We start from the raw sequence: 54,514 nt of genomic DNA, 5'->3' as shown, positions 1-54,514 counted from the left end.
CGCTCGATCATCCTCGGGGCCTCGCTCTTCGTGCTGCAGCTGGGGGTCGTCTATTTCGTCCTCAAGCAGATGAACCGGCTCGACGGGTTCATCCCCTATCTCGTCGCCGACAACTGGATCAGCCTCTTCATCGCGGTGCTGACCGTCGCGGTGCTGCGTCTCGTCGGAGCCGGCGACTTCACGCTTCTGGCCATCGGCATCCTCGCCATCGTCGTCGAGGTCAACATCGCCCGGCTGATCGTGACGCTGGCGCCCATGCAGATCGTCATCTTCATCGGCGCGCAATTCGCCGCGCAGTTCCTCGGCGTGCTGGTGCTGGCCTCGATGCTGCCGGGCGCGACGGCGCCGGCGGTCTAGGTCCGGCAAGGCCCCCTCACCCGACGGCTTTGCCGTCGACCTCTCCCCCCAAGGGAGAGGTGGCGCGCGTTGCGGCCAAGTGCCCTCTTCACCTCTCCCTCGGGGGAGAGGTCGGCGCGTAGCGCCGGGTGAGGGGGCCTTCTCCTCAGGCTAATACACCACCTTCGTCAGATAGAGCCCATCGGGCGGCGCCAGCGGGCCGCAGCGGCTGCGGTCGGCGGCGTCGAGGGCGGCGAGGAAGTCGGCCGGGGTCCATTTGCCTTCGCCGACGAGCTTCAGCGAACCCACCATCGAGCGCACCTGGTGATGGAGGAAGCTGCGCGCCCTGGCAGTGACCACCACGTGGTCGAGCTCGCGGTGCACGGCGGAGTGGTCGAGGGTGCGGATCGGCGAGTTCGCCTGGCATTCGGCGGCGCGGAAGGTGGAAAAGTCGTGCCGGCCGAGGATGAGCTGGGCTGCCACGTGCATGGCATCGGCATCCAGCGGCGTGGCCACGTGCCAGACGCGGTTCTTCTCCAGCGCCGCGGGAGCACGGCGATTGAGGATGCGGTACTCGTAATGGCGGGCGGTAGCCGAGAAGCGCGCCTCGAAGCTCCCGTCGACGGCTTCTGACTCCAGAACGGCGATCGGATCCGGGCGCAGATGATAGTTCAGCGCCTCGCGGATGCGGAACGGGTCCCACTCGCGTTCGAGATTGAAATGCACCACCTGGCCCAGCGCGTGGACGCCGGTATCGGTACGGCCCGCGGCCTGGGTCGTGACCGTCTCGCCGGAAAAGCGCGCGATCGCCTCCTCCAGCGCCTGCTGCACGGACGGCTGATCGGCCTGGCGCTGCCAGCCCTTGAACGGGCTGCCGTCGTATTCGAGGGTGAGCTTATAGCGGGGCATGAGCGCCCCTCCGAGGGCTCGGCATACCCCCCTCCCAGCCTCCCCCGCAAGGGGGGAGGTGCTGCGTCGTGCTTGTGGCACTATTTTGCCAAATGCACAGGAGGACACCTCCCCCCTTGCGGGGGAGGATAGGAGGGGGGTGGTGCGGCGCGGCAATCATTTCCGCCTCACGCCACCGTTTCCGGCAGTTCGCCTGCCCCGCGCAGGAACGTCGCCGCATCCATCGCAGCCTTGCCTTCGCGCTGCACCTGGTTGAGGCGGACGGCGCCGGTGCCGCAGGCGATGGCGAAGCCGTCGCCGAGCAAAGCGCCGGGCGCGCCCTGCCCTTGCGCGAGCGAAGAGCGCAGCGCCTTGACGCGGACGGGCTTGCCGGCGAGCTCGAGCTCGAACCAGGCGCCGGGGAACGGCGAGAGGCCGCGGATGTGGTTGTGCACCTCTTGGGAAGGCCGCGAGAAATCGATGCGGGTCTCGGCCTTCTCGATCTTGGATGCGTAGGTGACCCCCTCCTCGGCCTGCGGGGTGAAATCGAGGCTGCCGCGTTCGAGCGCGGCGAGCGCCCGGCCCATGAGATCGGCGCCGACGCGCATCATGGCGTCGTGCAGCTCGCCGGCGGTCATCTCGGGACCTATGGGCATCTCGTCGACGAGGGCGACGGGGCCGGTATCGAGCCCCTCGTCCATCTTCATGACCATGACGCCGGTGCGTGTGTCGCCCGCCATGACGGCGCGCTGGATCGGCGCGGCGCCGCGCCAGCGCGGCAGGAGCGAGCCGTGGAGATTGAGGCAGCCCAGGCGCGGCGCGTCGAGGATGGCCTTGGGCAGGATCAGGCCATAGGCGACGACGACGGCGACATCCGCGTCGTGCAGGCGAAAGACGTCCTGCTCGGCCTCGCCCTTCAGCGACTTCGGGGTGAAGACGGGAATGCCGAAGCCCTCGGCCGCCTCGTGGACGGGCGAACGGCGCTCGGCCTGGCCGCGACCGGCCGGTTTTGGCGCGCGCGTATAGACGGCGGCGACCTCATGGCCGGAGGAGACGATCTCGGTGAGGGTGGGAACGGCGAAATCCGGGGTTCCCATGAAGACGATGCGCATTGAGCTGGGGGCCTCTTCCTAGTTGCAAATCGCTGCCGCCACCACCGATGTCATTCCGGCGAACGCCGGAACCCAGTACACGCTGACGCACCGGCACGAGCACAAGGGGAGTATGAGCGGCGAACCTTCAGCAGAAGCCGTATCCGCGCCGTTTACTGGTTCCCGGCTTTCGCCGGGACGACAGGGCGGGTGGACGAGAGGCGCGCTACCCCGCCGCGCGCTTGGCGGCCTTGTCGAACTTCTTGATGACGCGGTCGCGCTTCAAGCGCGAGAGATAGTCGATGTAGAGCACGCCATCGAGGTGGTCGAGCTCGTGCTGGATGCAGACGGCAAGGCGCTCCTTGGCGTCGACCTCAACGGTCTTGCCGTCGAGATCGGTGTAGCGGACGGTGACCTCGGCCGGCCGCTCGACCTCGTAGTAAAGCTCGGGGATGGACAGGCACCCCTCTTCGGTCACCTGCGTTTCCTCGGAGACCTTGAGGATTTCCGGGTTGATCAGCACCATGGGCGCAGGCTCTTCGCCTTCCTTGGCGAGGTCCATGACGACGATGCGTCTCATGACGCCGATCTGCGGGGCGGCAAGGCCGATGCCGGGCGCGTCGTACATGGTGTCGAGCATGTCGCGGGCGAGCGCGCGCACATCGTCGTCGACCGCCTCGATCGGGTCGGCGACGGCCCGCAGCCGCGGATCGGGAATGACGAGAATCGGGCGGATAGCCATCGAACTGCTTCCAGTAGAGGGGTTTGCCTCTCGATATGGTATTTACCGCTTGCCGGTCAACTGCCGCGAGGTTGATGGGAGAGGGAACGCAACGGGGGCAGCCGCATTGGCTCTCCAGCGATATCCCTTGCGGAGGCGGGCATGCACTCCCCCTACCCCACCCTAGCCGTCAACCTGTTGGTCAGCGCGGTGATCATGTACTTCGTCATGTTCGCCATGATCGACGGCCCCGGCGATTTCCGGCACAACCTCAACATGGGCTACATGGCGCTGATGATGGCGGCGCCCATGGGCGTGCTGATGCTGGCGCTAATGGGCGAAATGTACACCAACGCGCGGCTCAACATCGGGCTCTACATCGCGTTCGTCGCGGTGTTCGCCGCCGCCTTCGCCGCGACGCGCCTGCAGACCCTCATCGGCGACGAGCAGTTGCTGCGCGCGATGATCCCGCATCATTCGGGCGCGATCCTGATGTGCCGGGAGGCGCAGCTCACCGATCCCGAGATCGTCGCGCTTTGCGAAGAGATCATCGAGGCGCAGCGCGAGGAGATCGCGCAGATGAACGCCATTCTGGCGCGATACTGAGGAGGACCCCGGCATGGAGCGGATCTACGAGGGCGGATGCGCGTGCGGATCGGTGCGCTACAGGGTTTCCGGCGAGCCGCTGGCCGTCGGCCTCTGCCACTGCGCCGACTGCCGCAAGGAAACCGGCAGCGCCTTCCTCTATTACGCCGACTGGCCACGCTCGGCATTCTCGGTCGAAGGCGACTACGCGACCTATGACGGACGCAGCTTCTGCCCCAACTGCGGAACGCGGCTTTTCCACCTCGGGGCCGAAGGCGCCGAGATCGCCCTCGGCTCGCTCGATGCGGCGCCGAGCAGGTTCGTGCCGGAGCGGGAGGGCTGGATCAAGCGGCGCGAGCCGTGGCTGACCACGATTCCGGGAGCCGGACAGTTCCATGAGGATCCTTTCTGAGCGAAACGCGCATAAGAACATTGCGTGAACACCAGAATCGGTTAAGCTCACCGGATGGATATGGACACTGTGCTTCTCATCGCCGGCGACATGCCGGTGACGCTCGGGCTGGTGCTTGCCGCCGGCGCGGTCGTCGTCGCGCTGGCGTTGCTGGTGGCGCTGATCGCGGCATTGCGGGCCGGCGCGCGGCAGGCGGCCGAGGCAGCGGAAGCGGCGGCCGAGGCGCTCAAGGCCAATTTCGTGCAGCAGCTCGCCGAGCGCGACGCGCGCATCCTCGAGCTCGACGGACAGCTTTGGCGTACGCGCGAAACGAGCACCAGTCTCCAGGCCGAGGCGGCCGCGCTCAAGGCCCGCATGGCCGAGCAAGCCCGGCAATACGAAGAGAACCTCAAGCGCTTCCAGGACGCGCGGGCGCAGATGACCGACGAGTTCAAGGCGATCGCCGGCGAGGTGCTGCGCAGCCACAGCGAAACCTTCACCAGCCAGAACCGCGAGCAGGTCGACACGCTCTTGAAGCCGCTGCAGGAGAAGATCACCGAGTTCCGCAACGGGCTGCTGGAGGATCGCGCCACGATCAAGGAGCAGATCCGCGCGCTCCAGGAAAGCAACATCCGCATCACCACCGAGGCCAACAACCTGACGCGGGCGCTGAAAGGCAATTCGCAGACGCAGGGCGCCTGGGGCGAGATGGTGCTCGCAACGATCCTCGAAGGTTCGGGCCTGCGCGAGGGCGAGCAGTATCTCACCCAGCAGAGCCACAGCGGGGAGGACCGCGGACGGCTGCGCACGGACGTCGAGATCATGATGCCGAACGCGGATCGCATCGTCATCGATTCCAAGGTGTCGCTCACCGCCTTCGAAGCCTATGTCAACTGCGAGGACGAGGAGGAGCGGGCCCGGCACCTCTCTGCGCATCTGGCTTCCGTGCGCGCGCATATCCGCACCCTCGGCGAGAAGAACTACCAGCGGCACGCGAAAAGCAGCCTCGACTACGTGCTGATGTTCGTGCCGATCGAGGCGGCGCTCTCGAGTGCTGTCGTGGCCGATCCCAAGCTCTTCGAATACGGCATGGGCCAGGGCGTGATGCTGACGACGCCCACGACGCTGATGACGATGCTGCGCACCGTGCGCAACGTCTGGGACATCGAGAAACGACACCAGAACGCCGAGGAGATCGCAAGCCGGGCCGGCGCCCTCTACGAGAAGGTCATCGGGTTCCTTTCCAATATGGACAAGCTCGGACAGCACCTGGGCAGGGCGCAGGCGAGCTTTGACGAGGCCAAGAACCAGCTCTCGACCGGGCGCGGGAGCGTGGTGCGCCAGATCGATATGCTGCGCGAGCTCGGCGCCAAGACCACGCGGTCGTTGCCGCAGGGCTGGGAGGACGGCAGCGAACTCCCGAAAGGACGCAAGTCCATCGCGGCCGAGGCGAGCGAGCGGACAGTCGAGCTCGACTTCGAGATCGACGAGCCTGCCGCCGCCGGGGAATAGCGGGCCTGCGTCTGCGTCACATGTGCGCGACCCGCTATGATGCGGCGGGCGAAGAGGCGCGGCGGCGCACCATGGATTTCTCGCACGAAGCGCTCGGCTGAGCGGTCCTCAGACGGCCATGCGCGCCGGCAGGGCCGTTGCGTTGGCGGCAAGCAGGAAGCGATCGCGCCCGCTGGTGATGGCGGCAAAGTCCGCGATCGGGGCGGGCCGGCTGAAGAAATACCCCTGCACCTCGGCGCAGGCTTCGGCGCGCAGGAACTCGAGTTCCTCCAGCCGCTCGACGCCCTCGGCAACGACGGGCAGCTTGAGGCCGCTGCCGAGGCCGAGCACCGCCCGCACGATCGCCGCCGACTGGTCGGAGTGGTCCACCGAGCGGATGAACGACTGGTCGACCTTGATCTTGTCGAAGGCGAAGGCGCGCAGGTTCGCAAGCGACGAATAGCCTGTGCCGAAATCGTCCATGGCGACGCGCACGCCCAGCGCCTTGACCCGATCGAGGGTTGCGATCGTGCGGGCGAGGTCGCGAATGAGCGCCGTTTCCGTGATCTCGATTTCCAGCTGCCCGGGGGCAAGGCCGGTCTGGGCGAGGATCGCTTCGAGATTGGCGAGAAAATCGGCGGCGTGCAGCTGGACGGGTGACACATTGACGGCGACCGGCAGGCGGTTCGTCCAGGTTGCCGCCTCCGTACAGGCCTCGCGCATGACCCAGTCGCCGATGGCGAGGATCAGGCCGCTCTCCTCGGCGATGGGGATGAAGACGGAGGGCGAAACCTCCCCGCGCACCGGATGCGTCCAGCGCACGAGAGCCTCGAAGCCCGTCACCTCGCCGCTCGCAACGCCCACCTGCGGCTGGAAGACCAGCGTGAGCTCGTTGCGGGCGATCGCCGCACGCAGGTCGTTTTCGAGCAGGCGCTTCTCGCGCACGGCTGCGCCCATTTGCGCCTCGAAGAACCGATAGACGCCGCGACCGTCCTGCTTGGCGCGGTAGAGGGCCGTGTCGGCGTTGGCGATCAGAGCCTGCGCGGTCTCGGCGTTGTCCGGATAGAGCGCGATGCCGATGCTGGCGGAAATCAGCGCCCCGGAACCGGATTCGAGGTTGTGGTCGCGGAACGCCTCCATGATCGCCTCGGCGACCCGCCCGGCTTGGGCAGGTCCGTCGATCTCGGGCACGATGACCGCGAACTCGTCGCCCCCGAGGCGCGAGCAGGTCTGGCCGTCCCCGAGAACGCCCGTCAGGCGCTCGGCGACCGCCTGCAGCATGGAATCGCCGGCTCCGTGCCCGAAGAGGTCGTTGACCTCCTTGAACCGGTCGAGATCGAGACAGAGCACGGCGACCGACTGGCCAAGACGGCGGGCCGTGCTCATCTCCTTGTGCAACTGGCGGTTGAAAGCAGCGCGGTTGGAAAGCCCGGTCAGGGAATCATGGTGGGCGAGGAAGCGGATCTGCTGCTCGTCCTTCTTGCGCGCGCTGAGATCGCGGATGGCGATGGCGCTGCGCTCTTGGCCGGCATATTCCACCGGCCGCAGGACCGCCTCCACCGGAATGACGCGCCCGCTGCCGTCGCCGAGCTCGGTTTCGAGACGCACGTCCGGCTGCGCAAAAAGCTCGGCCAGCGCCGTGGACGGGAAGAGTTCCTCGAGCGGGCAGCCGGTCACGTCGATGCCTTCGGCGTCGATCATGCGCTGGAAGCTCGAATTGGCGGTGAGGACGCGCTCGCCGTCGGTGACGATCAGGCCATCGACAGCGGCGTCTGCGAGCAGCCGCATGCGGCCGGTCTCGCGGGCGGCGCGCCGGCGCTCGTGCCGGTCCAGCATCATGCCGCCGAGCGCCAGCCCCACGATCAGGATGCCGGCGATGCCGACCGCCATGGATAGGTAGGCGGGGGAGATGTCGCCCTCGGCAACGACAGGATAGCAATTGTCGAGATTGACCGCGCCCATGGCGGTGAAGTGCATGGCGCAGATGGCGAGCGTCAACACGCCGGCGCCACCGAGCCGCCAGCCGAGCCCGCGCCCCCAAGCCGATAGCACGAAGGCGACGAGCCCGAGCCCCATGCCCAAGAGCACGGAGGCGGCCATGAGGACGAGATCCCACTGGATCTCGCCGCCGATGATGAGGGCGGCCATGCCGGTATAGTGCATGGCCGAGATGCCGAAGCCGGCGACAGCCCCGCCAAGGGCGAAGTCGGCCCTGCCGCGGCCAATGGCGGCGATCCACAGGCCACCGCCGGTGATGACGATGGCGATGACGAGCGACACGATCGTGCCCGGGAGATCGTAGCCGACGGGAATGTCCGGGCGGAAGGCGATCATGGCGATGAAGTGGGTCGACCATACACCGAAGCCCACGGCTACAGCCGCGACGGCGAGCCAGATATAACGTGCGTGAGCCGAGCTGCGCCTGGCATGGTGGAGGATGCTGATGCCGGCAAAGGATGCAAGCGCGCAGACGAGGCCGGCCAGAGCCACGAGACGCAGATCGTGCTCGAAGAGCAGCGTGGAAAGGACGGTATGCACCGATCACCCCAGGTAAGCCATGCGGCTCGACCCTTGCGTCCGGGCCAGTTAACAAAGCTTGTCGGGGGAAACCCCTATCCTTGGCCTAACTTGGCGCAGAGTTAAGAGCTGATGACGCGGGCGCGGCAAATGCCGGCGATCACAAGTGACGCAGACCCTTGCGGAGGATGCCGCCCGGGTGGATGATGCCTTATCCGTCCGGACCGCGACGGAAGGTGCTGCGCGACGCGGGACGGGCTCGATGACGAGGAGACACGCCATGAGCCAGCCGAACCCTCGACACGGCACGCTGCTGCCGCAGGTGAGCGATCCCGACGACGATCCGCCGGGCATTGCCCTGCCGATCAGCCAGACCGAGATCGAGGACCTCGTCTACACCGACGAGCGGCCTATCGATGAACGGATCGACCGGCTGCGCGAGATGCGCGAGGAGGCGATGGTGCAGGCCTCGGCGGGGGTGCGCGGAGGCGATGCGCGTATCCTGGTGCGCGAACTGAACCGGGCCATAGACATGCTGACGAGCGATGAGGACGAGGCCGACGAGACCTCCGACTTCGCGGCGCTCGAGGGCGCCTACGAGATCGACCCGGCCGACCACCTCGACACACTCTCGCCCGACGACGAGGACGGGCGCCTCGCCATCGAGGGCGACGGGCTCGACACCGCGGAAGACGAAAGCGTCGCGCGCAAGGAGCGGCTGGCCGCCAGCGGGCGCGAGGGCGGCAACGGCAACCGCCGCTGAGCTGTCAAAGCTCGGTGCGCGCCCGCAGCGCCTGGCTCAGCGTTCCTTCATCGAGATAGTCGAGCTCGCCGCCGACGGGTACGCCGTGGGCAAGGCGGGTGACCTTGACGCCGGTGCCGGCGAGGCGGTCGGTGATGTAGTGGGCCGTGGTCTGGCCCTCGACGGTGGCGTTGACGGCGAGGACGATCTCGGAGAACTGCGGAGCGCGCGCCACGAGCTCATCGAGCGAAAGGTCTTCCGGTCCGACGCCATCGAGCGGGGAGAGCACGCCGCCGAGGACGTGGTATCGAACGGCGCCCACGCCGGCCCGCTCCAGGGCCCAGAGATCGGCAACATCCTCGACGACGATCAGCAGGCCCGATTCGGCGCGGCGCGGGTCCGAGCAGATGCCGCAGGGCGAGCGGGTGTCGACATTGCCGCACACCTCGCAGGTGCGCACCGCATCGACGGCGCGGTCGAGCGCAGCCGAAAGGGGGACCATCAGCTGGTCCTTCTTCTTGATGAGATGCAGCACGGCGCGGCGGGCCGAACGCGGCCCGAGCCCCGGCAGACGCGCCAGGAGCTGGATCAACTGCTCGATCTCGGGGCCACCGTTGGACATGGTTGATCAGCGAATAGCGAGCAGGAGCAACTCTGGCAACAAAACCATCCTCTCTCCGATGTCATCCCGGCGAAAGCCGGGATCCAGTACACTCTGTTCCATCGGTTCCAGGACCGATGCCAGAACGCGAGGGATCGCGGCCGGAGCCGCACCTTCGTCGTTTACTGGGTCCCGGCTTTCGCCGGGATGACATCCGTGGGTGGGATGTTTGCCCGCCCTACCTATCGGCTGCGCGCTCCTTTCAGAACGGGAACTTCATGCCCGGCGGGAGCGGCAGGCCGGCGGTCAGCTGGCCCATCTTCTCCTGCATGGCGGTCTCGGCCTTGGCCTTGGCGTCGTTGTGGGCGGCAACGATCAGGTCTTCCAGCACCTCGACGTCGTCGTCCTTGAAGAGCGAGGGATCGATCCTCACCCCCTTCATCTCTCCCTTGCCGGAGAGCGAGACGGAGACGAGCCCGCCGCCGGACCGGCCTTCGACCACCATTTCGGCGAGCTCGGCCTGCAGGGCGTCCATCTTGCCCTTCATCTCGCTCGCGGCCTTCATCATGCCCATGATGTCTTTCATCAGTCGTCCTCTTCTGGGTCTGGCGGCAGGTCGGCCGGCATCTCGGGCGCGGCCGTTTCGTCGCGCACCTTGACGTTGACGAGCTTGGCGCCGGGGAAGGTTTCGAGAATGGCCTTGACCAGCGGATCTCCGGCGGCGGCATCGCGGGCCGCGTCCCGCTTCTGCTCGGCAAGCTCGCGCAGCGTCGGGCCGGCCGGCGCGTGGGTCGAGACGGTCACCAGCCAGCGCTCGCCCGTCCAGGTCTGCAGCCGCGCCGAGAGCGTCGAGATGACGCCGGGATCGGCTCCCTCGCGCAACGCCACCTCGATGCGGCCGGCGCTGAACGAAACCGGGCGCATGTCGGCCTCGAGCGCGTGCTTGATGAGCAGGTCGCGCTTGGCGCTGGCGAGCCCGATGAGTTCGGCATAGCTCTGCGGATTGGCGAGGGACGGCTGCGCGACAGGGCGCGCCACGGCCTGCGGCTCGAATGTCGGTGCCGGCGCGGGTGCGGGTGCGGGAGCCGAGATCGAACGCGGCGTTTCGACACGCAACGCCTGCGGACCACCGCCTCCCCCGCCATTCGGGCGCGCAAGGGACGCCGGCTGCGGCGCGACGGAGGGTGCGGACTGATTGGCCAGCCGGGCGATCACCTCGTCCGGGCTCGGCAGGTCGGCTGCATAGGCGAGACGCACCAGCACCATTTCGGCCGCCTGCAACGCGTTGCCGGCCCTGCCGACCTCCTCGTAACCTTTAAAGAGGATCTGCCAGGTGCGCGAGAGCGCGCGCATGGCAAGGCGTCCGGCCAGCTCACTGCCGCGGGCGCGCTCGTCGGGGGTCAGCGACACATCGTCGGCGGCCGCCGGCACGACCTTGATGCGGGTGACGAGGTGGGTGAAGTCGGCGAGGTCGGCGACGATCGTCTGCGGGTCGGCGCCGGCGTCATAGAGGCCGCGCATGGTTTCGAGCGCCTCGGCGACCCGGCCGCCCATCAGGCTCTCGAAGAGATCGATGATCCTGGCGCGATCGCCGAGACCGAGCATCGCCTTGACCGTTCCGGCGGTGACCTTGCCGTCGCCGTGAGCGATGGCCTGGTCGAGCAGGGACTGGTTGTCGCGCACCGAGCCTTCGCCGGCGCGCACGATCATGGCCAGCGCCTCGGGCTCATAGGGGATGTTCTCGCGCGCCAGCAGGTCCTCGAGATGGGCCGTCATCACCTCGGGGGTCACTCGCCGCAGGTCAAAGCGCTGGCAGCGCGAGAGGATGGTGACGGGGACCTTCCTGATCTCGGTGGTGGCGAAGATGAACTTGACGTAGGGCGGCGGCTCCTCGAGCGTCTTCAAGAGCCCGTTGAAGGCCGCCGTCGAGAGCATGTGCACCTCGTCGATGATGTAGACCTTGTAGGGCGCCGAGACCGGGCCGTACTTCACCGAGTCGATGATCTCGCGGATGTCGTTGATGCCGGTATTGGAGGCCGCGTCCATCTCGACGACATCGACGTGCCGCCCTTCGATGATCGCCCGGCAATGGATGCCCTCTGTCTCGAGATCGAGGGTCGGATGGCGGCCGGTCTCGTCCTCATAGTTGAAGGCGCGCGCGAGGATCCGCGCAGTCGTCGTCTTGCCGACGCCGCGCACGCCGGTGAGGATAAAGGCGTGGTGGATGCGGTTCTGCCGGAAGGCGTTGGAGAGGGTCTGGACCATCGCGTCCTGACCGATGAGCGTTGCAAAGCTCACCGGGCGGTATTTGCGCGCCAGCACCAGATAGGGCGAGGTGAGAGCGTCAGCCATCCTGCCCCTTCATTCCGTTCGTGTTGGAGATTCCGCCTCGTGCCATGCGGGCACTATAGGCACTTCCTCAAGCATTTTCGAACGGCAAAGGCGACTATCCACGACTGCCGGAACGCATAAGGAAAGGAGGCTGGCAACGACCCGTGAAGGTCTCGTTGGGGCTGCTTCCTTCCGGACCTGACCCGGTTGGCGAGGAACACGTCCGCGCCAACCTCCCGATGCCTATATGGCCAAGGAATATGGCGATGGCAAGGGCTATGGTGTGAAGAGGTTGCGTAGCGTCGCCAGAGTCTCATCCAGGGTAGCCGCGGGTGCTTCTCCCAAGCGTCTGAGCATACGATGTTTGTCGACTGCCCGTGTCTGTTCGAGAACGACGAAACCGTCGACCCCCTGAAAATGGATAGGCACGCGAAAGGGCATCGGTCGGCTGCCGCTCGTCATCGGAGAGACAAGGGCAATGCGCAGATTATCGTGGATTTCCGGCGGGGAGACGACGAGACAGGGCCGCGTCTTCTGGATTTCAACGCCGACAGTGGGGTCAAGCGCGACCAGCCACACCTCGCCGCGCTTCACCATGTCCAGTCAGCATCATCATCGTTGGCGAATTCAGGCCAGACCAGACCATCTTCTCCCTCAGCCGCCAGCTGCCTGGCCGCCTCCGCCCAGCCCTCGCGCGGATGACGGCGAGCCGGCTCGATGATGATCCGGCCGTCCTCGACGCGCAGATCGACCTTGTCCCCGGCCTTGGCGCCGATTTCGACAAGCAAGGGCTTGGGGATGATCACCCCGGCCGAGTTACCGATTTTTTTGACCGCACTTTGCATGGTCCGAGCCTTCCGATACCGATCGTGACTATAGCTGTCCCATGCTCATGTAGCAACGGCGTTATAACATTCACCTTGCCTCGGACGCGTAGTAGACGCCCAGGACCTTGAAGCGGTCGGTGAAGAACCTCAGTTCCTCGAAGGCGTGCTGGACGCCGATGTCGTCGGGGTGGCCTTCGATGTCGGCGTAGAACTGGGTGGCGGTGAAGGAGCCGTCGACCATGTAGCTTTCGAGCTTGGTCATGTTGATGCCGTTGGTGGCGAAGCCGCCCATGGCCTTGTATAGCGCGGCCGGCACGTTGCGCACGCGGAAGACGAAGGTGGTCTTGACCTTGCGGCCGTTGCGGGTGGCCTGCGTCTCGTCGCGCGACATGACGAGGAAGCGGGTGGTGTTGTGGCCGGCATCCTCGATGTTGGTTGCCAGCACGTCGAGCCCGTAGATCTCGCCAGCAAGGCGCGAGGCGATGGCGGCGAGCGAGCGGTCGGACTGGGCGGCCACGGCCTTGGCCGAGCCGGCGGTATCGGCGCCGTTGATCGTGCGCAGGCGGTGTTCGGCGATGAACTTGCGGCACTGGCCGAGGGCCGGCGGCTGGGATTGCACGGTGCGGATATCGGCAACGCTCGCGCCCGGAAGGCCCAAGAGGTTCATCTCGATGCGCAGATACGTCTCGCCGACGATAAAGAGGCCGCTTTCAGGCAGCAGGTGGTGGATGTCGGTGATGCGCCCGTAGAGCGAGTTCTCGACGGGAAGGACGGCGAAATCGGCCGCGCCCGACTGCACCGCCCCAATGGCCTCCTCGAAGGTGATCGAGGGCACGAACTCCTCGTCGGGAAAGACGGTCCTCGCGGCGGCGTGGCTGAAGGCGCCGGGTTCTCCCTGAAAGGCGATGCGTCTGGCCATGTGCTTGCGACCTCCTTAAGGTTGGCGCTCTAATGGCGCTGGCGACAGTCCGAGTCAATCTGGACGCGCCGTCACGGGGCTGCGGCAGCAGCTCTTGGGGGAATTGTCGCACCCGGGGAATGGGCTGTTGCACGCAGAAAGCCTTGCAACTATCTTGCGCGCGCGTCGGGACCCTGGGTTGAGGCAATCCCCAGTTTAGCCGGGATGTTACGGGGCCAATCGAAACGCAGGGGCAGGCTGGCAGGAAGACCAAATGAATTCGTTCGAGTTAAACAAGATCATCGGCGCGGTGCTTGGCACGCTGCTGTTCGTCATGGGCGTGGGTTTTCTCGCCGAAGCCATCTACCACCCCATCGAGGGCCGCGGCCCCGGCTATGCCCTGCCCGAGCCCGAGGGCACGGAAACCGCCGAAGGCCCGGCGGCCCCCACGGTCGAGCCGATCGCGGTGCGGCTGGCGGCCGCCAGCGCCGAGCGCGGTGCTTCGGCGGCGCGCAAGTGCCAGTCGTGCCACAACTTCGGCGAGGGTGAAGGCCACAAGTCGGGCCCGGTGCTCTGGGACACGATCGGCCATCCGATCGCCGGCCACGAAGGCTATTCCTACTCGGGCGCACTCGCCGAGATCGGCGCCTCGGGCGAGACCTGGACCTTCGAGCACATGGACGAGTGGCTCTCCGGCCCGCAGGCCTTCGCGCCGGGCACCAAGATGTCGCTCTCGGTCTCGAATCCGGAAGAACGCGCCGACATCATCGCCTACCTGCAGACGCTCTCCAACAGTCCCGTGCCGCTGCCGACCCCGGAAGCCGCGCCGGCCGAGGAAGCCGCACCCGCCGATGAAGCACCCGCCGAGGGCACGCCGGCCGAAGAGGCGCCCGAGGGCACCGGCGGCGCGCCGGAAGGCGAGCAGGTGGTCGAGCCGGCCGAGGCTCCGCAGACCGAGGACGTGACCGACCCGGCAACCGAAACCGAGGGCGAGACCACGGTCGAGGGCACTCCGACCGGCTCGGAGCCGGCCGGCGGCGCCGAGGAGACCGCGCCGAGCGAGACCGCTCCGGCGCAGCCCGCTGCACCCGCACCCGCCGGCCAGTAGGCGGCTTCCATCGCGATCATTTCGACGGGCTGCCGCAGGGGCGGCCCGTTTCGTTTAGAGGCGAGGCATCCGATGCTCCTTCTCCACCTCTCCGACGTCAATGAGGGGCGCTGGGCCGACCGGCTGCGCGAGACGCTGGCCCCCTACCCCGTGGTGCGGCGCGGCGATGCGTTCGACCCGGCCGACATCGCCTATGTCTTCGTCTGGAAGCCCAAGCCCGACGCGTTCGAGGGGCTGACCAACCTCAAGGCGATCCTGTCGCTGGGCGCCGGCGTCGATGCGCTGCTGCGCCACCCGGGTCTGCCGGACGGCGTGCCGATCGTGCGCTTCGTCGACGAGGATCTGACGCAGTGCATGAGCGACTACGTGGTTGCGCACGTGACCATGCATCACCGGCTCTACACGCGCTTCCGCGCCGACCAGAAGGCGCGGCGCTGGAGCCAGCTCTACCCGCCCGCGGCCGGCAAGACGCATATCGGCATCATGGGGCTGGGCGTTCTCGGCGAAGACGCGGCGAGGCGCCTCGTAGCGCTCGGCTTCACGCTCAACGGCTGGAGCCGGAGCGCCAAGCACCTCGAGGGCGTCACATCCTTCACCGGCCGGGAGCAGTTCGACGACTTCCTCGCGGCCACCGACATTCTGGTCAATCTCCTGCCGCTGACGCCCGAGACGGCGGGCATCCTCAACTACGAGACCTTCGGCAAGCTGCGGCGCGACGGGCTCATAGGTGGCCCGGTGATCATCAATGCGGCGCGCGGCGGGCACCAGAAGGAAGCCGATATCGTGCGCGCGCTCGCCGACGGAACGCTCGGCGCCGCGAGCCTCGATGTCTTCGAGGTCGAGCCGTTGCCGGCCGAGAGCCCCCTCTGGGATATCGAGGCCTGCTACATCACCCCGCACATCGCGGCGATATCGAACGAGGGCCGCGGCGTCCCCTATTTCTCGCGGGTCATCAAGGACCATGAAGCGGGCAAACCGCTGGTCAACGTCGTCGACCGGACCCGCGGCTACTGAGGCCTGGGGTGCCGCGACGTTTTCTGCGAAAAGCCGGCATCCACCTTTTCGTACGTTGCCCAAGGACCTTAACGCGATTGTCATTGGCGCGGCGCATAAAATTGCCCGAACGATGTGGGAATGACCCGACCCGCGCCCATGCCCATGACAGACATCGCCAAGCCCAAGCTCTCCTTCTACGACCGGCTGAAACTCGCCACCAAGCACAGGCTGGCTGAACCGATCCTGGCGGCGCTGTGCTTCCTCGAGGCGATGATCCTGCCGATCTTCCCCGAGATCATGCTGGCGCCCATGATCATCGCCGACCGGATGCGCGCCTGGCGGCTGGCGGCGATCTGCACGATTTCGTCGGTCGCGGGAGGCCTTGCCGGCTACGCGATCGGTTACTTCCTCTTCGACACGGTCGGGCGGGCGATCATCGAGCTCTACGGGGCTGGCGAAGGTTTCGCCTCGCTGACGCGCAGCTTCAACGACAACGGACCGCTGATGATCCTCATCGGCGCACTCTCGCCCATCCCCTACAAGGTCGTGACCATCACCAGCGGGGTTGCGGGTCTCGACCTCTGGACCTTCATCATCTACGGCTTCATCGGACGGGGATTGCGCTACTTCGTGCCCTGCGGCCTCTTCTACTTCTTCGGGCCGGCGGCGAACGCCTTCATCGAAAAGCACAAGGCGGTGGCCGGCTGGGCGATGATCGTCGCCGTCGTCGCGGGGTTCGCCCTCGCTCCGCTGCTCTTTCCCAAGCCCAGTGTCGACCTCGAGACCCTCGTCATCGAGGCGAGCGACCACATCACCGGCGACCTGACGCCGGAGTCGTGAGCGGGCGCTCCTGCCTTTAGGTTGTGTGGACAGTTAGGTGATGGCGGCCTGCAAAGGGCTGTTTTCTGCGCTTGCCGTGCTCACGTACCCGAACGTACGCTGCGCGCCGGTTCTCGAAAACCATCCTTTTCGGCTCGCCCTGACCTAACTGTCCACACAACCTAGAGCTCCAGCGTCCAGTACTGGCCGTTGAGGTCGGCGCCGAAGGAATGGTGTTTCTCCTCGTGCGCCAGCACGAAACCGGCGCCCTGGTAGATGCGGCGGGCCGACACGAGGCAGTCCTGCGTCCAGAGGATCATGTGCCTGTAGCCGGCGTTGCGGGCGAAGACGACGGCCTGGTCGACGAGCATGGCCCCGATCCCCTTGCCGCGGAAGCCCGGCTCCACGTAGAGCATGCGCAGTTGCGCCGTGCCTTCCTCCCCGGCTGCCGGGACGACGAAGACGGATCCGGCAATCTCCCCGTCGAAATCGGCGACCCAGAGCGACCTGGGCGGATCGGCCGGCGCGGTTTCGTAGTCGGCATAGATGCGGGCGATCAGCGCCTCGAACTCGCTGTTCCAGCCGTACTCCTGATTGTAGAGCACCGCCTGGCGGTGCGTGAGCCAGCCGAGCTCGCCGATGCGGTGGGGACGCAGCGCCAGCGGCCCCTTCTCGGGGGAGCCGGACAGCAGGCGCATGATGAGCTTCATCGCCTGGAGGAGCCGATGACGGCCGCTGCGGTCGAGCGGCTCCAGGAGGCCGGAGGCGGCCTCGTCGCTCATCAGGCTGAGGTGGGCGTAGGTCTCCTCCCCCTCTGCGGTCAAACACACCCTGCTGCGCCGGCGATCGTCGTTGCCGGGAGTGATGTACACCTGGTCCTGTCCGACCAGCCGCATGAGAAGGCGGCTGACCTGCGCTCTGTCCATGCCCAGTTCGCTTGCCAGCTCGCTGCCCGATGTCGCGCCGCGCTTGCCGATCTCGTGGAGCACGCGCGCTTCGCTCAGAGTGAAGCGTGTTCGGTGCATTCCGTCTTCGAGGAGCCCGATGATGCGGGTGTAGAAGCGGTTGAAGCGCCGCACGGCGGCGACGTCGTTGGTTTGATCGTTCATGGCGGGAACCGGCAAATCGATATAGTTGACATCATCAACTATATCGTTGTGATCGTCAACTATCTCGCACGGCTTATCCGTACCGCTGCTTCAGCACCCCATAAACGGCGCGGATGCCCTGGTCGGTGCCGCCGACCGGCCGGGCGGGACGCGCTTCCGGCGCCCAGCCGAAGATACCGAGGTGAACCCACGCGCCCGCGTTCTCGACGAACCGGCGCAGGAACAACGCGGCCGTCACCGAGCCGGCGAATCCGCCGGTGCCGGCGTTGTTCACGTCGGCGATCCTCGAGGCCATCATGGAATCGTAGGGCGACCAGAGCGGCATGTGCCAGAGCGGGTCGTCGGCGGCCATGCCGGCGGCGACGAGCTCGCGCGCGAGCGCATCGTCGTTCGAATAGAGCGGCGGAAGATCGGGACCGAGAGCGACGCGGGCCGCGCCCGTCAGCGTCGCCATGTCGAGGAGCAGTTCGGGGCTCTCCTCGTCGGCAAGCGCAAGCGCATCGGCGAGGATCAGGCGGCCCTCGGCATCGGTGTTGCCGATCTCGACCGAGATTCCCTTGCGCGAGACCAGCACGTCGCCGGGCCGGAAGGCGGTGGCCGAAATGGCGTTCTCGACGATGGGGATGAGGACGCGCAGGCGCACCTTGAGGCCGGCGTCCATGATGGCGTGGGCAAGACCAAGGACGTTGGCGGCGCCGCCCATGTCCTTCTTCATCAGCAGCATGCCGGCGGCCGGCTTGATGTCGAGCCCGCCGGTGTCGAAGGTGACGCCCTTGCCCACGAGCGTAACCTTGGGGTCGCTTTCGCGGCCCCAGGTGATGTCGACGAGCCGCGGCGCCTCGCCGGCGGCACGACCAACGGCATGGATCATCGGGAAATTGCCCTCGAGGAGCTCGTCGCCCGCCGTCACCGCCACCTTGGCCTTGTGACGCCCGGCGAGGGCGCGGATCTCCGCCTCCAGCGCCCCCGGACCCATGTCGTTGGCGGGCGTGTTGATGAGATCGCGGGCCATGAACGCGGCGTCCCGCAGGCGTGCGATCTCGGCCTTGTCGGCATCGTCTGGCGGATCAAGCTCGGCGGGCGCTGAGCCCTTGCGGTAACGGGCAAAGCGATAGCCGCCGAGCGCGAAGCCGAGCGCTGCGAGGGTCGAATCGCCGTAGGCACCCTCGAGCCGATATCTCCCCTCCGCGAGGGCCGCACCCGCAAGACCCGAGACCATCACCGGGCGTTCCTCGGCTCCGCCGACCCCGAAGAGATAGCCGGCCACCGCACCCTCCTCGCCCGGCAGGGGCAGGAGCCGACCGCGCTGGCCGGAAAAGCCGTTCGCCTCCGCCCAGGCGACATGGGCTTCGGACAGCCCGGCCGCGGCGACGCCACCGTCCTCGACGAAGATCACCGGCAGGTTCGCGGGCTTGGACATCGGGCATCCTTTCGTGGTGGCGTGAGGCACGTGTAACGCGCGCCACGTCGGGCGGCAACCGGCGGAATCGCCCGTTTTAACCGGCTGTTAGGGTTAATGATTTATTGCGGAAGCCAAGGGCGGCAGGGGCTGCCCGCTGAACCGATGGTGGCGGCGTGCCGGGGCGACGGCTCACATTCTTGCGCAGGGCGTTGATCGCGGGCGTCGCGGCCCTGGCGCTCTCGGCGTGCGCGACGACCCGTGTCGCGGGCCCGACCCCCGACTATTCCAGCATGCCGCGCGAGGAGGCGCTGTCGGCGCTCGCCGACCTCACCGCCCGTTACAGGGCCAATCCGCGCGACCGCAACGTCGTCATCAACTACGCAGCGGCGCTGCGCGCCCAGGCTCAGACGGGCCAGGCGGTCGCCGTTCTCGAGACCGGAATCCGCGACTTTCCCAACGATCCGGAGATGCGCGTGGCCTATGCCAAGGCGCTGACGGCCGACGGCCGGTTCGGCCAGGCGCTCAACGTCGTCGACAGCGCCATCCGCCCCGAGGCGCCGGACTGGAACGCGCTCTCGGTCAAGGGCGCCGCGCTCGACCAGCTCGGGCGCAACGGCGAAGCGCGCGCGCTCTACCAGCAGGCGATGGTCATTGCGCCGAGCGAGCCGTCCCTGCTTGCCAACATGGGCCTTTCCTACGCCATGACCAACGAGCTGACGGCCGCCGAGCACTACCTGCGCCAGGCCGCGGCGATGCCGCGGGCGACCAGCCGTATCCGGCAGAACCTGGCGCTCGTCATCGGGCTGCAGGGCCGGTTCGACGAGGCGCGCAACATCTACGCCGCCGAGCTGCCGCCCGGCGAGGTCGAGGCGAACATGACCTATGTGCGCCGGCTCCTGACCCAGCAGAACCGGTGGGACCGGATCGCGACGCAGAACTAATCACCAGTTCGGATCGTCGAGATCGCCAGGTTCGGGTGGCGACTGCCGGTCGTGAACAACCACGTGCCGCAGGGTTTGCGCCAGGGATGTTTTTACGGGGAATGGCAAGAAGCCCTCACCCGCCGAGCCCGTTGGAGAACGCCTGGATCATGGCCGGCGCCATGATGACGATGAAGAGCACCGGCAGGAAAAAGAGGATCAGCGGCACGGTGAGCTTGGGGGGAAGCGCGGCGGCCTTCTTTTCGGCTTCCATCATGCGCGCCTCGCGCCCTTCCTCGGCCATGACGCGCAGCGCCTGGCCGACCGAGGTGCCGTACTTGTCGGCCTGGATGAGCGCCGTCATCACCGAGCGCACGCCATCGAGACCCGTGCGCCGGCCCAGATTCTCGAAGGCGCGTGAACGGTCGTCGAGGAAGGAGAGCTCGGCGGTCGTCAGCGTGATCTCCTCGGCGAGCTCGGCGCTCTGATCGGCGATCTCGCGGGCGACGCGCTTGAAGGCGTGCTCGACCGACATGCCCGATTCGACGCAGAGCAGCATGAGGTCGAGGCAATCCGGCCAGGCGCGGCGGATCGACTGCTGGCGCTTCATGGTCTGGTTCTTGAGCAAGAGCGTGGGCAGGTAGGACCCGACGATGGCCGCGCCCACCGCATAGGTGATCTCGAGGAACAGCGGCCTTTCGCCGGGCAGGACGAAAATGAGGTAGACCGCCGCCAGCAGGAAGATGGCGAGGGGCGTTGCAAAGCGCATGAAGAGGTAGGTCGTCAGGTGACCCTGGCCGCGATAGCCGGCGTTGGCGAGCTTGTCGACGGTGGTCTCGTCCTGAAAGGCCCTGCGCAGCGAGAAGCGCTCGACGGTGCGCTTCATGTAATCGCGCGTATCGGTGCCCCGACGGATGCTGGCGCGCGTCTGCTCGGCGCCGCGCAGGCGCGCCATCTCCTCGGCGCGCAGCTTCTCGCGCTCGAGAGCGACGCGGCGGATGCGCGTCTTCATTTCCGAGCGGCCGATGAGGCTCGACCCGAACGTGAAGACGACGGCGGCCGCCGAGACGGCGGCGAGCACCGCGATCAGGAAGTCCCGGTTGGCGATCGTCTCGACGAAATCCAATGCCGGGCTCCCCTTAGTAATCGAACTGGATCATGCGGTTCATGACGAAGACCCCGAGCACGAGCATGAAGAAGGCGACGCCCAGCCAGATATTGCCAAGGGGCGTCGTCCACAGCGGCTCGAGGTAGCGCGGCGAGACGAGGGTGACGATGCCGGCAACCACGAAGGGCAGCGAGCCGATGATGCCGGCTGACGCCTTGGCCTCGGACGACATGGCCTTGACCTTGAGCTTCATCTTCTTGCGGTTGCGCAGGACGCGCGCCAGGTTCCCCAGCGCCTCCGAGAGGTTGCCGCCCGCCTGCTGCTGCACGGAGATGACGACGATGAAGAAGTTGACCTCGGGCAGCGGCACGCGCTCGATCAGCACCTGCACCGCGTCGGTCATCGACATGCCGAAGGCCTGCTGGTCGAGCACGCGCTGGAATTCCGAGCGGACAGGCTCCTTGACCTCCTTGGCCACCAGCCGGACCGTGTCGTTGAGGGGCAGGCCCGTCTTGACGCCGCGCACGATCGCCTCGACGGCGTTGGGCAGCTCGTCGAGGAACCTGTCCTGGTACCGCCGGCGCCGGCGGGCGAGATAGAAGCGCGGCAGCAGGTAGGCGCCGGCGACGCCGAAGACGGCGGCGAAATAGATCGGCACCTGCACCAGCGCCAGGACGGCGAAGAGGACAACGCCCACGATGACGCTGTTGCGGATGAAGGCGCGCGGCTTGATGTCCATGCCCGCCTGGAAGATGAACTCGGCCAGCGATATGCGGCGGCGCTTCTTGTGCTCCTCGTTCTGGGCCTTGACCGCATCCTGCACGGACCGGCGACGCTCCTCGCGGCTGCGCGCGGCAGCGTTGTCGCGCCGGCGCGCCTGGATGTCGCCCTGCAAGGCCTTGCGGCGCTTTTCGGCGCGGCTGTCGCCGAGAAGCGAAGGCACGAGCGCAAAACCGGCGGCACCGACGGTGAGCACGACGAGGAAGGCCAGCAGCAGGGTGTTCATCTCGATCCAGCCCCTCAGCCGCCGAGCAGCTCGCGCTGCTCGGTATTGGACTTCTCCAGCGCCTCGACGAGGTTGGCCTCCTCGTTGAAGTAGCGGGCGCGCTCGACGAATTGCGGCTTGGTGATGCCGGTCGAGCGGTGGCGGCCGATGAGGTTGCCGCCGCCGTCCTCGCCCAGGACGTCGTAGAGGAAGATATCCTGCGTCACGATCACGTCGCCTTCCATGCCCAGCACCTCGGAAATGTGGGTGATGCGGCGCGAGCCGTCGCGCAGGCGCGCGGCCTGGACGATGACGTCGATGGAGGAGACGATCATCTCGCGGATGGTGCGTGAAGGGAGCGAATAGCCGCCCATGGTGATCATGGATTCGAGGCGCGAAAGCGCCTCGCGCGGCGAGTTGGCGTGGAGCGTGCCCATGGAGCCGTCGTGGCCGGTGTTCATGGCCTGCAGCAGGTCGAACGCCTCGGGGCCGCGCACTTCGCCCACGATTATGCGCTCGGGGCGCATGCGCAGGCAGTTCCTGACGAGGTCGCGCATGGTGATCTCGCCCTCGCCCTCGAGGTTGGGCGGGCGCGTCTCGAGGCGCACCACATGCGGCTGCTGGAGCTGCAGTTCGGCCGAGTCCTCGCAGGTGATGACCCGCTCGTCGCGCTCGATGAAGGCGGTGAGGCAGTTGAGGAGCGTCGTCTTGCCCGAGCCCGTGCCGCCCGAGATCAGCACATTGGCGCGAACGCGCCCGAGGATGCGCAGCACCTCGGCGCCTTCGGGCGAGATCGAGCCGTATTTGACGAGCTGTTGAAGGGTCAGCTTGTCCTTCTTGAACTTGCGGATGGTCAGGGTCACGCCGTCGATCGAGAGCGGCGGGGCGATGACGTTGACGCGCGAGCCATCGGGCAGGCGCGCATCGCAGATGGGCGAGGATTCATCGACCCGGCGGCCGACCTGGGAGACGATGCGCTGGCAGACGTTCATGAGGTGCGCGTCGTCGCGGAAGCGCACATTGGTGAGCTTCACCTTGCCGCCGACCTCGATGTAGCACTTCTGGCTGCCGTTCACCATGATGTCGGCGATGTCGTCGCGCGCCAAGAGGGGTTCCAGCGGCCCATAGCCCAGCACGTCGTTGCAGATGTCCTCGAGCAGGTCCTCCTGCTCGGAGATCGACATGGCGATCGACTTGAGCGCGATGATCTCGGCGACGATGTCGCGGATCTCCTCGCGCGCGGACTGCTGGTCCATGGTCGCCAGCTGCGACAGGTCGATGGAGTCGATCAGCGCGTTGAAGATGGCGGACTTGGTCTGGAAATAGTCCTTGTCGCGCCGCGCTTCGGAGGGCGAGCGCAGGTCCAGAACCTCGTCGGGACGCGAGCGGGCTGGCTCGGCAGCCGGCGGCCGGTAGGCCTCGATGCGATCGAGGCTGGGCGTGGCGGGCGCCGGCGCCGGGCGGGCCGGTTGCGGCGCCGCCGGCGTGTTGCCACCAAAACTCGTGCGCTTGCCGAACATCTCTACCGTTTCCCGAAACCCGCCATCGCTCAGGCCCGCTTCTTCAGGAGCGAGCCGAGCCTGAGGCGGCTGCCGCCACGTCCGGCCGCCGTCGCCTCCTGCCGGCCGGTGACGTGCAGGCCGATGGCGCGGAACACCTCGTTGATCTTGTTGCCGGCGGCGACCTCGGCGATCATCTGGCCGTTGTTGGCGGCCGTGCCGAACAGCGCCGCGTCGAACGGCACATGGCCGAGGAGCTTGCATTCGACGGAGGCGGCGAACTCGCCCGCCGATATCTCGGGCCTCTTGGGCGTGCCGACCTTGTTGAGGACGAGCAGCGGCGCGGCCTCGTTGGGGCGCAGGGCCTTGAGGGTATCGGCGAGGTTCTTGGCGTTGCGCAGGCTCGCAAGATCCGGCTCGGCCACGATGACGACCTCATCGACCGTCGCCAGCGTGTGGCGCACCCAGGCGGTCCAGACATGGGGGATATCGAGCACGACCACGGGCGTCGAGGCCTGGCAGAGTTCGACGATCTGCTCGAACTCGCGCTCCTCGAAATCATAGGTGCGATCGAGGGTCACCGGGGCGGTCAGCAGGTTGATATGGTTGGCGGCCTTGCTCATCAGCCGGTCGAGCATGACCTGGTCGACCTTCTGGCTGGCGAGCACCGCGTCGGCGAGGCCGTGCGGCGGATCCTGGTTGAAGTTGAGGCCCGCCGTGCCGAAGGGCAGATCCATGTCGATGACGAGGCAATCCTGGCGCAGGCTCTGCGAGATCGACCAGGAGACGTTGTGGGCGAAGGTCGAGGCCCCTGCCCCGCCCTTGGCAGCGATGAAGCCGACGGTGCGCCCGATGGGCTTGGCGTTGTCGGAGGCGAAGATGTCGGTGATGGCCGTGACGATCGACTGGGCGGTGTCGGGCAGGACGATGTATTCGGAAACGCCCGAGCGGATGAGGTCGCGGTAGAGCACGACATCGTTGACGTGGCCGAGAACGATGAGGCGGGTGGCCGCGTCGCAGACCTCAGCCAGCCGCGTGAGAGCACGGGCGATCTGGTCCGGCGGCAGCGTCGTTTCCACGATGATGAGGTTGGGCGTCGGGTTGGACTTGTAGGTCTCGATCGCCCCCTCGATGCCGCCGTTGTGGGTGGTCAGGGCGACCTTGGACATGCGCCGGTCGTGGATGGCGCTCTCGACGAGCTGGGCGGTCTGCGAGTGCTCGCAGAACGCCTGGATGGTGATGCGCGGCACCAAGCGCGCGCCCTGGGCGATCTCGACCGCCGGCTCCTCGGTCTGCTCGGGCTCGGGACGGAGAAAACTCATCTAACCAACTCCTTGCGGCACCGGGACCGCATCAATCCAGCACGAACCCGACCGAGCCGCGGAAGCTTCCGCGCATCCCGTCGTCCGTGCCGACGCCATAGGTCCTCTCGAGATGGCCGAGGAAGATCGCCTCGGCATCGCTGGCGACCGCCATGTTGTCGACCGGCGTCGGGATATAGGGCGAGGGCTCGACGAGATAGGGCGTGACGAGGATCAGCAGTTCGGTCTGCGAATGGACGAAATCGCGCGAACGGAAGAGCGCGCCGAGGATCGGGATGTTGCCGAGGCCGGGCAGCTGGTTGATCTGCTGGCGGACCCGATCTTCCATAAGGCCGGCGATGGCCAGCGTCATGCCGGGCTGGAGCTCGACGGTCGTCTTGGCCATGCGCTCCTTGATGCCGGGGATGGTGACGTCGGCGAGGGCAAGGCTCGCTTCCGCGCTCATTTCGGAGACGGACGTATCGACCGCGAGCATCACGTTGCCGTTCGACCGGACGGTCGGGGTGAAGGCCAGCTTCACGCCGAATTCCTTGAACGTGTAGCTGATCCGGCCGTCGTCATCGACGCCGGTGGGGATCGGGAATTCGCCGCCGGCGAGGAACTCGGCGCTCTGCCCGGAGATGGCGGTGAGATTGGGCTCGGCGAGCATTCTCATGCCCCCGTTCCGCTCGAGCGCGCGCAGGGTCGCCTCGAGGGCGAGATTGCCGACATTGAGGTTGGCGCTGACGCCCGCGCTCGGAACGACGCTCGAGGCGCCACCCAGCGGCGGAGTGCTGACGATGCCGGTGGTCAGGCCGCCGGTGCCCAGGCTCGCCGAGAGATTGATGCCGAACTGCTTGACGGCTTCGCGGCTGACCTCGGCGACGGTGACCTTGAGCATCACCTGCTGCGAGCCGGAGACGGTAACGAGATTGGCGACGTTCTTCTCGTCGCCGGCGAACTGCACGGCGATCTGGCCGGCGCGCAGCACGTCGTCGCCCGAGAGCACGGTGCCCGAGATGACGACACGGTTGGTCGCATCACCGAGCGTCACCGATTCAACGCTGATCGCCGAGCCCGGCAGAATGCGGGCCAGCGCCGCCTCGAGCGCGCTACCGACCTGCGAGGGCTCCTTGGTCACCTTGATGTCGAGAACCGAGATGGTGCGGCCCGCCGCATCGAGGAAGAAGATGTTGGTGTCGCCCGCGCCGGTGCCCTGGACGATGGCGCGGCGCGTGGTGCGCATCATGGTGCCGGCGACCTGGGGTTGCGAGACGATGACTTCGGCAACGTCCGCGGGCAGATCGACGATGACCGACTTGTTGAGCTCGAGCTCGAAGGTCTTCGACGTGCCGTAGCCGGCAACGGCGACGTGCGTCTGCTGGGCGGACACCGGCGCCGGCAGCGCCAGGGCAAGGAGCCCGGCGGCGCACAGCGCGGCAAGGCCGGAGCGATGTCGTCCGGCGGAGGCGGGAGCGGATGAGTACGTCTCGAACATGGATGCCTCGCCTTACTGGACCTGAATGTCCGGCAGCTCCTGCGCCGGAGGGGCCGAGATCTCGCCGATGGGCGGGGCGGTCTCGTAGCCGATGTCGGGAGTGGTATTGATGGGCATCGCCTGGGCCACGGCGCTGCCCGCCGGCTGGCCCGACATGATGCTGGTCTCGCGACCGAAGCGGATGACGCGCACCGGCTGGTTGGCATTCTGGCGCTGGGCAACGATCGGATCCTCGCGGAAGTCCGCGATGGAGCGCAGGACCAGCGAGAGGCTTCCGAGCGCCTGGGCGTTGATGAGGGTGCCCGACTGGGCGGGGGTGAGCTCGAGGGTCGCGATGTTGTTCTTGTCGAACACCTGCGCCTGCGGACCCTCCGACGTCGAGGCCTCCGTCTGGCCGCCGGAGGCGCCGACTTCGCCCAGCCTCTTGCCGATGGCAAGGACCCGCACATTGGCGAGGACCACTTCCGAGACCCGGCCGGCATCGGTGCTGCGGGTCAGAACCACGTCCACGCGATCGTTGGGGACGACGAAGCCGCCCGCGCTCGACTCGGCGTTGACGGGGACCGACACGCCGCGCATGCCCGGCGCGAGGACGGCCGAGAGGTAGCCCTGGTCGGTGCGGACCAGCTTCTGCTCGCGGATGGGCTCGCCGGGGAAGAACTCGAAGCGGGCGACGGCGCCGGTGAGGTCCGCGGGCGCGTTGGGCATCGCCGACTTGGTGACGTATTCGGTGCGCACGGCGCCTTCGGGCCAATCGACCCACTCGACCGTCTGCGCCGTCAGCCGCTCGCCCATGCCGATGGTCGAGCGCGCAACGAGAATCTGCGTCTTGGCTTCCTCGCGCACCACTTCGGTGACGACCGTGCGCGGGCTCGAGCGGTCGCCGCGCATGACGAGGAACGCGGCCAGCAGCCCCGCCACGAGGGCCACCACCAAAAGAACGATGCGCGCCGGCTTCATCGACGTACTCCGGTTGAACCCCCAAAACCCGCGAGCAGACAGCGGGCGCGACCCGGCAGGCGAGCCAAGCCACCGTCGCGACTATGGATTCAAACGGTCAAAGTTTGGTTAACCGGCGCTTGTGAAACGCGGTTAAGAACCCGTGAAGACCTTGCAGAATGCAGGGGAGGAGATCAGGCAGCCGCGTGCAGGACCCTGGCCACGTCTTCCGGCAGGCGGGCAATCACCCGCAGGTAGCTCTGCGCAGCCGAATCCGGCAGGCGTCGACCTTGCTCCCAATCACGCAGGGACGAGACCGGTATTCCATACCGCTCGGCAAAGTCGCGTTGTGAAAGACCAGTGGCAGCGCGTGCCCGACGCGCAAGCATCGCGGCATGATCGCGTTCGAACTCCGCATCGGTCAGGGGCGCATCCGGGTCGGGTTCAACGGGATGTTTCGTCATATCGTTGGATTTCCCTGTCATTGGCGGGGGGTTCAACGCCCAGAAGTTGGCTCCCAGCATTTTGTATTCCCACCGGGTCATTCGAAAGCAGGAACCTCTGTTCGAGTCGGCGGGAGAAACGGAGGTTCCCGCTTTCGCGGGAATGACCCGGTGGGAGAGGCTTAAAGAGGCGCACCCAACGCTAGATTTATACGGCAATGCCGTAGTCAACAACGATTAAATTCCCGACAGCCGCTGGAAGATCGCCGTGTTGGAATAGGTCATGAGGCCGGCGGCGGCGAGGGCTATGCCGTATGGAATGCCGGATTTGGCATTGTGGAGCCGCTCGAGCCAGGCGTGGCGGGCGATGAACGGCGTCAGCGGAAAGCGGCGCAGCATCAGGATGACGAGGGTCAGGACGCCACCGGCAAGGCCTGCATAGACGAGATAGGGCAGCGTCAGCCCGAAGCCGAGCCAAAGCGTCGTCGCCGCGGCGAGCTTGGCGTCGCCCCCGCCGATCCAGCCGAGCGCGAAGAGCGTGAAGGCAACGACCAGCACCAGCACGGCGCAGGCCACGTGCATGGCGAACTGCTGCATGGGCATGTTGAGCGCCAGCGCCAGCACCACGAAACCGGCAACGAGCAGCAGCACGAGCTTGTTGGAAATGCGCATGGTCAGAAGATCGGTCGAAGCCGCGATCGCCATGGCGAGGGGGAAGAAGAAGAGGGCTATGGTGGACATGGCTGGCTCGATAGGTACTTCAATTCCGATCGAACCGATGATGTGACAAACTGGTAAACTATCCCAAAACGACAGCGCTTGAATCTACGAATGACGCTATAGCTTTTCGTTCACGGTGTTGAACTCGGCGGCGACGTTGGCGAAGAGCGCGCCAACAGGATCTCCCAGCACTACCACTGAAGCAATAACGACAACCGCCAAGAGCGCAGCTACAAGTCCATACTCAATCGCTGTCGCACCTGCTTCATCACGCCGAAAACGCCCGATGCGAGTCACCACTCCATACCTCTCGTGGCGTAGAAAAGATGGGGAGCGTAGCTCCCCATCACATTCATATTTTAACCGGATGTTAGTCCCCGGACGGGAGAGCTGCTGCCGGGTCGTTCAGAGTGGTAGCGATGCCCTCGAATGTCCCCTCCAAAGCGGGGCTGAGAATGGTGATGGCGGCGATGACGACCACCGCCATGAGGGCGGCGATCAGGCCGTATTCGATTGCGGTCGCGCCGGACTCGTCCTTCGCGAAGCGGGCAAAAATCTTCTTCATATGTCTCCAGGCTCCTTGCTCACGTCACAAGTGACGTCATGGGTTCGAGGCGTCACACGTCGAACTGGCCGTGAACCTAGTCGTCACACCTTGAAATTGCGTTAATCCACCAAGCAACGTCCCGCAACGTTCGCCGTGATTTTCATATGGAAATCAGTTGGTTAACAAGATGCATCGCATTTTACGGGCTTTCGAGCCACGCGCGCGATACTATGTACTTCACTCAATCCGAAGTAGAAATTTACGAAAATATTACATTTTCTAACCCACCGCTCGCACCCTGAAATATTCCATCTGAATGAAGACTGCCGCCACCTGCCAGAAACGATCGTTTGCCAATTATTCACCATTCGCACGGAAACTGCTGGCCAACCTTTCGCAAGCCTCGGGCCGTTTCATGCCGTTGAGATACCTCGCCGCTCTCGCCTTCACGGCCCTGACGCTCGCCGCGCCGGCGGGTCCGGCCATCGCACAGGAAGGCGCGCCGATCTCGGTCAATGCCAACATGGCTCGGATCCTGCGGCTTTCGGCGCCGGCGGCGACGGTCGTCATCGGCAACCCGGGCATCGCGGACGTCACCATCCAGGACCCGCAGACGCTGATCCTGACCGGCAAGAACTACGGGCGCACGAACCTCATCGTCATGGACGCGGCCGGCACTCCCATCGCCGACACGATCGTCGAGGTGGTGCAGCTCCAGGCCGGCACGATGACCGTCTACCAGGGCATGGAGCGCACCACGGTCGTCTGCGCGCCCACCTGCCAGCCGACGGTGATGCTCGGCGATGCCCCGAGCTATACCAGCAACGCCATCGCCTCCTCGCGCCTCATCGGCGACTTGGCGCAATAGCGCGATCCGTTTAACCCCGTATTCACCACGATCGATTCCTCCTCGGGCACGCGGGCTTTTCCTAACCTTCGATTAGCTAGCCCTGCCTAGCATCACGGCCGATTTTACCGATGCCGGGCTCATTGGGGGGCTCATGGGGGAACGAACTTCGCTGGCGGGGTTGCTGCTGCGCGCATTGGGGCGCAGCCGGTTCGCGCGCAATGAACGCGGCGCGACGCTCGTCGAGTTCGCGCTGCTGGCCGTGCCGTTCTTCGCCCTTGTCGGGGCCATCCTCGAGACGGCGATGGTGTTCCTGGCCAGCGAAGTGCTGGATGCCGCCGTCAACGACGCCAACCGCCTGATCCTCACCGGCCAGGCGCAATCGGCAAGCTTCGATTTCGACGACTTCCGCTCCGCGGTCTGCAACCACACCTTCGGGCTTTTCAACTGCGACGCGATCCACATCCGCGTAACGCCGGTCACCGATTTCGCGTCGGCGAGCGCCACGCCGCCGGTGGAAACAGATTGCACCGAAACCTGCGACTGGACCGAGCCGCAGGTATTCACCCCCGGCCAGGGCTCCAACATCATGCTCGTGCAGGCCTATTACAAATGGCCGGTCATCCTCAACTTCGCCAACTTTTCCCTGGCGACGCTCGGCGACAACACGCGTCTGCTGGCGGCGGTGCGCGTCTTCCGCAACGAACCGTTCTCGGGCTGACCATGAAGGCGCTCGGCAAAGCGTTTCGTCGGCTGGCTGCGGCGCGGGACGGCGCAGCGGTGGTCGAGTTCGCGCTCATCCTGCCGGTGATGCTGCTGCTCTATCTCGGCACGATCGAAGCCAGCGCCCTCATTTCCATGGACAGGCGGGTCCAGACGGTGACCGGAACCATCGGGGACCTGGTGGCGCGGGTCGACGGCGTCGTTTCGGCGACGGCGCTACGCGACTATTTCCGCGCCGCCGAGAACATCATCGCCCCCTATTCGACCGCGACCCTCGTGCAGACGGTCTCGCTCGTCTATGTCGACGAGGACGGTGAAACACAGATCCGCTGGAGCCGGCAGTTCGAGGCCGGACAGGCCGATCACGCCGCCGGACACCCGGTCGGCTCTGCCTACGAGCTGCCCGCCGAGATCACGAGCCTTGCCGAGGACGCATTCGTCGTCGTCTCGGAAAGCTCCTATTCCTATACCCCCCTCCTCGGGCTGGTGTTCCAGAGTGACTTTCCGCTCTACCGCGAGAATTTCTACATTCCGCGCTTCGGCGAGCCGATCTGCTACAACGCCTGCTGAAGGTGTGGGCGCGCGTCCTTGCGCGGCGCGGTCGGGCATGGCAAGAGCCCGGTATCGTTTCTTCCCCGCCTCATCCCCGGACCTCCCATGACCGAGCCTCTTATCCCTGTCTTTGACCTCGGCGGCGTCTTCGTCGACTGGAACCCGATGTACCTCTTCCGCAAGCTCTTTGCGACGGAAGAGGAGGCGGCATGGTTCCACGAGAACATCTGCACCAGCGCCTGGAACCTGGAGTTCGACGCGGGCGAAATCTATTCGGAAGGGGTGGCCAAGCTCATCACCCGCTTCCCGAAGTACTGGCGCGAGATCCAGGCTTACGACCAGCGCTGGAAGGAGACCTTCAACGGCTTCATCGAGGGCACCGTCGCCATCCATGACGAGCTGGTCGCCGAGGAGGTGCCGACCTTCGCCATCACCAACTTCTCCTGGGAGAAGTGGGTGACGTGCCTTGGCGAGTGGCCGTTCCTCGAAAAGTTCGACGGCGTGATCGTCTCGGGGCTCGAGGGGCTGGTGAAGCCGGATGTGCGCATCTATCGCGTCTTCTGCGAACGCTACGGGCTGGCCCCGGAATCCTGCGTCTTCATCGACGACAACGAATCCAACGTCATCGCCGCGCGCAATTTCGGCATGGAAGCGATCCACTTCGTCTCGCCGGAAGACTTGCGGACGCGGCTGATCGGGTACGGGTTGCCGTTGAGGGGGTAGCGGTCGCTGTCAGGCGGCCGCGCTCACATCGAACTCGAAGTGGATGCGATCATAGGGGAACTCGACCCCCTTTTCGGTGCGGTCGATGACGCCTGTGTTGATGAGCATCGTCACGTCACGATGCACCGCCTGCACATCGCGACTGACCCGGCGCGCGACTTCGCGGATGGATAGCGGGCCTTGCCCCGCCAGAACCTTGACGATGGCAAGCCGCGAGGGAGCCAGGATGCGGTGCATGTCGTCGTAACTGGCGAAGTTGAGCGAGGGCGTTGCTTCAACGGACTCCCCCCTGGCGGCACGCTCTCCGGCCTCGACAAACCGCGCCTTGACGTCGTCCCTTGTGCCCAGGCGGATGATCAACGTGTTCATCCAAGTATCCTTTCCATATCGGCGCGGAACGCGTCGTACAGCGCCGAGAGCGAGGTAAACTCTATAGGCTCTTCCCGACCCAGCATATGCCGGTGGTCACCCTTGCCGCGCTCATTGTCATACCGCAGAACGCACGTGTCGTTCACGATGAGGGCCAACCTGTATTTGAACCGATGGTTGCTGCCCGGCACCGGCGCGGGCAGGTACCACAAAACGACCTCATAGAACGCAGTGTCGCTTACAACGACCCGAGATCTCTCGATCAGCTCGGCCTTCATGTTGTCGACAATAACAACATGTCAGGCGTTGTCAACAATAACAACACCTTCACTTTCCTCACTTCGTGCCGTACATGCGGTCCCCCGCATCCCCCAGGCCCGGGACGATATAGCCCTTGTCGTTGAGGTGATCGTCGATGGCGGCGGTGAAGATCGGCACGTCCGGGTGGGCGTGGGTGAACCGCTCGACACCCTCGGGTGCGGCGAGGAGGCAAAGGAAGCGGATCTTGTTGGCGCCGCGTTCCTTGAGCTTGTCGATGGCGGCGGTCGCCGAGTTGGCGGTCGCCAGCATCGGATCGACGACGATGACGAGGCGGTCCTCGAGGTTGGAGGGCGCCTTGAAGTAGTATTCGACGGGCTGGAGCGTCTCGTGGTCGCGGTAGATGCCGATATGGGCAACGCGCGCCGCCGGCACGAGGTCGAGCATGCCCTCGAGCAGCCCGTTGCCGGCCCGAAGGATCGAGGCGAAGACCAGCTTCTTGCCCTTGATGGTGGGCGCTTCCATCTGCTGCATGGGCGTTTCGATCGGGATCATCTCGAGCTCCAGGTCGCGGGTGACCTCGTAGCAGAGCAGGTGGGCGATCTCGCGCAGGAGCCGCCGGAAACCGGCGATCGAGGTCTCTTTATCGCGCATGATGGTCAGCTTGTGCTGGATCAGCGGATGATCGACGACGGTGACGTTGGGCAGGACTTTATGGTTCATGGCGCCACCGCTTCTCGCGTTTATTGTCGCGTCTTCTTTTGAGAGACGCTCTCCCTAAATGAAGCTGCGCCCGTGCGGGCCGGCCGGAAGCCCCAGCCAATGGGCGATGCTTTCGCCAATATCCGCGAAGGTTTTGCGAATGCCAATCTCGCCGGCCGCAAGGCTTGGGGAAAACATCAGGATCGGCACCTGCTCGCGCGTGTGATCGGTGCCGCGCCAGGTGGGATCGTTGCCGTGGTCGGCTGTGATGACGACGAGGTCGTCGTCACGCAGCTTGGCGATGAGCTCGGGCACGCGCCCGTCGAACTGCTCGAGCGCCGCGGCATAGCCGGGCACGTCGCGCCGGTGGCCGAACTCGCTGTCGAAATCGACGAAGTTGGTGAAAATCAGCGACCCGTCCGCCGCCATTTCCATCGCGTCGATGGTGGCATTAAAGAGCGGCATCAGGCCGATGGCCTTGATCTTGTGGGTGACGCCGCGGCCGGCATAGATGTCCGAGATCTTGCCGATGGCATAGACCTGCCGGCCGGCGGTCTTGGCGCGGTCGAGGAGCGTTTCCTCGGGCGGCTCGATGGCGAAATCGCGCCGGTTGCCGGTGCGCTTGAAGGTCTGCGGCGTCTCGCCGACGAACGGCCGGGCGATGACGCGGCCGATGTTCAAGGGCTTGGTCAGCTCGAAGGCGATCTCGCAGACCTCGTAGAGCCGCTCGAGACCGAAATGCGTCTCGTGGGCGGCGATCTGGAAGACCGAGTCGATCGAGGTGTAGCAGATGGGCTTGCCGGTCCGGATGTGCTCCTCCCCGAGCTCGGCGATGATGGTGGTGCCGGAGGCATGCTTGTCGCCGAGGATGCCGGGGAGCTTGGCGCGTTCGATTAACTCGGCGATGAGCTCGGGCGGGAAGGTGGGTTCGGTCTGGGGGAAATAGCCCCACTCGAAGGGGACGGGAACACCGGCGATCTCCCAATGCCCGGAGGGCGTGTCCTTGCCCTTGCTGACCTCGCGCCCGACGCCGAAGCGGCCGCCCTTCGGGCTGGCGGACAGGTTGGGCGGCGTCTTGCCGGTCGAGAGCGTCACGGCAGCGCCGAGCCCCATGGCGTCGAGATTGGGCACGCGCAGCGGCCCCGAGCGCAGGTCCTCGCGGTCGCCGCGCCCGTCTGCGCAGGCCTCTGCAATGTGGCCGACGGTGTTGGCGCCCTCGTCGCCATAGGCCGCCGCATCGGGCGCGCCGCCGATGCCGACGCTGTCGAGGAGGCAGATGATGGCGCGCGGCATGGGATTCTCCGTCTTACGTCGTCGGCGCGAGCCGATCGGCGATGAGGTCATTCTGCGGCGCGGTATCGCCCAGACGGTAGGCCGCTTGCAAGCGCCGTTCGACCTCGGCCGCGCTCGCCTCGTCGCGGGCATGGAGGCGGGCGATGGGCGCAGCCCGGCCAACGCGGGCGCCGAGCCCGGCGAGACGGTCGAAGCCGACCGAATGGTCGATGGTGTCTTCCGGCCGCGTGCGGCCGCCGCCGAGCGCCACCACGGCCATGCCGACGCCGCGGGTGTCGATCTCGATGACGGTCCCCTCGCCGGTTGCGAACACGTCGCGTACGATGGGCGCGGTGGCCAGGTGCCGGTCCATGTTCTCGACGAAATCGGCGGGCCCACCCAGCGCTTCGGCCATGCGCCCAAAACGCTCCGCTGCCGCGCCGCTGTCGAGCGCGTCCTCGGCCTTGCGGCGGGCCTCAGTACCCGTCGCGCTACCCGTCATTTCAATGACCTCGGCGCAAAGCGCCAGCGTCACCTCCTTCAAGCGCGGGTCCTGGTGCGCGCCGGCCAGGAACTCGACGGCGTTGCGCACCTCCAAGCCGTTGCCGGCAGCGGACGCCAGCGGCTCGTTCATGTCGGTGATGAGCGCACCCGTCTTCATGCCGGCGCCGTTGGCGACGGCAACGAGGCTTTGGGCGAGCTCGCGGCTCCTGTCCAGCGTCGGCATGAAGGCGCCCGAGCCGGTCTTGACGTCGAGGATCAGGCAATCGAGGCCGGCGGCGAGCTTTTTGGAGAGGATCGAGGCGGTGATGAGGGGGATGGATTCGACCGTGCCGGTGACGTCGCGGATGGCATAGAGGGTCTTGTCGGCCGGCGCGAGATCGGCGGTCTGGCCGATGATGGCGCAACCGGCCTGCCGCACCACCTGGCGGAAGAGGTCGTTGTCCGGGTTCGTGTTGTAGCCGGTGATGGAATCGAACTTGTCGAGCGTGCCGCCGGTGTGGCCGAGCCCGCGTCCCGAGATCATCGGCACGTAGATGCCGCAGGCGGCAAGGATCGGCGCCAGCATCAGCGAGACATTGTCGCCCACCCCGCCCGTCGAGTGCTTGTCGGCGACGGGACCGTCGAGGTGCGACCAGTCGAGCACCGTGCCGCTGTCGCGCATGGCAAGCGTCAGCGCCACGCGCTCGTCCATCGACATGCCGCGGAAGAACACCGCCATGGCGAATGCGGCCGCCTGCGGGTGAGAGACGGTCCCCTCTGCGAAGCCGGCGATGAAGCGGGCAATTTCATCGAAGGTGAGGTCAAGGCCGTCGCGCTTGCGGGCGATGACTTCTTGGGGGAGGAAGACCATTTTCGCTCTTTTAATCGATGGGAAGCGGCCGCACTCTGACGCGACCTTTACCGACGCTAATCACGGCCCCAGTTGCCAGACTGGCTCGCGTCTGGCGTAGAATGGAGACTAACTCATCGACCAAGGCCGGGCTGAACCTCTGACCGTTGCGATGCAGAATGACGCTTGGAGAAAGGTTTCCGGTGGCCGCGAGTATCGTACTGAAGTCCATATCGCGCGTCAGCACACACCAGTCGTTGGCTGCAGCGAAAGCCATGATCCGGTCGTCAGCTTCTGCAGCGTCTCCAACCTCGGACCAATGAGTGGCCGGAATGCCCGCGGTCGTAAGAGCCGTTGCCCATCTGGGCGACATATTCATGTTGACCAGAATCTTCATTCATCGAGCAATTCGACTTCATGTTCCTGTGCGAGCCAAGCCGAATATCGCATGGCCTCAAGAATATCTTCCCTTTCGAGATAGGGAAAATCGGCGAGAATATCCTCGATCGATGCGCCCGTGCCGAGTTCACCCATAATCATGCCGACGGTCACGCGCATGCCGCGGATGCAGGGCTTACCTCCCATAACGCGTGGGTTGTGCGTAATTCGATCAAACTTCATGGCGTTCACCTCAACCACAAAATAGATCACGCCCCGTACGGAATCCACACGTTCTTGATCTGCGTCGCCTTGGCCAGCCAGTAGTCGCCCTCGAATTTTTCCTTGTCGAAGAGATCGATGGCGCGGCTGCGGCTGGTCCAGGTCTGCTTGACGTTGCCGGCCGAGGCCTTCTCGACCATGGCCGACGCTTCGGGCGAGCCGAAGAACCACATGGCGTCGACGCCGTCGTGCTCGGCAAGGGTCTTGGCCAGCGTCACGGCATCGCCGGTGACGATGTTGACGACGCCGGAGGGGACGTCCGAGGTTTCGAGCACCTGGTAGAGGTCGGTGATCGAGAGCGGGGCTGCCTGTGAAGGCACCAGCACTATCGGGTTACCCATGGCGAGGGCCGGCGCGAGCAGCGCGACCGAGCCGAGGAGCGGCTGCTCCTCCGGCGCGACGATGGCCATGACGCCGATGGGTTCGACCATGGCGGCGGCGACGGCGCGGAGCGGCGGGTTGTGCACGGCGCCATCGTACTTGTCGGCCCAGGCGGCGAAGGCGAAGAGGCGTTCGATCGAGGCCGCGACCTCCGCCTCTCCGTCCTTGCCCGTCTGCGCCTTGATGCGCCGGGCAAATTCGTCGCGGCGATAATCGAGGTTCTCGGCGAGGAAATAAAGGACCTGCGCGCGGGTATGGGCGGCGGTGGTGCCCCAGCCGAGCGCAGCGCGCGCCGCCTCGACGGCGTTGCGGATGTCCTTGCGGTTGCCTTCGCCCACCTCTCCGATGAGCTTGCCGTCGGGTGCAAAGACGCCGCGCGAGTAGCCGCTGTCGGGCCGGGCCTGCTTGCCGCCGATATACATCTTGGCGGTCTGGTCGAGCACGTCCGAATCGAGTGGATTGCTTTTCTGGGCCCCCGCTTTCGCGGGGGCTGCGCTGGAAGAAGCCGCTGCAAGCGTCTTCTCCCAGCTTGGCTTGAGGTAGACCGCCATGCCCTCGCGGCCGCCCTCGCGGCCGAAGCCGGATTCCTTGTAGCCGCCGAAGCCGACGGCAGCATCGAAATTGTTGGTGCCGTTGATCCAGACGACGCCGGCCTTGATCCTGGGCGCGATATCGAGGGCGAGGTTGATGTTCTCGCTCCAGATGGTGGCGGCGAGCCCGTAACGGGTGTTGTTGGCGAGCGCCACCGCCTCCTCGGGCGTGCGAAAGCTCATGGCGACGAGCACCGGGCCGAAAATCTCCTCCTCGACCAGCGTGTTGGCCGGCGAGACGTTGGTGACGAGGGCGGGCCGGAGGAAGCAGCCGCGTTCGGGCAGCGGGTCGCCGTCGGGCTCGTAGACCAAGGCGCCCTCCTTGACGCCCCTCTTCATCAGGTCGCGGATGCGCTCGACCTGCACCGGGGCGACCAGCGCGCCGATGTCGATGGCCTTGTCCAGAGGATCGCCGACGCGCAGGGTCGCCATGCGCTTCTTGAGCTTTGCGATGAAGCGCTCCTCGATCGATTCCTGGATGAGGAGGCGCGAGCCCGCGCAGCACACCTGCCCCTGGTTGAACCAGATGGCATCGACCAGGCCTTCTATGGCGCTGTCGATGTCGGCGTCCTCGAAGACGAGGTAGGGCGATTTGCCGCCGAGCTCGAGCGAGAGGCCCTTGCCCGTGCCGGCGGTCGCGGCGCGGATGGCCTTGCCGACTTCAGTCGAGCCGGTAAAGGCGATCTTGTCGATGCCCTCGTGGGCAACGATCGCCTGGCCGGTCTCGCCCATGCCGGTGACGATGTTGACGACGCCCTTCGGGAGCCCGATGCGCTCGCAAATCTCGGCAAAGAGCAGGGCCGTCAGCGAGGTGAACTCGGCGGGTTTGAGGATCACCGTGTTGCCGGCGGCGAGCGCCGGAGCGATCTTCCAGGCCAGCATCAGCAGCGGGAAGTTCCACGGGATGATCTGGCCGCAGACGCCATAAGGCACATGGCCGGGGAACTCGCGCGCGACGTGCTGGGCCCAGCCGGCATGGTGGTAGAAATGGCGGGCGACGAGCGGAATATCGAGATCGCGGCTCTCGCGGATCGGCTTGCCGTTGTCGAGGCTTTCCAGCACGGCAAAGAGGCGCGCGTGCTTCTGGATGGCGCGGGCGATGGCATAGAGATAGCGGCCGCGCTCGTAGCCGGAGAGCGCGCTCCAGCTCTTGAAGGCGGCGCGGGCGGCCTTGACCGCCTTGTCGACCTCCTCGGGCGTGCCGTTGGTGACCTGCGCCAGGCTCTCGCCGGTTGCGGGATTATCCGAGGAGAAGGTTTCACCCGGCTTCGTCCACTTGCCGTCGATGAAATGGCCGAATTTGCGCCCATGGCTGTCGAGCCAGGCGAGGGCGGGATCGGGGCTCTCGGGGGCCGGACCGTAGTCGAGGGTTTCGAAGATTTGCGCGATCCTGTTCATCTTAGGTCCTCCACGGGCCCGGCATCCCCGGCCCTCGTCCTTCGAGGCTCGCTCCGCTCGCACCTCAGGATGAGGTCCTCGGAGAGTTCAATGAGCCCTCATGGTGAGGCGCCGCGAAGCGGCCTCGAACCACGAGGGCGGGTTCGTCTAAACCATCGGCTGGCGATAGTCCGCCGCATAGTGCCCGGTCAGCCCGTGCTCCAGCTGCCGCTCGATGTCGGTCAAAAGCGAACTTGCCCCGAAGCGGAAGAGGTGGGGCTGGAGCCAATGGGTGCCGAGCTCCTCCTTCATCAGCGCCATGTAGTCGAGGGCGAGCTTGGCCGTGGCGATACCGCCGGCGGGCTTGTAGCCGATCTCGATGCCGGTTTCCTCGGCGAACCAGCGGATCATACGGATCATGGCGAGCGAGGTCGGCAGGTTGGCGTTGACCTTCTCCTTGCCGGTCGAGGTCTTGATGAAGTCGGCGCCGGCCATCATGCAGACGAGCGAGGCCTTGGCGACGTTGGTCAAGGTCGCGAGCTCCCCGGTGCCGAGGATGGTCTTGATGTGCGCCTCCCCGCACGCCTTGCGGAAGGCCCTGACCTGGTCGTAGAGCCCCTGCCAGTCGCCGGTCAGCACCATGCCGCGCTCGATGACGATGTCGATCTCCTTCGCACCATCGGCAACGGACGCCTCGATCTCCTTGATCTTGGTCTCGACGGGCGCCAGACCATGCGGGAAGGCGGTCGAGACGGCGGCGACCGGGATATTGGTGCCTTCGAGCGCGTCGACCGCGGTCTTGACGAACGAATGGTAGACGCAGACCGCGCCGGGATGGATGTCGAGGTTGGCGACGCCCAACCCTTCGACGATCTCGCGGCGCAGCGGATTGCGCGCCTTGGCGCAGAGCCGTTCGACGCGGCCGGGAGTATCGTCGGAATTAAGGGTCGTCAGGTCAATGAAGGTGACGGCCTTGAGGAGCCAGGCGATCTGCCAGTCCTTCTTGACCGTGCGGCGGGCGGGAAGCGTCGCGGCGCGGCGCTCCAGTGCCGAGCGGTTCATGCGCACGCGCTCGACCCAGTCGAGGTCGAGCGGAAAACCGGGATTGCGTTTATGGGCGGCGTGGGCCTCGCCCGGCGCGACGACTCTGAGGCTCATAGTTCCTCCACCAGCGCGGGAATGAGCCTGGCGAGCTTTTCCGCGCCCTGTTTCGCCATGATTTTCGTGTGCTCATGGCTGATGTTCTCGTTCGAAAGGCCTGCGCCCATGTTGGTGACGGACGAGCAGGCCCATACCCTGAGGCCGAGGAAACGACCGAGGATGACCTCGGGAGCGGTCGACATGCCGACCGCGTTGGCGCCGAGGCGGATCGCCATCTGGATCTCGGCCACGGTCTCGAAGCTCGGACCAGAATACCAGAGATAGACGCCTTCGCCGAGCTTAATTCCCAGCCGCTCGGCGACCGCACGGGACTTGCCGCGCAGGTCCGGATCATAGCAGCCGACCATATTGACGAAGCGGCGGTCGGTCGGCTCGCCGATCAACGGGTTCATGCCGGCATAGTTGATGTGGTCGCTGATCAGCATCAGGTCGCCGGGGGCGAAGGCCGGATCGAGCGAGCCGGCCGAATTGGTCAGCATCAAGGTGCTGGCTCCCAGTTCGGCCATGGCCTTGAGGGCCGGACGCATGGCGGCCGGATTGCCGTGCTCGTAGTAGTGCTCGCGCCCGGTGAGGACGGCGACGCGCTTGCCTGCAAGGTTGCCGACCAGTAGGTCGCGCCCGTGACCGGAAACGCCGCCGCCGGGAAAGCCCTTGAGCTCGGAAAAGGGAATCGCGATCTTTTCGGCGATGAGATCGCCGATGGCGGACAGGCCGGAGCCGAGGACGATGGCGGCTTCGATTGGATCGCTGCCGGCGATCTTGCGGATGGTCTTTGCGGCCTTGCTCATTTGCCCAGGTATTCCGGTCCGAAGGAGTGCGGGAGAAGTTGGCCGAGGGTCGAGCGCAACGGCTCGCCCTCGACGCCGTGCGAAATGACCTCGACGTCGAGGTCGGCGAACTCGCGGATGCGCTGGCGGCAACCGCCGCAGGGCGTGACCGGCTCGCTGCCGGGGCCGGTGACGTAGATGCGGGTGATGCGCTTGCCCCCACCCGCGATCATCGCGGCGATGGCCGACGCCTCGGCGCAGTTGCCCTGCGGGTAGGCGGCGTTCTCGACATTGCAGCCGGAGTAGATGCGCCCGTCATCGGCAAGGATCGCGGCGCCAACCTTGAAGCCGGAATAAGGCGCGTAGGCCTTGGCGCGGATGGCCTCGGCGGCCTCGAACAGGGCCTTGTCGATCGGCGTTTCTGGCATGTCTGTCGTTCCGTTCCGCCGCTCAGCTCAAACGGCTAGCGTTCCTTGACATAGGGCACGCCCCCAGCCTTGGGGCCAACGGCCTTGCCGATGAAGCCTGCAAGCAGGATCACCGTCAGGATATAAGGCAGCGCCTGGATGGCCTGTACCGGCACCTCGCCGATGAGCGGCAGCCGCGCCGATTGCAGGCGGATCTGCAGCGCATCGAGAAAGCCGAAGAGCAGGCAGGTGAACATGGCCGGCACCGGCTTCCACTTGGCAAAGATCAGCGCGGCGAGCGCGATATAGCCCTTGCCCGCCGTCATGTTGTTGCCGAAGCCCGAGCCCTGGGCGATGGAGAAATAGGCACCGGCGATACCGGCGAGGAGACCGGTGATGATGATCGCCTGGTAGCGCATGCGGTTGACCGAGATGCCGGCGGTGTCGACCGCCTTCGGGTTCTCGCCGACAGCGCGCAGGCGCAGCCCGAAACGGGTGCGGAAGAGCACGAACCAGGTGACCGGCACCATGATGAAGGCGATGTAGACGAGCAGGTAATGGCCCGAGATCACCTCAGCGTAGAGCGGGCCGAGGATCGGAATGCCGGACAATTCGGCAACGAACGGCAGCTCGATGGGCGCAAAGCGCCCGTTGGGGCCGAGGGCGGGCGTGCGCCCGCCCTGGCCGAACCAGGTCTGGCCGAGGAAGGTGGTGAGGCCCGCCGCCAGCATGTTGATGGCGACGGCGGCGATGAGCTGATTGCCGCGCAGCGTGATGGCGGCGACGCCCTGGAGGAGCGTGGTGCCGAGCGATACGGCCATGCCGGCGAGGAGCCCCAGCCACATGGAGCCATAGACGGCCGCCACCGCCGCCGCGGCGAAAGCGGCCGCCAGCATCTTGCCTTCGAGGCCGATGTCGAAGACGCCGGCGCGCTCGGAATAGAGGCCGGCAAGGCAGGCGAGCAGCAGCGGCGTCGAGAGGCGCAGCGTTGCATCGAGGATGGAGAGGATGACCTGAAAATCCATCTGATCAGCTCTCCGATTCCGCCGTCGAAACACTGACGGCGCGGGCCTTCTGCTCGGGTGAGAACAGCATGAAGGTGCGTTCCAGGGCGGGCCGGAAGAGGCCCTCCATCGCGCCGGTGAAGAGGATGACGAGCGCCTGGATGACGACGATCATCTCGCGGGTGACGCCGGGGATGACGAACTGCAGCTCCTGCCCGCCCTGGTAGAGCGCACCGAAGAGAAGCGCGGCAAAGAGGATGCCGACGGGATGATTGCGCCCCATCAGCGCCACGGCGATGCCCACGAACCCGGAGCCGGCGACGAAATCGAGCACCAGCCGGTTCTGCACGCCCATCACCTCGTTGATCGCCACCATCCCCGCGAGCGCGCCGGAGATGGTCATGGCGATCATGATGAGGCGCGAGTTGGACATGCCGGCATAGCGCGAGGCGGAGGGGTTCTGCCCCAGGGTCCTCAGCGCATAGCCGAGCTTGGTGTGCCAGACGAGGACGTAGACGAAGACGAGGGCGAGGAGCGCGACGACGATCGAGAGGTTGACCGGCGAATAGCCGAAGAAGCTGAAGAACTGGCGCAGTTGCGGCACGCGGCCGCCGACCGCCAGGGTGGCGGATTCGGGGGCCATGGTGGTCGCCGGCTTCAGGACCCTATTGATCATGTAGACCATCAGCGCGGCGGCGATGAAGTTGAACATGATGGTGGTGATGACCACGTGGCTGCCGCGCTTGGCCTGCAGATATCCGGGGATGAACGCCCAGAAGCCGCCGACGAGGGCCGCGCCGATCATGGCGGCGGGCATGGCGAGGAGCCAATGGGTCTGGTCGAGCGCCAGCGCGATGACGATGGCGCCAAGCCCGGCGACATAGGCCTGTCCGTCGCCGCCGATGTTGAAGAGCCCGGCGTGGGCGGCGACCGCGAAGGCAAGGCCGGTGAAGATGAAGTTGGTGGCGTAGTAGAGGGTATAGCCGAAGCCGTCGCCGTAGCCGAAGGCGCCGTAGATGATGACCTGCACGGCGTGCAGCGGGTTCTCGCCGACCATCAGCACCACGAGGCCGGAAACGAGGAAGGCCAGCGCCAGGTTGAGGAGCGGCAGGAGGACGATGTCCGCCCAGCGCGGCAGGGGCGTGCGGGCGCTCATGGGCGGGCCTCCAGTGCGGCGGCCGATTGCGATATGCCCGCCATCATCAGGCCGATCTCGCCTTCGCTGGCGGTGGCGGGATCGGCTTCGCCGACGATCTGGCCGTCGAACATCACGAGGATGCGGTCGGCGAGCGAGCGGATCTCGTCGAGCTCGACGGAAACGAGAAGGATGGCCTTGCCGGCGTCGCGCATGGCGATGATCTGGTTGTGGATGAACTCGATGGCGCCGATGTCGACGCCGCGGGTCGGCTGGCCAACGATGAGGACGTCCGGATCGCGCCCCATCTCGCGCGCCAGCACGATCTTCTGCTGGTTGCCGCCGGAAAAGTTCGCGGTCTTCAAGCGGTTGTTGGCCGGGCGCACGTCGAACCTCTTGATCTGCTCGGCAGCCTTGCGACGCGCCGCCTCGATATCGAGGAAGGGACCACCGCCGTATTCGGGGGCGTCCTGGTAGCCGAGGATGGCATTCTCCCACTCCTCGAAGGTGGTGACCAGCCCCATGTGCTGGCGGTCCTCGGGCACGTGGGCGAGGCCGGCGGCGCGGGCGCGGGCGGCGCCGTCATCGCCCTTCAGCGACAACTCGCGCCCGTTGACGACGACCGTGCCCGAGCGCTGGTCGCGCATGCCGGTGACGGATTCCAGAAGTTCCGACTGCCCGTTGCCGGAAACGCCGGCGATGCCGACGATCTCGCCGGCGCGCACGGAAAGGCTGACGTCCTTGACGCGCACGACCCCCAGGTCGTCGGCGACGACGAGGTTCTTGACCTCGAGCAGCGTCTTGCCGGGATTGGCGGGGCCCTTGTCGACGCGCAGCAGCACCCGGCGGCCAACCATCAGCTCGGCGATCTCCTCCGGATTGGTCTCGGACGTCGTCAGGGTCTTGACCATCTCGCCCTGGCGCATGACGGAGACGCTGTCGGTGATCGCCATGATCTCGCGCAGCTTATGGGTGATGAGAATGACGGTCTTGCCTTGGTCGCGCAGGGTCTCGAGCACGCGAAAGAGGTCGTCGGCTTCCTTAGGGGTGAGGACGCCCGTCGGCTCGTCAAGGATCAGGGTCTGCGCGCCGCGATAGAGGGCCTTCAAGATCTCCACGCGCTGCTGCTGGCCGACCGAGATGTCCTCGATGACGGCGTCCGGATCGACGACGAGATTGTATTCGTCTTCGATGCGCTCCAATTCGGCGCGGGCACGTTTGAGGCTCGGGGCGATGAGGGCGCTGTCCTCGGCGCCGAGCACGACGTTCTCGAGGACGGTGAAATTCTCGACCAGCATGAAGTGCTGGTGGACCATGCCGATGCCGAGCGCCAGGGCATGGCGGCTGTCGGTGATGTGCCGCTCCGTGCCGTCGACTTTGATGGTGCCGCTGTCGGCGGTGTAGAAGCCGTAGAGGATGGACATCAGCGTCGACTTGCCGGCCCCGTTCTCCCCGACGATGCCGTGGATGGTGCCGCGCTCGACCTTGAGGTCGATGTCCTTGTTGGCGTGAACCGCGCCGAACCGCTTGTTGATCTTCTCAAGTTCGATCGCCCACCGGGAGGCGGGAGCGGGTGCAGCGGCCGTTTTCGGCCGCTGCGGGTTCATGTTGTCGCTTTCGCTCATAAACGCTCGCGATCAGAGCGGGCAGGCGTTGTCGGTGTAGTAGTCGTGCACCTCGATCTCGCCGGCGATGATGCCTTGCTTGAGCTCATCGACCTGGACCTGCATCTCGTCGGTGATGAGGTCCTGGTTGTGCTCGTCGAGGGCATAGTCGACGCCTTCGTCTGCAAGGCCGAGGTCGATCCGGCCCGGCTTGAAGGTGGCGTCATCCCCGGCCTCGTTGAAGGCGGTGTGGACGGCGTTGTCGACGCGCTTGAGCATGGAGGTCAGCACCGAACCCGGGTGCAGGTAGTTCTGGTTGCTGTCGACGCCGATGGAGAACTTGCCCGCATCGGCCGCCGCCTGCAGCACGCCGAGGCCGGAGCCGCCGGCCGCCGCGAAGATCACGTCGACGCCGTTGTCGATCTGCGCCTTGGCCAGCTCACCGGCGGTGACCGGATCATTCCAGGCGGCGGGCGTGGTGCCGGTGTAGTTCTCGGTCAGCTCGACGTCCGGATTGACCTGGCGCGCACCATAGGCGTAGCCGCAGTAGAAGCGGTGGATGAGCGGCACGTCCATGCCGCCGACGAAGCCCACGCGGCCGGTTTCCGACTTCATGGCCGCCAGAGCACCAACGAGGAAGGAACCGGTGTGCTCGTCGAACATGATCGACTGCACGTTCGGCTGATCGACGACCGTGTCGATGACGACGAAATTGGTGTCGGCGAATTCGGGCGCGACGGCCTCGAGCGCGGCGTTCCACGAGAAGCCGGCCATGACGATCGGATTGGCGCCCTGGCTCGCGAACCGGCGCAGCGCCTGCTCGCGCTGGGCATCGTTCTGCAGCTCGAAATCGAGGTAGTTGCCCCCGGTCTCGGCCTTCCAGGCCTCGGCCCCGTTGTAGGCGGCCTCGTTGAACGATTTGTCGAACTTGCCCCCGAGGTCGTAGATCACGGCCGGATCGGCCAAGGCCGCCCCCGCAAGCACGGCACTCAGCGCCACGCCGCCGAGCGCGGCCTTGCTGATGTTGTTGAATTTCATTGATGGCTCTCCCTGTCTCGCACAGGACCCGGTAGATACCGGCGGACACATCCCGTGCGCTGACCCACGATACAACCGTGCAAACGGCCGCCCCGCAAGAGGGTGTCACGCAGTTTTTTCCGATTGGTCAAAAAATTCTGGGGAGCGGATAGGGGGTGGTTGCCGTGCGTCGCCCGCACGCGATCCCTACGGGAACTATTCGCTTTCCCTGATCGGCGTCACCCGCGCCCCCATCGCCTCGCCGAAGCGCTCGAAGAAGCCGTCGATGACCTTCTGGGCGGAATTGCCGATGATGGCCTTGCCGAGCTTCATGATCTGGCCGGACGCGCCGCCATTGGCGGAAAAGACGAGGCGCGTGCCCTCGCCGTCGTCGGCGAGCACGATATCGGCCGCGCCCTCGGCGAGCCCGAGAAGGCCCCCTCGTCCCTTGCCGGCGAGCCGATAGCTCTCGGCCGGCACGATGTCGGAGAGCCACAGGTCTCCCTTGAACACCGGGTGGACGACGCCGAGGTTGACCTTGATGTCGAGCTCGAGGGAATCCTTGCCGGTCCAGTCGATCCGCTGGCAGCCGGGGATCGCCGCCTTGAGAACGTTCGTATCGTTTAGGGCCGCCCATACTTCGATGCGCGGCGCCGCCACCAGGTACCGTCCGCCGAACTCCATTCCCGCCCTTTCACGACCTGAGGCTTTTTAGCACCAATTCAGGCAAAATAGTTGTCGCACAAACCTGTTGCAATTGTCAGCGGCGGCGGCAAAGTCAATCTATAGCCTTGCAAGGCGAGGCGCCGACCGCGGGGAGAACATCGATGTCTGAAGTCACGACGACCACCCAACCGGCAACCACCGCCACCTTCACCGAGAAACCCTTGCAGTATCTCGACAAGGCGGTGAACGCGATCAAGGAGCTGGGCGTCTGGCCCGAGAACCAGGGCGAGCAGCCGATCACCGGGCTCCTGTCGCAGATCACCGAGCTCGACGAGACGCGCGTCGTGCTGATCGGGCGCACCCTCAGCCAGGCGAGCGCCTTCAACGAGGTGGTGCGCGAGCAGGTCGCCGCCATGAAGATCGGCGAGCGCTACGAGGATATCACCAAGGGCTTCGATTCGATCCGGGACGACGCCAAGGGCATGGTCGACCAGCTCGACGACAACCGGATCGATCTGGGCGAGCGCATCTCGAACGTGTGGATGAAGGTGTCGCGCGGCGACATCGCCACCCGCTTCAACAAGATCCGCGACACCTATCTCGAGGTCACGTCCGACACCAAGGACCAGATCGACCGCGAGCACACCATCCTCGAGGCCTATCGTGATTTCCGCGGCGCCCTGAAGCAGGCCGAGGTGATGGCGCTGGAAGTGCTGCAGACGGCCGAAAAGCGCCTCGAGGAGAAGAAGGGCATCCTGCAGAAATCGGCCGACGAGCTTGCCGCCTATGCGGGCAGCGTGCCGGCCGACCGCGCGCGCCTCGAGATGGCGCGCGACGAGCGGCTGCGCGAGATGCAGAACGAGGAGAAGCGCTACCAGATCGCCAAGGACCTCTCGGACAACCTGACCATCTCCTACAACACCTCGGAAGTGGTGATGGCGCGCCTGATGCAGACGACCAACGCCAAGGAGCGCGTCTACCAGCAGTCGATCTCGTTCTTCTCGACCAACGAGACGGTGCTGACGGCGCTCTCGGCCTCGTTCACCGGCATGTTCGGGCTGCATGAATCGACCGAGACGCTCAATGCGATGAAGGAGGGGATGAGCAAAAGCCTCGAGACCCTCTCCGAGATCGGCGACAAGGTGCAGGAAGAGGCGGTCAAGGCCGGTTACGGCCCGACAGTGCGCGCCGACGCGGTCAAGAAGCTCGTCGACAGCGTCGTCAACTTCCAGGAAAAGAGCCGCACCATCATCAACGAGATGCGCATCGCCTCGACCAAGAACTCGGCCGAGATCCGCGATGCGGTCGAGGACGGCAAGAAGCGCCTTGCCCAGCTCGCCGCCGACGGCAACGCGCTGCTGCTCGAAACAGGGAAATGATCAGGCACGTATCGGGGCATGAACGGCAGACATGAGTGACACGCCTGCGGGCCCGGCCGCTCCCCTCGACGACGTCATGCTGGCCATGGACGTCGTCGACACGCTTCGCCACCGCCAGGACCTGGCGGTGCGCGAGCTCGACGGCGCGGCGCGCGAGAAGCAGCTCATCGAGCGGCTGCGCGAGATCTATCACAGCCAGGGCATCGAGGTGCCCGACCACATCCTCAAGGAAGGTGTCTCCGCCCTCGAGGAAAGCCGCTTCGTCTATACGCCCCCGCCGCCGAGCTTCAAGCGCACGCTCGCCCGGCTCTATGTAAGCCGGGGCAAGTGGGGCAAGCCGGCGCTTGCCGCGCTCGCGGCGCTCCTCGTTGTCATCGGCGGCTATTTCCTGGTCTACCGGCCGTACCAGTCGGCGCAGGCCGAAGGTGCGCGCCTGGAGCTCGCCGAGCGCCTGCCCGCGCAGATGGACGCGCTCTACCAGACGATCTTCGAGGAGACCAAGGTGCAGCAGGCCGTTGTCGAGGCGCAGTCGCTGCGCGAACGCGGCAAGGCGCTGGCCAGCGAAGGCAACCGGGAAGGCGCGCTCGACGCCATCGAACGGTTGACGGCGCTGCGCGACAAGCTGCGGCAGGAATACACGTTGCGGATCGTCAACCGGCCGGACGTGCAGTCGGGCTTCTGGACCTTCCCCGAGGTCAACACCGACGCCACGAACTACTATATCGTGGTCGAGGCGATCAACGCCGACGGCGACAAGCTCTCGCTGCCGATCGAGAACGAAGAGAACGGGCAGACCGAAGTGGTGGACATCTGGGGCCTGCGCGTGCCGGAGGTGGTCTATCAGGCGGTGGCGGCGGACAAGCGCGACGACGGCATCCTCGAGATGAGCGAAATCGGCCGCAAGACTTACGGCTTTCTCGAGCCCGAGTATGTCGTGCCGGTGCTCGGGGGCGCGGTGACACGGTGGTAGGGTAGAGATGACGATCCGAGGTCCCGAAGCTCTGGCATCGCTCGAGGAGGCGCTGCGCGACATCCGCCGCGAGGAGGACGAAATCTCCAAGCGCCTGGCGCGGGCGACCGACATCATCACCAAGATGCGCGAGACGGAAGCCGAACTCTTCCGCAAGCTGGCGCAGGTGCGGCTGGATCCTTCCGTGCAGCGCGAGCTGGAGGGGCGCATCTCGCAGTCCGAGAGCAAGGCGCGCGAGATGCTGAAATCGCATGCCGAGGCCCTCGCCGGCACCGAGAGCGAGCTTGCCGAGATCGACGCCGAGATCAACCGGCTGACCGGGGATCGCGGCGAGGCGCTGAAGGACGTCGAGGCGCATCAGGGTGAGCTCAAGGCGCTCTCGACCCGGATCGGCGGGGTCGTCGCCAAGGACCCGGCCTACGCGCAGAAGCGCGCGCAGGCCGACGAACTGCAGGCCATCGCCGCCCAGTCGATGCGCAAGACCGAGCAGGCGGAGGCCGACCGCGACGAGAAGGGCAAGCCCTATCGCGACGATCCGCTGTTCATCTACCTCTGGGACCGCGGATACGGCACGGTCAACTACCGCGCCAACAATCTCATCCGCTATCTCGACGGGCTGGTGGCCAATCTCATCGGCTTTGCCAAGACCCGGCCGAACTTCGCCATGCTCAACGAGATACCGCTGCGGCTGCGTGAGCACGCCGAGCGGCAGATGCAGAACGCGGCGGCGGCCGAAGCCGAGCTCGACGCGCTCGAAACGGCCGCCATCGACGCGGCCGGCGGCAAGCCCATCCGCGAGGCGCTGGAAAAGGCGCAGGCCAGGATCGAGGCGATCGACGCCGAGATCGTGGCTGCCGAGGATCGGCGCGATGCCGCCGCCAAGGAGCTCTCGAGCCTCGCCCAGGGCGGGGACCCGGCTTTCGAGCAGGCATTGACGACGCTCGCCGACGCGCTGGGGCGCGAGGACATCCGCACGCTGCTGGCCGAGGCGCGGCGGACCTCCACAGGCCAGGACGACACGCTCGTCGCCCAGATCGACGAGGCGCGGGCGCGCGGCAAGGACGAGGAAGGGGACATCCGCGAGCAGCGCGCGCGCCTCAAGACCCTCGCCGCGCGCCGGCGCGAGCTCGAGGACATCCAGTGGGAGTTCAAGAAGGCGCGGTTCGACGATCCGCGCTCGACCTTCCGCGAGGACAAGCTCGTCGGCGACATGCTGACCGAGTTCCTGCGGGGCGGCATCAGCGCGGCAAGCTACTGGGACCACTGGCGCAGGAGCCAGAACTGGAGCGCGGGCACCAGCGACTGGGGCGGGGGCCTCGGGCTGCCCAACCGCGGACGCGCCAGCTCAACCCCGTGGCCACCGGGTGGCGGCGGCTTCCAGTGGCCGGATACGAGCTTCGGAGGCGGTGGCGGCAAGAGCAAGTCGGGTGGCGGCGGCGGGTTCGGCGGCGGCTGGGGCAGCCGCCCAACCGGGGGCGGGTTCTCGCGCCCGCGCACGGGATCGACCGGCACGCGCAAGCACGGCGGGTTCAAGACGGGCGGCGGGTTCTAAGCTCGGCCAATTATCGGCGGCGAAGTCATATCGCTCGAGCCCAGTCCGCGATCGCCTGCGCTGCCTTCGGGGCGGACATCTGCGTGACGTCGAGCGTAAGCAGGTTGGGCTCATCGATGCCCGCGAGTATATCGCCGCGCATGTGATTGCGGCGCGCCATATCGGGATCGCGCGGCTTCAGCTTGGCGCCGCGCCCAGGTGACTGGATGCGACGCATGTTTTCATCGAGGTCGCAGTGAACATGTACCACGCAGAAAGGCCCTCGCGACTCGCCAAGCCGTGCGATCCTGAGCCATTCCTCACGTCCCCAGTCACTATCTCCGGCCAGCACCGTCGTCAGGACAACAGGCACTTCCACCGGAAGCTTGAGGATGAGATCGTGCGCAATGGCCTCGATCTTCTCGACGGTTTGCCTGAACTCGGGTGACTTGAACTCCGTCAGCGCAAAGGCAACGTTGTAAACTGTATGGATGTCGAGCAGGCGCCCCGAGAGCAACTGCGCCAGCTCGCGGCCGATCGTCAGTTTTCCGACCCCCGGATACCCGTTCAATACAACGATCACGGCGACGGCTCGTGCTCAGGTCTCATCCTGCCAGCACTTCCCAGAGGTTGCCTTCCGTATCCTCGAAATAGCCGGCATAGCCCCATTCCGACGCGGTGCCGGGGGTGTGGACCGACCCGCCGGCGCGCAGGGCGTCGCTGAGGATCGTATCGACCTCGGCAGGGCTCTCGGCATTGTGGCTCAGCACCACCTGCGCCGTGCCGCGCGCGGCATCGCCCTGCCCGACCGTTTCGGCGAGGGAGGCACGCTCCATCAGCACCAGCGACAGATCGCCTTCGAGGAAGAACGCGACGTGGTCCTCGCCCGCCGATATCTGCTCGTCGGGCAGATCGAAGAGCACACGGTAGAAGCCGAAGGCGCGTTCCAGGTCGTCGACGCCGATGGTGACGATGTTGATCCGGGGTTTCATGAGGGCCTCCGCTGCTTGCGGGGACTATCGCGGAATTGTCCGGCCCTGTCAGCCCGGACTATTCGTAGAAAACGCTCACCCGGCGGCCGCCGATCTCGTGGACCTTGATGTCCATGTCGTAGATGTCGGCCAGGATTTCCGGGCGCATGATCTGCGACGCGGGACCCTGGTGGCGCACCTTGCCGTCCTTCATCGCGACGATCCAATCCGAGTACCAGGAGGCGAAATTGATGTCGTGGAGCACCAGCACCACGGTCTTGCCGAGCTCGTCGGCCGCCCGGCGCATGATCTTCATCATGCCCATGGCGTGTTTCATGTCGAGGTTGTTGAGCGGCTCGTCGAGCAGCACGTAGTCGGTGTCCTGGCAGAGCACCATGGCGACGAACGCGCGCTGACGCTGGCCGCCGGAGAGCTCGTCGAGGAAGCGGCCGGCGAGATCGGTCAGATCGAGATAGCCGATGGCGCGGTCGATGTGTTCCTTGTCGGCGACGGTCAGGCGCCCCCTCGAATGCGGGAAGCGGCCGAAGGCGACGAGGTCGGCAACGGTTAGGCGCGCGGCGATATGATTGTCCTGCCGCAGGATCGAGAGGCGGCGGGCGAGGACGTCGGAGGGGGTCCTGGTCACGTCGAGGCCGTCGACGGTGACGGTGCCGGCGCTCATCGGCATCAGGCGCGAGACCATGGAGAGAAACGTCGACTTGCCGGCCCCGTTGGGTCCGATGATCGAGGTGATGCCGTGCGCCGGCAATTCGAGCGAGACGCCGTCGACGACGAGCGCCTCGCCATAGGCTTTGGAGACGTTCTGCGCCCGGATCATCGGCCTTTCCCCTTCAACAGAATGGCAATGAACACCAGCCCGCCGACGAACTCGATGATGATCGACAGGGCCGTATCGAACCCGAACACCCGCTCCAGCACCACCTGGCCGCCGATGAGGCAGATGACCGAGAGGAGAATCGCCGCCGGCAGGATGAGCGCGTTGCGGTGCGAGCGGATGATGAGGTATGCGAGGTTGGAAACGAGAAGGCCGAAGAAGGTCACCGGACCGACCAGCGCCGTCGACACCGAGACGAGGATGGCGACCATGACGAGGATCTCCGAGACGGCGCGCTTGTGATCGACGCCGAGATTGACCGCGTGCTCGCGCCCGAGCGCAAGAACGTCGAGCACGGGAAGCATGCGCACGACCCAGAGGCAGACGAGCGCCACGGTGATGGTCGAGACGACCAGCAGCGTCGGGTCGATGGCGCTGAAGCGGGCAAAGAGCGCGTCCTGCAGGATGGCGAAATCGTTGGGGTTGATCAGCCGCTGCATCAGGCCCGAAAGCGAGCGGAAGAAGACGCCGAAGACGATGCCGACGAGGACGAGGAGATAGAGGCTTTTCGCGGCGCCCGAGAAGAGCGAGCGGAAGAGGAGACCCGAGAAAAGGACCATCGCCGCGACCTCGACGACGAAGCGCAGCTGCGGGTCGACGGTCGCATAGGCGAGGCCGCCGAGGACGAAAACGAGCGTCGTCTGGATCAGCGCATAGAGCGCATCGAACCCCATGATTGATGGGGTGAGGATGCGGTTGGCCGAAATCGTCTGGAAGAGCACCGTCGAGATGGCGATGGCGCAGCCGACGACGGTCATCGCCCACACCTTTGTGCCGCGGAAGGGCAGGACGAAGCTCCACGAGCCCTTGGCGCCGACGGTCATGTAGGCGACGGCGGCGATGAGCGCGAGGACTGCGAGCAGCACCAGCACCTGCCGCGGCGTCAGCGCCAGCCGGCGCGACCCGGCGGGCGGGCGCAGCAGCGTGCGGGTGGTGGCGATATCCTCAGCCAAGGCGCGCGTTCCTCCGCAGCAGCAGGTAGAGGAAAAGCGCACTGCCGACGACGCCGAAGACGGTGCCGATGGGGATCTCGTAGGGGAAGCGGATGATGCGCCCGACGATGTCGCAGGCGAGCACGAACCCGGCGCCGGTGACGGCGATCCACGGCATCGAACGGCGGATGTTGTCGCCCATGGCCATGGCGACGAGATTGGGCACGATCAGCCCGAGGAAGGGGATGGCGCCGACCGTCACCACCACCACGGCGGTGACCATGGCGACGATCGAGAGCCCCAACGTCAGCACGCGGCGGTAGTCGAGGCCGAGATTGGTGGTGAAATCCTCGCCGAGCCCCGCGACGGTGAACCGGTCGGCGGCGATGTAGGCGATGCCAGTGAGGCCAGCGGCGAGCCAGAGGAGCTCGTAGCGCCCGCGCAGCACTCCGGAGAAATCGCCGAGCGTCCAGTTGCCGAGGGTCTGCAGCAGGTCGTAGCGGTAGGCGAAGAACGCCGTGCCTGAGGAGATGACGCCGCCGAGCATGATGCCGACGAGCGGTACCATCAGCACGGAGCGCAGCGGTATCTCCTTCAATATGCGCATGAAGAGCGCGGTTCCGGCCAGCGCGAAGAGGCTCGCGACCAGCATCTTGCCGATGAGCGGCAGGCCGGGCGCGAAGATGGTGACGACGAGGATGCCGAGGCTCGCCGATTCCACCGTTCCGGCCGTCGAGGGCTCGACGAAGCGATTGCGAGCCAACATCTGCATGATGACACCGGCAACGGCCATCGCCACGCCGGAAAGGATCAGCGCCAGGGTGCGCGGCACGCGGCTGATGAGCAGCACCTGCATCGGCCGGTCTTCCGGCGCGCTCGAGAGGAGCGTAGGCAGCGACACGTCGCTGACGCCGATGAAGAGGCTGGCAATCGCCAGCAGCAGGACGGCGAGGATGGCGAGGACGAGCTTCATCGCGCGGTCAGCCGCTCTTTCGAGCAATGGCTGCACCGGCTGCCGGTTACCCGGCAGCCGGCGCAGTTTCGGTTGCTTGCACCCGAACTCACTCGGCGAGCGCGTCGCCGACCTGATCGATGAGATAGGTCAGCGCCGGCAGGCCGCCGTTGACGATGTAGGAGCGGACCGGATCGATATAGACGACCTGACCCTGCGACCACGCGGTGGTCTGCGCGACGAGCTCGTTGTCAAGCACCGCCTGCGCCGCCGCGCCGCCCTCGGCAGTCGCCGCTTCGCGATCGATGACGAAGAGCCAGTCGGGGTTGGTCTCCAGGATGAACTCGAAGGAGATGGCATCGCCATGGGTCGCGGCTTCCACGTCCTCGATGGCGGGAGCGACCCCGGCGGTCTCGTGGATCCAGCCGAAGCGCGAGCCGGGGCCGTAGGCGGTCACCTCGCCGCCGGAGGTGAGGACCACGAGCCCCGTGCCGGCATCGGCCGCGGCCGCCTGCACCTCGGC

General features: G+C 66.1%; 60 protein-coding genes and 1 other RNA gene (2 of these 61 only partly in view). 16 read left to right on the top strand and 45 right to left on the bottom strand.

Translation table 11 applies throughout. The features are described from left to right. Window positions 1–357, top strand: partial view of a hypothetical protein gene (locus VE25_RS03700; RefSeq protein WP_046107233.1) — the 3' portion only. 210 nt of this gene lie to the left of the window's left edge; only the last 357 of its 567 coding nucleotides appear in the window; the start codon falls outside the window, past its left edge; its stop codon occupies window positions 355–357. 150 nt (window positions 358–507) lie between these two features. Here the strand turns inward: VE25_RS03700 and truA are convergent, their stop codons facing one another. From truA to VE25_RS03685, 3 genes are all read right to left on the bottom strand, one after another. Continuing rightward, window positions 508–1,245, bottom strand: a complete 738-nt coding sequence (gene truA, locus VE25_RS03695; RefSeq protein ID WP_046107232.1) for a tRNA pseudouridine(38-40) synthase TruA — start codon at window positions 1,243–1,245, stop codon at window positions 508–510. A 167-nt stretch (window positions 1,246–1,412) separates the two neighbouring features. Next, on the bottom strand, window positions 1,413–2,336 hold the full coding sequence (gene fmt, locus VE25_RS03690) for a methionyl-tRNA formyltransferase (RefSeq protein ID WP_046107231.1): 924 nt from the start codon (window positions 2,334–2,336) through the stop codon (window positions 1,413–1,415). 205 nt (window positions 2,337–2,541) lie between these two features. Next, a complete protein-coding gene (locus VE25_RS03685) occupies window positions 2,542–3,057 on the bottom strand; it encodes a peptide deformylase (protein WP_046107230.1) in 516 nt (171 codons plus the stop codon). 141 nt (window positions 3,058–3,198) lie between these two features. Here VE25_RS03685 and VE25_RS03680 point away from each other — a divergent pair, with 141 nt between their 5' ends. Genes VE25_RS03680 through VE25_RS03670 form a run of 3 tightly spaced genes read left to right on the top strand, consistent with a single transcriptional unit; the run spans window position 3,199 to window position 5,524 of the window. Continuing rightward, on the top strand, window positions 3,199–3,642 hold the full coding sequence (locus VE25_RS03680) for a DUF305 domain-containing protein (RefSeq protein WP_046107229.1): 444 nt from the start codon (window positions 3,199–3,201) through the stop codon (window positions 3,640–3,642). A 13-nt stretch (window positions 3,643–3,655) separates the two neighbouring features. Beyond that, a complete protein-coding gene (locus VE25_RS03675; protein ID WP_046107228.1) occupies window positions 3,656–4,033 on the top strand; it encodes a GFA family protein in 378 nt (125 codons plus the stop codon). Window positions 4,034–4,093: 60 nt separating this feature from the next. Then, a complete protein-coding gene (locus VE25_RS03670; RefSeq protein WP_052731707.1) occupies window positions 4,094–5,524 on the top strand; it encodes a DNA recombination protein RmuC in 1,431 nt (476 codons plus the stop codon). Window positions 5,525–5,632: 108 nt separating this feature from the next. Here the strand turns inward: VE25_RS03670 and VE25_RS03665 are convergent, their stop codons facing one another. After that, window positions 5,633–8,041 (bottom strand): sensor domain-containing diguanylate cyclase, encoded by a 2,409-nt coding sequence (locus tag VE25_RS03665; RefSeq protein ID WP_046107227.1) that lies wholly within the window; start codon window positions 8,039–8,041, stop codon window positions 5,633–5,635. 259 nt (window positions 8,042–8,300) lie between these two features. On the opposite strand from VE25_RS03665, the gene VE25_RS03660 reads away from it, so the two are divergent. Continuing rightward, complete coding sequence (locus tag VE25_RS03660; protein WP_046107226.1) at window positions 8,301–8,783, top strand: hypothetical protein; 483 nt, start codon at window positions 8,301–8,303, stop codon at window positions 8,781–8,783. 4 nt (window positions 8,784–8,787) lie between these two features. Here the strand turns inward: VE25_RS03660 and recR are convergent, their stop codons facing one another. From recR to VE25_RS03630, 7 genes are all read right to left on the bottom strand, one after another. Further along, on the bottom strand, window positions 8,788–9,384 hold the full coding sequence (gene recR, locus VE25_RS03655; protein WP_046107225.1) for a recombination mediator RecR: 597 nt from the start codon (window positions 9,382–9,384) through the stop codon (window positions 8,788–8,790). A 241-nt stretch (window positions 9,385–9,625) separates the two neighbouring features. Continuing rightward, the gene (locus VE25_RS03650) at window positions 9,626–9,949 is read right to left on the bottom strand and encodes a YbaB/EbfC family nucleoid-associated protein (RefSeq protein ID WP_046107224.1); all 324 of its coding nucleotides are present in this window, start codon (window positions 9,947–9,949) and stop codon (window positions 9,626–9,628) included. Then, a complete protein-coding gene (locus tag VE25_RS03645) occupies window positions 9,949–11,715 on the bottom strand; it encodes a DNA polymerase III subunit gamma/tau (RefSeq protein WP_046107223.1) in 1,767 nt (588 codons plus the stop codon). Before VE25_RS03645 ends, VE25_RS03650 begins: the two co-directional genes overlap by 1 nt. Before the next feature lie 121 nt (window positions 11,716–11,836). Further along, window positions 11,837–11,932, bottom strand: an RNA gene (gene ffs, locus VE25_RS22195) — signal recognition particle sRNA small type. A 38-nt stretch (window positions 11,933–11,970) separates the two neighbouring features. After that, a complete protein-coding gene (locus VE25_RS03640) occupies window positions 11,971–12,291 on the bottom strand; it encodes a type II toxin-antitoxin system PemK/MazF family toxin (protein ID WP_046107222.1) in 321 nt (106 codons plus the stop codon). Beyond that, a complete protein-coding gene (locus VE25_RS03635; protein WP_046107221.1) occupies window positions 12,285–12,539 on the bottom strand; it encodes an AbrB/MazE/SpoVT family DNA-binding domain-containing protein in 255 nt (84 codons plus the stop codon). Before VE25_RS03635 ends, VE25_RS03640 begins: the two co-directional genes overlap by 7 nt. Window positions 12,540–12,609: 70 nt before the next feature. Beyond that, the gene (locus tag VE25_RS03630) at window positions 12,610–13,440 is read right to left on the bottom strand and encodes a prephenate dehydratase (protein ID WP_046107220.1); all 831 of its coding nucleotides are present in this window, start codon (window positions 13,438–13,440) and stop codon (window positions 12,610–12,612) included. 253 nt (window positions 13,441–13,693) lie between these two features. On the opposite strand from VE25_RS03630, the gene VE25_RS03625 reads away from it, so the two are divergent. The 3 genes from VE25_RS03625 to VE25_RS03615 all read left to right on the top strand — a co-directional run bounded on the left by VE25_RS03625 (window position 13,694) and on the right by VE25_RS03615 (window position 16,363). Then, on the top strand, window positions 13,694–14,527 hold the full coding sequence (locus VE25_RS03625) for a c-type cytochrome (protein WP_046107219.1): 834 nt from the start codon (window positions 13,694–13,696) through the stop codon (window positions 14,525–14,527). 72 nt (window positions 14,528–14,599) lie between these two features. Beyond that, entirely contained in the window at window positions 14,600–15,541 is a 942-nt protein-coding gene (locus VE25_RS03620) for a 2-hydroxyacid dehydrogenase (RefSeq protein WP_046107218.1), read from the top strand. A gap of 120 nt (window positions 15,542–15,661) precedes the next feature. Beyond that, window positions 15,662–16,363 (top strand): YqaA family protein, encoded by a 702-nt coding sequence (locus VE25_RS03615; protein ID WP_052731706.1) that lies wholly within the window; start codon window positions 15,662–15,664, stop codon window positions 16,361–16,363. A gap of 161 nt (window positions 16,364–16,524) precedes the next feature. Here VE25_RS03615 and VE25_RS03610 read toward each other — a convergent pair whose 3' ends face one another. Together VE25_RS03610 and VE25_RS03605 are read right to left on the bottom strand one after the other, a co-directional pair. Continuing rightward, window positions 16,525–17,451 (bottom strand): bifunctional helix-turn-helix transcriptional regulator/GNAT family N-acetyltransferase, encoded by a 927-nt coding sequence (locus VE25_RS03610; RefSeq protein ID WP_046107217.1) that lies wholly within the window; start codon window positions 17,449–17,451, stop codon window positions 16,525–16,527. 73 nt (window positions 17,452–17,524) lie between these two features. Beyond that, complete coding sequence (locus VE25_RS03605; RefSeq protein ID WP_046107216.1) at window positions 17,525–18,871, bottom strand: leucyl aminopeptidase family protein; 1,347 nt, start codon at window positions 18,869–18,871, stop codon at window positions 17,525–17,527. A 179-nt stretch (window positions 18,872–19,050) separates the two neighbouring features. On the opposite strand from VE25_RS03605, the gene VE25_RS03600 reads away from it, so the two are divergent. After that, window positions 19,051–19,794: a tetratricopeptide repeat protein gene (locus VE25_RS03600; protein WP_152664497.1), complete on the top strand. Its 744-nt coding sequence runs from the start codon at window positions 19,051–19,053 to the stop codon at window positions 19,792–19,794. A 115-nt stretch (window positions 19,795–19,909) separates the two neighbouring features. Here the strand turns inward: VE25_RS03600 and VE25_RS03595 are convergent, their stop codons facing one another. From VE25_RS03595 to VE25_RS03555, 10 genes are all read right to left on the bottom strand, one after another. Next, window positions 19,910–20,899: a type II secretion system F family protein gene (locus tag VE25_RS03595; RefSeq protein ID WP_046107214.1), complete on the bottom strand. Its 990-nt coding sequence runs from the start codon at window positions 20,897–20,899 to the stop codon at window positions 19,910–19,912. A gap of 13 nt (window positions 20,900–20,912) precedes the next feature. Next, on the bottom strand, window positions 20,913–21,887 hold the full coding sequence (locus VE25_RS03590) for a type II secretion system F family protein (protein WP_046107213.1): 975 nt from the start codon (window positions 21,885–21,887) through the stop codon (window positions 20,913–20,915). A gap of 14 nt (window positions 21,888–21,901) precedes the next feature. Beyond that, the gene (locus VE25_RS03585; protein WP_046107212.1) at window positions 21,902–23,386 is read right to left on the bottom strand and encodes a TadA family conjugal transfer-associated ATPase; all 1,485 of its coding nucleotides are present in this window, start codon (window positions 23,384–23,386) and stop codon (window positions 21,902–21,904) included. Between the two features lie 29 nt (window positions 23,387–23,415). Next, the gene (locus tag VE25_RS03580) at window positions 23,416–24,687 is read right to left on the bottom strand and encodes a CpaE/TadZ family protein (RefSeq protein WP_046107211.1); all 1,272 of its coding nucleotides are present in this window, start codon (window positions 24,685–24,687) and stop codon (window positions 23,416–23,418) included. 31 nt (window positions 24,688–24,718) lie between these two features. Beyond that, window positions 24,719–26,164, bottom strand: a complete 1,446-nt coding sequence (locus tag VE25_RS03575) for a type II and III secretion system protein family protein (protein WP_046107210.1) — start codon at window positions 26,162–26,164, stop codon at window positions 24,719–24,721. A gap of 12 nt (window positions 26,165–26,176) precedes the next feature. Beyond that, window positions 26,177–27,124 carry a Flp pilus assembly protein CpaB gene (cpaB, locus tag VE25_RS03570; protein WP_052731705.1) on the bottom strand — a complete coding sequence of 316 codons (948 nt, stop codon included), beginning with the start codon at window positions 27,122–27,124 and terminating at the stop codon, window positions 26,177–26,179. A 173-nt stretch (window positions 27,125–27,297) separates the two neighbouring features. Continuing rightward, window positions 27,298–27,627 carry a helix-turn-helix domain-containing protein gene (locus VE25_RS03565; RefSeq protein WP_244466857.1) on the bottom strand — a complete coding sequence of 110 codons (330 nt, stop codon included), beginning with the start codon at window positions 27,625–27,627 and terminating at the stop codon, window positions 27,298–27,300. A 156-nt stretch (window positions 27,628–27,783) separates the two neighbouring features. Then, window positions 27,784–28,287, bottom strand: a complete 504-nt coding sequence (locus VE25_RS03560) for an A24 family peptidase (protein WP_046107209.1) — start codon at window positions 28,285–28,287, stop codon at window positions 27,784–27,786. 96 nt (window positions 28,288–28,383) lie between these two features. Further along, complete coding sequence (locus VE25_RS22190) at window positions 28,384–28,566, bottom strand: Flp family type IVb pilin (protein WP_083988694.1); 183 nt, start codon at window positions 28,564–28,566, stop codon at window positions 28,384–28,386. A gap of 70 nt (window positions 28,567–28,636) precedes the next feature. Next, the gene (locus VE25_RS03555; protein WP_046107208.1) at window positions 28,637–28,831 is read right to left on the bottom strand and encodes a Flp family type IVb pilin; all 195 of its coding nucleotides are present in this window, start codon (window positions 28,829–28,831) and stop codon (window positions 28,637–28,639) included. A 397-nt stretch (window positions 28,832–29,228) separates the two neighbouring features. Between VE25_RS03555 and VE25_RS03550 the strand changes: the two genes are divergently transcribed. The 4 genes from VE25_RS03550 (at window position 29,229) to VE25_RS03535 (ending at window position 31,658) form a co-directional block, all read left to right on the top strand. Beyond that, window positions 29,229–29,681: a pilus assembly protein N-terminal domain-containing protein gene (locus tag VE25_RS03550; RefSeq protein WP_046107251.1), complete on the top strand. Its 453-nt coding sequence runs from the start codon at window positions 29,229–29,231 to the stop codon at window positions 29,679–29,681. A 133-nt stretch (window positions 29,682–29,814) separates the two neighbouring features. After that, window positions 29,815–30,381 (top strand): TadE/TadG family type IV pilus assembly protein, encoded by a 567-nt coding sequence (locus VE25_RS03545; protein ID WP_046107207.1) that lies wholly within the window; start codon window positions 29,815–29,817, stop codon window positions 30,379–30,381. 2 nt (window positions 30,382–30,383) lie between these two features. Continuing rightward, a complete protein-coding gene (locus tag VE25_RS03540; RefSeq protein WP_046107206.1) occupies window positions 30,384–30,953 on the top strand; it encodes a TadE/TadG family type IV pilus assembly protein in 570 nt (189 codons plus the stop codon). A gap of 87 nt (window positions 30,954–31,040) precedes the next feature. Beyond that, window positions 31,041–31,658, top strand: coding sequence for an HAD family hydrolase (locus tag VE25_RS03535; RefSeq protein ID WP_046107205.1), 618 nt, complete (start codon window positions 31,041–31,043; stop codon window positions 31,656–31,658). 9 nt (window positions 31,659–31,667) lie between these two features. Here the strand turns inward: VE25_RS03535 and VE25_RS03530 are convergent, their stop codons facing one another. The 16 genes from VE25_RS03530 to VE25_RS03455 all read right to left on the bottom strand — a co-directional run bounded on the left by VE25_RS03530 (window position 31,668) and on the right by VE25_RS03455 (window position 46,379). Continuing rightward, entirely contained in the window at window positions 31,668–32,027 is a 360-nt protein-coding gene (locus VE25_RS03530; RefSeq protein ID WP_046107204.1) for an HVO_A0114 family putative DNA-binding protein, read from the bottom strand. Further along, window positions 32,024–32,305, bottom strand: a complete 282-nt coding sequence (locus VE25_RS03525) for a toxin-antitoxin system TumE family protein (RefSeq protein WP_046107203.1) — start codon at window positions 32,303–32,305, stop codon at window positions 32,024–32,026. The genes VE25_RS03530 and VE25_RS03525 overlap by 4 nt, the downstream gene beginning before the upstream one ends. Before the next feature lie 58 nt (window positions 32,306–32,363). Beyond that, on the bottom strand, window positions 32,364–33,008 hold the full coding sequence (gene upp, locus VE25_RS03520) for a uracil phosphoribosyltransferase (RefSeq protein ID WP_046107202.1): 645 nt from the start codon (window positions 33,006–33,008) through the stop codon (window positions 32,364–32,366). A 54-nt stretch (window positions 33,009–33,062) separates the two neighbouring features. Beyond that, window positions 33,063–34,280, bottom strand: a complete 1,218-nt coding sequence (locus VE25_RS03515) for a phosphopentomutase (protein ID WP_046107201.1) — start codon at window positions 34,278–34,280, stop codon at window positions 33,063–33,065. 13 nt (window positions 34,281–34,293) lie between these two features. Continuing rightward, the gene (gene deoA, locus VE25_RS03510) at window positions 34,294–35,613 is read right to left on the bottom strand and encodes a thymidine phosphorylase (protein WP_046107200.1); all 1,320 of its coding nucleotides are present in this window, start codon (window positions 35,611–35,613) and stop codon (window positions 34,294–34,296) included. Window positions 35,614–35,623: 10 nt separating this feature from the next. Then, complete coding sequence (locus VE25_RS03505; RefSeq protein WP_046107199.1) at window positions 35,624–35,989, bottom strand: DUF5615 family PIN-like protein; 366 nt, start codon at window positions 35,987–35,989, stop codon at window positions 35,624–35,626. Next, the gene (locus tag VE25_RS03500) at window positions 35,986–36,243 is read right to left on the bottom strand and encodes a DUF433 domain-containing protein (protein WP_244466856.1); all 258 of its coding nucleotides are present in this window, start codon (window positions 36,241–36,243) and stop codon (window positions 35,986–35,988) included. The genes VE25_RS03505 and VE25_RS03500 overlap by 4 nt, the downstream gene beginning before the upstream one ends. Next, entirely contained in the window at window positions 36,240–38,621 is a 2,382-nt protein-coding gene (locus VE25_RS03495) for an aldehyde dehydrogenase family protein (RefSeq protein ID WP_046107198.1), read from the bottom strand. The genes VE25_RS03500 and VE25_RS03495 overlap by 4 nt, the downstream gene beginning before the upstream one ends. A 147-nt stretch (window positions 38,622–38,768) precedes the next feature. Next, window positions 38,769–39,758, bottom strand: a complete 990-nt coding sequence (gene deoC, locus VE25_RS03490) for a deoxyribose-phosphate aldolase (RefSeq protein WP_046107197.1) — start codon at window positions 39,756–39,758, stop codon at window positions 38,769–38,771. Then, entirely contained in the window at window positions 39,755–40,549 is a 795-nt protein-coding gene (locus VE25_RS03485) for a purine-nucleoside phosphorylase (RefSeq protein WP_046107196.1), read from the bottom strand. Before VE25_RS03485 ends, deoC begins: the two co-directional genes overlap by 4 nt. Next, window positions 40,546–40,956 carry a cytidine deaminase gene (locus tag VE25_RS03480; RefSeq protein ID WP_046107195.1) on the bottom strand — a complete coding sequence of 137 codons (411 nt, stop codon included), beginning with the start codon at window positions 40,954–40,956 and terminating at the stop codon, window positions 40,546–40,548. Before VE25_RS03480 ends, VE25_RS03485 begins: the two co-directional genes overlap by 4 nt. Before the next feature lie 35 nt (window positions 40,957–40,991). Then, window positions 40,992–41,960 (bottom strand): ABC transporter permease, encoded by a 969-nt coding sequence (locus VE25_RS03475; RefSeq protein WP_046107194.1) that lies wholly within the window; start codon window positions 41,958–41,960, stop codon window positions 40,992–40,994. Between the two features lie 4 nt (window positions 41,961–41,964). Further along, complete coding sequence (locus VE25_RS03470) at window positions 41,965–43,095, bottom strand: ABC transporter permease (RefSeq protein ID WP_046107193.1); 1,131 nt, start codon at window positions 43,093–43,095, stop codon at window positions 41,965–41,967. Next, window positions 43,092–44,681, bottom strand: coding sequence for an ABC transporter ATP-binding protein (locus VE25_RS03465; RefSeq protein ID WP_046107249.1), 1,590 nt, complete (start codon window positions 44,679–44,681; stop codon window positions 43,092–43,094). The genes VE25_RS03470 and VE25_RS03465 overlap by 4 nt, the downstream gene beginning before the upstream one ends. A gap of 30 nt (window positions 44,682–44,711) precedes the next feature. Further along, window positions 44,712–45,701: a BMP family lipoprotein gene (locus tag VE25_RS03460; protein ID WP_439328892.1), complete on the bottom strand. Its 990-nt coding sequence runs from the start codon at window positions 45,699–45,701 to the stop codon at window positions 44,712–44,714. Window positions 45,702–45,911: 210 nt separating this feature from the next. Continuing rightward, a complete protein-coding gene (locus tag VE25_RS03455) occupies window positions 45,912–46,379 on the bottom strand; it encodes an SRPBCC family protein (protein ID WP_046107191.1) in 468 nt (155 codons plus the stop codon). Window positions 46,380–46,522: 143 nt separating this feature from the next. Between VE25_RS03455 and VE25_RS03450 the strand changes: the two genes are divergently transcribed. From VE25_RS03450 to VE25_RS03440, 3 genes are read left to right on the top strand one after another with little or no spacing between them, the layout of a single operon-like run. Then, window positions 46,523–47,740 carry a hypothetical protein gene (locus VE25_RS03450; protein WP_046107190.1) on the top strand — a complete coding sequence of 406 codons (1,218 nt, stop codon included), beginning with the start codon at window positions 46,523–46,525 and terminating at the stop codon, window positions 47,738–47,740. Window positions 47,741–47,771: 31 nt separating this feature from the next. After that, complete coding sequence (locus tag VE25_RS03445; protein WP_046107189.1) at window positions 47,772–48,710, top strand: DUF6384 family protein; 939 nt, start codon at window positions 47,772–47,774, stop codon at window positions 48,708–48,710. A 7-nt stretch (window positions 48,711–48,717) separates the two neighbouring features. Continuing rightward, window positions 48,718–50,262 carry a coiled-coil domain-containing protein gene (locus tag VE25_RS03440; RefSeq protein ID WP_046107188.1) on the top strand — a complete coding sequence of 515 codons (1,545 nt, stop codon included), beginning with the start codon at window positions 48,718–48,720 and terminating at the stop codon, window positions 50,260–50,262. A gap of 25 nt (window positions 50,263–50,287) precedes the next feature. On the opposite strand, the gene VE25_RS03435 is transcribed toward VE25_RS03440, so the two are convergent. The 6 genes from VE25_RS03435 to VE25_RS03410 form a co-directional block, all read right to left on the bottom strand. After that, entirely contained in the window at window positions 50,288–50,824 is a 537-nt protein-coding gene (locus VE25_RS03435; protein WP_046107187.1) for an AAA family ATPase, read from the bottom strand. A gap of 22 nt (window positions 50,825–50,846) precedes the next feature. Beyond that, entirely contained in the window at window positions 50,847–51,233 is a 387-nt protein-coding gene (locus VE25_RS03430) for a VOC family protein (RefSeq protein ID WP_046107186.1), read from the bottom strand. Window positions 51,234–51,291: 58 nt separating this feature from the next. Further along, window positions 51,292–52,050, bottom strand: coding sequence for an iron ABC transporter ATP-binding protein (locus tag VE25_RS03425; protein WP_046107185.1), 759 nt, complete (start codon window positions 52,048–52,050; stop codon window positions 51,292–51,294). Beyond that, window positions 52,047–53,000, bottom strand: coding sequence for an iron chelate uptake ABC transporter family permease subunit (locus VE25_RS03420; RefSeq protein WP_046107248.1), 954 nt, complete (start codon window positions 52,998–53,000; stop codon window positions 52,047–52,049). The genes VE25_RS03425 and VE25_RS03420 overlap by 4 nt, the downstream gene beginning before the upstream one ends. Window positions 53,001–53,052: 52 nt before the next feature. Continuing rightward, entirely contained in the window at window positions 53,053–54,012 is a 960-nt protein-coding gene (locus tag VE25_RS03415; protein WP_046107184.1) for an ABC transporter permease, read from the bottom strand. Between the two features lie 88 nt (window positions 54,013–54,100). Beyond that, on the bottom strand, window positions 54,101–54,514 hold the 3' portion of the coding sequence (locus VE25_RS03410) for a siderophore ABC transporter substrate-binding protein (protein ID WP_201776034.1). The gene runs 504 nt beyond the window's last position; the window shows 414 of its 918 coding nt (coding positions 505–918); its start codon lies beyond the right edge, outside the window; its stop codon occupies window positions 54,101–54,103.

This window comes from Devosia geojensis (genome assembly GCF_000969415.1).
In the GTDB taxonomy this organism is placed as follows: Bacteria; Pseudomonadota; Alphaproteobacteria; order Rhizobiales; family Devosiaceae; genus Devosia; species Devosia geojensis.
Note: the sequence above shows the minus strand (reverse complement) of the source record. Positions and strands in the feature narration are given on the sequence as shown.

Bases quoted from the DNA above. Each gene is read 5' to 3' on its own strand.
- truA (WP_046107232.1), bottom strand. From the start codon at position 1,245: ATGCCCCGCTATAAGCTCACCCTCGAATACGACGGCAGCCCGTTCAAG.
- fmt (WP_046107231.1), bottom strand. From the start codon at position 2,336: ATGCGCATCGTCTTCATGGGAACCCCGGATTTCGCCGTTCCCACCCTC.
- VE25_RS03685 (WP_046107230.1), bottom strand. From the start codon at position 3,057: ATGGCTATCCGCCCGATTCTCGTCATTCCCGATCCGCGGCTGCGGGCC.
- VE25_RS03680 (WP_046107229.1), top strand. From the start codon at position 3,199: ATGCACTCCCCCTACCCCACCCTAGCCGTCAACCTGTTGGTCAGCGCG.
- VE25_RS03675 (WP_046107228.1), top strand. From the start codon at position 3,656: ATGGAGCGGATCTACGAGGGCGGATGCGCGTGCGGATCGGTGCGCTAC.
- VE25_RS03670 (WP_052731707.1), top strand. From the start codon at position 4,094: ATGGACACTGTGCTTCTCATCGCCGGCGACATGCCGGTGACGCTCGGG.
- VE25_RS03660 (WP_046107226.1), top strand. From the start codon at position 8,301: ATGAGCCAGCCGAACCCTCGACACGGCACGCTGCTGCCGCAGGTGAGC.
- recR (WP_046107225.1), bottom strand. From the start codon at position 9,384: ATGTCCAACGGTGGCCCCGAGATCGAGCAGTTGATCCAGCTCCTGGCG.
- VE25_RS03650 (WP_046107224.1), bottom strand. From the start codon at position 9,949: ATGAAAGACATCATGGGCATGATGAAGGCCGCGAGCGAGATGAAGGGC.
- VE25_RS03645 (WP_046107223.1), bottom strand. From the start codon at position 11,715: ATGGCTGACGCTCTCACCTCGCCCTATCTGGTGCTGGCGCGCAAATAC.
- VE25_RS03640 (WP_046107222.1), bottom strand. From the start codon at position 12,291: ATGGTGAAGCGCGGCGAGGTGTGGCTGGTCGCGCTTGACCCCACTGTC.
- VE25_RS03635 (WP_046107221.1), bottom strand. From the start codon at position 12,539: ATGCAAAGTGCGGTCAAAAAAATCGGTAACTCGGCCGGGGTGATCATC.
- VE25_RS03630 (WP_046107220.1), bottom strand. From the start codon at position 13,440: ATGGCCAGACGCATCGCCTTTCAGGGAGAACCCGGCGCCTTCAGCCAC.
- VE25_RS03625 (WP_046107219.1), top strand. From the start codon at position 13,694: ATGAATTCGTTCGAGTTAAACAAGATCATCGGCGCGGTGCTTGGCACG.
- VE25_RS03620 (WP_046107218.1), top strand. From the start codon at position 14,600: ATGCTCCTTCTCCACCTCTCCGACGTCAATGAGGGGCGCTGGGCCGAC.
- VE25_RS03615 (WP_052731706.1), top strand. From the start codon at position 15,662: ATGACCCGACCCGCGCCCATGCCCATGACAGACATCGCCAAGCCCAAG.
- VE25_RS03610 (WP_046107217.1), bottom strand. From the start codon at position 17,451: ATGAACGATCAAACCAACGACGTCGCCGCCGTGCGGCGCTTCAACCGC.
- VE25_RS03605 (WP_046107216.1), bottom strand. From the start codon at position 18,871: ATGTCCAAGCCCGCGAACCTGCCGGTGATCTTCGTCGAGGACGGTGGC.
- VE25_RS03590 (WP_046107213.1), bottom strand. From the start codon at position 21,887: ATGAACACCCTGCTGCTGGCCTTCCTCGTCGTGCTCACCGTCGGTGCC.
- VE25_RS03585 (WP_046107212.1), bottom strand. From the start codon at position 23,386: ATGTTCGGCAAGCGCACGAGTTTTGGTGGCAACACGCCGGCGGCGCCG.
- VE25_RS03580 (WP_046107211.1), bottom strand. From the start codon at position 24,687: ATGAGTTTTCTCCGTCCCGAGCCCGAGCAGACCGAGGAGCCGGCGGTC.
- VE25_RS03575 (WP_046107210.1), bottom strand. From the start codon at position 26,164: ATGTTCGAGACGTACTCATCCGCTCCCGCCTCCGCCGGACGACATCGC.
- cpaB (WP_052731705.1), bottom strand. From the start codon at position 27,124: ATGAAGCCGGCGCGCATCGTTCTTTTGGTGGTGGCCCTCGTGGCGGGG.
- VE25_RS03565 (WP_244466857.1), bottom strand. From the start codon at position 27,627: ATGCTGGGAGCCAACTTCTGGGCGTTGAACCCCCCGCCAATGACAGGG.
- VE25_RS03560 (WP_046107209.1), bottom strand. From the start codon at position 28,287: ATGTCCACCATAGCCCTCTTCTTCTTCCCCCTCGCCATGGCGATCGCG.
- VE25_RS03555 (WP_046107208.1), bottom strand. From the start codon at position 28,831: ATGAAGAAGATTTTTGCCCGCTTCGCGAAGGACGAGTCCGGCGCGACC.
- VE25_RS03550 (WP_046107251.1), top strand. From the start codon at position 29,229: ATGCCGTTGAGATACCTCGCCGCTCTCGCCTTCACGGCCCTGACGCTC.
- VE25_RS03545 (WP_046107207.1), top strand. From the start codon at position 29,815: ATGGGGGAACGAACTTCGCTGGCGGGGTTGCTGCTGCGCGCATTGGGG.
- VE25_RS03540 (WP_046107206.1), top strand. From the start codon at position 30,384: ATGAAGGCGCTCGGCAAAGCGTTTCGTCGGCTGGCTGCGGCGCGGGAC.
- VE25_RS03535 (WP_046107205.1), top strand. From the start codon at position 31,041: ATGACCGAGCCTCTTATCCCTGTCTTTGACCTCGGCGGCGTCTTCGTC.
- VE25_RS03530 (WP_046107204.1), bottom strand. From the start codon at position 32,027: ATGAACACGTTGATCATCCGCCTGGGCACAAGGGACGACGTCAAGGCG.
- VE25_RS03525 (WP_046107203.1), bottom strand. From the start codon at position 32,305: ATGAAGGCCGAGCTGATCGAGAGATCTCGGGTCGTTGTAAGCGACACT.
- upp (WP_046107202.1), bottom strand. From the start codon at position 33,008: ATGAACCATAAAGTCCTGCCCAACGTCACCGTCGTCGATCATCCGCTG.
- VE25_RS03515 (WP_046107201.1), bottom strand. From the start codon at position 34,280: ATGCCGCGCGCCATCATCTGCCTCCTCGACAGCGTCGGCATCGGCGGC.
- deoA (WP_046107200.1), bottom strand. From the start codon at position 35,613: ATGGTCTTCCTCCCCCAAGAAGTCATCGCCCGCAAGCGCGACGGCCTT.
- VE25_RS03505 (WP_046107199.1), bottom strand. From the start codon at position 35,989: ATGAAGATTCTGGTCAACATGAATATGTCGCCCAGATGGGCAACGGCT.
- VE25_RS03495 (WP_046107198.1), bottom strand. From the start codon at position 38,621: ATGAACAGGATCGCGCAAATCTTCGAAACCCTCGACTACGGTCCGGCC.
- deoC (WP_046107197.1), bottom strand. From the start codon at position 39,758: ATGAGCCTCAGAGTCGTCGCGCCGGGCGAGGCCCACGCCGCCCATAAA.
- VE25_RS03485 (WP_046107196.1), bottom strand. From the start codon at position 40,549: ATGAGCAAGGCCGCAAAGACCATCCGCAAGATCGCCGGCAGCGATCCA.
- VE25_RS03480 (WP_046107195.1), bottom strand. From the start codon at position 40,956: ATGCCAGAAACGCCGATCGACAAGGCCCTGTTCGAGGCCGCCGAGGCC.
- VE25_RS03475 (WP_046107194.1), bottom strand. From the start codon at position 41,960: ATGGATTTTCAGGTCATCCTCTCCATCCTCGATGCAACGCTGCGCCTC.
- VE25_RS03470 (WP_046107193.1), bottom strand. From the start codon at position 43,095: ATGAGCGCCCGCACGCCCCTGCCGCGCTGGGCGGACATCGTCCTCCTG.
- VE25_RS03465 (WP_046107249.1), bottom strand. From the start codon at position 44,681: ATGAACCCGCAGCGGCCGAAAACGGCCGCTGCACCCGCTCCCGCCTCC.
- VE25_RS03455 (WP_046107191.1), bottom strand. From the start codon at position 46,379: ATGGAGTTCGGCGGACGGTACCTGGTGGCGGCGCCGCGCATCGAAGTA.
- VE25_RS03450 (WP_046107190.1), top strand. From the start codon at position 46,523: ATGTCTGAAGTCACGACGACCACCCAACCGGCAACCACCGCCACCTTC.
- VE25_RS03445 (WP_046107189.1), top strand. From the start codon at position 47,772: ATGAGTGACACGCCTGCGGGCCCGGCCGCTCCCCTCGACGACGTCATG.
- VE25_RS03440 (WP_046107188.1), top strand. From the start codon at position 48,718: ATGACGATCCGAGGTCCCGAAGCTCTGGCATCGCTCGAGGAGGCGCTG.
- VE25_RS03430 (WP_046107186.1), bottom strand. From the start codon at position 51,233: ATGAAACCCCGGATCAACATCGTCACCATCGGCGTCGACGACCTGGAA.
- VE25_RS03425 (WP_046107185.1), bottom strand. From the start codon at position 52,050: ATGATCCGGGCGCAGAACGTCTCCAAAGCCTATGGCGAGGCGCTCGTC.
- VE25_RS03415 (WP_046107184.1), bottom strand. From the start codon at position 54,012: ATGAAGCTCGTCCTCGCCATCCTCGCCGTCCTGCTGCTGGCGATTGCC.